The organism is Rickettsia endosymbiont of Hedychridium roseum, assembly GCF_964028255.1.
GTDB classification, from domain to species: Bacteria; Pseudomonadota; Alphaproteobacteria; order Rickettsiales; family Rickettsiaceae; genus Rickettsia; species Rickettsia asembonensis.
In genome coordinates this window covers 115,343-173,013 of record NZ_OZ034753.1, presented here as the reverse complement: position 1 = coordinate 173,013, position 57,671 = coordinate 115,343, and the positions used below count along the sequence as shown (strand labels likewise).

Genomic DNA, 57,671 nt, shown 5'->3' with positions numbered 1-57,671 from the left:
ACGGCATTAGCTTGGGCTGCAAGTAAAGGCTTAGGCGATGTATGTTTGCAACTAATCCCTAAAATGACTGACCAGGCTATTAATCATGTTAATAAGAATGGCGACACAGCTTTAAGCTTAGCTACAAAAAATGGTTTTAAAAATATATGTGATTTATTGACGAATAAAAAAGATAATTTAGCTAATAAAGCAGCCACAGAAAAAAAACAAGAAAAACAGCAGCAGAGCCTAAAGCTTGATGAGTTAAAATATAATCAACTAATTTCAGCAATAAGAGATAATAAAGCAGCAGAAGCAGAAAAGTTAGTTAAAGAGCTAAATAGCGATACGCTTAGCAAAATTGATGATAACGGCAATACGGCTTTAACTTTGGCTGCTAGTAAAGGCTTAAGTAAAGTATGCCTACAACTAATTCCCAAAATGACCGATCAAGCCATTAATACTATTACCAAAACTTACGGTACTACAGCCCTAACTTGTGCTGCATGGAAAGGTTTAAGCGAGGTATGCTTGCAACTAATTTCAAGAATGCCGGATCAAACTATTAATCATATCACTAATGGCGGTGATACAGCATTAACCTTAGCTGTATGGAACGGCTTAGAAAAGGTAAGTGAGTTACTAATACCTAGAATGACTATTCAAGCTATTCATCATGTTAGTAATAAAGGTGAAACAGTATTAAATTTAGTTATACAAAATAATTTAAAAAAAATATATGACTTATTAAATTTAAGAGTAAATGAGCTAAATAATCAAATCAATAAAACAAATACATATAAGAACGAGGAAGAAAAACTTATTATTGAAGAGGAAGAAGATATTTACCAAATAATCGGCAAGATAATTTTTGACTTACAAGATAGCAATATTGATGAAGTAGACAAACCCATAATAGAGAATAGCTTATATAGAATAGTTAATAAGATTCAGAAGCTAACAGATAAAAACGATATAATAAATATAACTAAAAGTATAAAAGAGCTTATAGGAAACGAAATTACCGAAGGAGTAGTTATAGATTTAGAAGATGAAGTTAAAGAAATGGTAGAAAAACAAGCTCAAAAGAAGTTAAATATATTTAACGACATAGTAAAAAAAATAATTACGAAGTTAGAGATTGCTGACACTAAAGATAGTGCAGTGATACAAACACAAATAAAGGAAATATCCAGTAAAGTACAAACTTTAGAAAATAATGTTAGTATAGAACAAATAACAAACTGGATGGAAAAACTTATAAACGGCAAAATCACTAGAGGAACAGTTATAGATTTAAAGAAGAAAATTGATGCAATAATGCTTCAAGAAATAAACGAATCCACTAATGTAATTACATTTGCAGTAAAAGAAATAATATATGACAACCCGCTTTTGAATCATACGAAATTACTACAAACTGCCGTAGATAGTAAACTAAGCCCTGATTTAATCCAAGAAGCAATTAATAATAATGATGAGGGGCTTATTTTAGCCGGCTTAATGAGTATGGGATATGATGTAGCAAAATATATTTAAACTAAATATTTGGAGCTGGTACTAATGTATAAAAAGGCTTAAGTGTAGCCTAAACTAAGGCTAATCTAAACTCGTTAAAGGTTCGCATAACGTACCACGCTCCCTGTCAACTCTGAAAAGCCAAGGAGTAATCAAGTTTTCCGCCTTTCAAATTTAGATTCACAAATACAAAATTTAAAAATTCACATTTTTCTTCACGAAACCTAGCTTGAAATAAAAAATATAGTTTTTATCATTATCTTAAATTAAATATTAATAAATATATAGAAAATTTCTAAGAAATAGTTAATATTATCTAACTAAATATAAGTTTTTATTATAGTAAATAGGGATATCGATGCTAAAAAATATATGTTTTATATTAAGTTTTTTATTATTATCGCATACTAGCTATGCCGTAATAGATAAACGCGAAAATCACCAATGGCAAAGTAAAAAAAATGACATATTAGCAGTAGGGCAAGCAGTATATGATATTATCTATAAATTTGATGATGAAGAAAAGCACTTGCAATATCTTAAATCAGTTAAAGTACCAAAGGGGGAGTCGGTAGTAATTTCTAAAGACATAGCTGCAAAAATCTCAAGGGATTTAAAATCAATTAGCAAGCAACTAGGAGGTAGTGTAAATAATACCGCTGCTGGTCTAGCAAATTTGGGAACTAGAGTTAGTTTTTTAGGGTCAGTCGCATATGATAATCTAGGAAAACAGTATATCGAAGCTATAGAATATATAGTTTAATAAGAAAAGTTAATAGTTCTAAAGAAACAGGCGTTGTTAATATTATTATTTCTCCTGATGGAGAGCGTACTATGCTTGCCTACCCCGGAATATCACGAGATTTACCTCCTTTAGATTATAAAATTATCAAAGATTATAAAATAATACTTTTAGAAGGGTATTTATGGCATGAAGACGGTGACGACGATGCACTTAAGGAATTTCTACATATTGCAAAAAATAATGAGGTAATTACAGCCTTTACTTTTGGAAGTTACGAGCAAGTAAAAAAATATCAAAAAAAATGGTCAGACTTAATAAAAGAAATAGATATTATTTTCTCTGATAGAGAACAAATTTATGCACTTTTTAAAAATACAAACTGGGATGAAGTAGTTAATAATTTACAAAAATATGATACTATTTTTGTCGTTACAGATAACAAAAATGGTGCTCACATCATATATCGTGATCAGAAAATTTATATTCCTGCATATAATATTAAATATATTACTGACACTACTGGGGCTGGAGATCAATTTGCAGCTGGATTCTTATATGGTTTTTTAAATAATTATGATTTAGAAAAATGCGGACAATTTGGAACAAAAACAGCAGCAAAAATAATACAGCAAATTGGTGCTAAACCCCCTAAAATAACCAAGCTGAATTCAGAAAAGTTCTTATTCAAGCAGTATACTTTGAAGTAAAATGAAAGAGTAATTCGGTGCTGTCTCACTAAGTGTGTAAATTTCTAGGATAGGTTATATTAACAATAATATAATTTATCAGGAATAACATGAGTAACAGTAACCAAGAGAAGATAAAACAAGCAGTAGATTTGCTAATAGATAAAGATACTGATTTAACGAGTTTTTTTGCCAAAGACGGGATATTAAAGCAGTTAACTAAAAATATATTTGAAAGAGCCTTAAAAGCTGAGATGGATGAGCATCTTGTCTATAACAAATATGGCAGGATAGAGACTGACAATAGTAGAAATGGTGTATGCAAAAAAAGCCTAATTACTGAAGGTGGAGTATTGGAACTTGAAGTACCACGTGATAGAAATGCTGAATTTTCTCCTGTACTAGTGCCAAAGCGTCAGACTAGGATTGATGGATTAGATCAGAAGATATTATCCTTATATGCTAAAGGGATGAGCCTCTCTGACATTAAGATTCAGATTCATGAGCTATATGGTGCAGAGAACAGTGAAAGCCTTATTAGTCGGGTTACCGATAATGTTATGGATGAGGTCAGGAGTTGGCAGAATAGGCCTCTGGAAGCCATATATGCTATAGTATATTTTGATGCACTTATAGTTAAAGTACGTCAAGATAAGAGAATTATCAATAAGGCAGTATATGTAGCTTTAGGTGTAGATTTAACCGGAAGGAAAGATATTTTAGGCTTGTGTATTAGCGAGAATGAGGGAGCTAAATTTGGTTAAATAATTTTACTGAAATGAAAGACAGGGGATTAAAAGATATCTTAATTGCTTGTAGCGATAATCTAACGGGCATGAGTGAGGCGATATCTGCAGTATATCCACAAACTGAGCATCAGCTGTGCATTGTACATCAAATCAGAAATAGTTTGTCATATGTAAGCTATAAAGACCGTAAAGAACTTGCAGCAGATTTGAAGCTAGTATACAGCTCTATCACTGAGGATGAAGCACTTACTGCCTTATCTGATTTTGATATGAAATGGGGCAAACAGTACCCACATATTGCAAAATCATGGCAAAATAATTGGCAGAATTTGATAATTTTTTTACAATACCCAGAAGTGATTAGGCGTATCATTTATACAACCAATGCAATCGAAGGTTTAAATAGTCAATTACGCAAGGTTACTAATAACAAAAGGGGTTTTCCTAACGACGACTCTGTATTTAAGACTTTGTACTTGACAATTGACTATATTGCACGAAAATGGAATATGCCTATCCAAAATTGGGGAGAGGCCATGGCTCACTTTTTGATAAAATTTGATGGGCGAATTTAATGCCTATTTTAGAATTTACACACTTATATATCCAGAGCCAGTAATTCTTAAAAGCAGAAGAGTATAGCAGACCATCTATTGGGTGGTCTACTCTTTATCACCAAGCATATTATAGATTTCTTTCATATATTTATGTTTCAGCCAAATCTCAGAATTTCCAACAATATAAAGGTTATTTTTAGCTCTGCTAATACCGACGTTTAACACATTCGGTTTTTTTGTCATTATATTTCTTGCCCCTTTATCAAGAGGATGCTGAGCTCCTAGTAGTACTATTACCGTATCATTTTCTTTACCTTGAAATGCATGAATAGTACCGATATTTTTATATCCAAATTCTTTAATTATTTTCTCAAATCTTGAATCGTCATATATTTCGTTCAATTTTCTGCGAATAGATTCGCTGTAATCTTTATACATTGTAATAATGTAAATTTGTTTTAGTAAATTAGCACCGTCTTTTTCTTTTAAAATTTGCTTCAGTAACTCTAGTAATTTTTGGGATTCGGCTTCTGATTCATATTTATAACGTTGAACCTTATTATCTTTTACATTTATCCATTTTGAAATACCTAAAATATTTCTAATATCCGATTTACAGTCAGAGGTAGCAAAAATCAGGATATGAAACCTTAAAATGCTCGCATAGTTTTTTGATTAAATCTTGCTTTAATATAGAAATAGGTTCTGTTTGCAATGGATCGCCGACTACTACAACTTTGTTTGATTTATAAATAGCACTAGCTGCATATTGCGGTGGTATTTGCCCTGCTTCATCAATAAATAACCAAGGAATTTCATTATGACCGACTGCTGCAAACATTCTATCAAAAGAATGAAAAGTTGTAGACACAACAGGTATTATCATAAAGAAATTTTGCCAAGCAATCTCATTCATTTTAGGATCGCCTGACGAATGCATTGCCATATCAACAAAATACTTCAGACTATGCCAAAAATTATCAGCATTGGCATTTATAAATATCTCATGTAATCTTACAGCACTTATGAATAATTTTGATCTTAATTTTTCAAATTCTTTATCAAAGTAAGGAGTGACTTTGTTTAAATCTTCAAAATTTTCTTGCCAATTTTTCCAAAATACATCTTCTTCAAAATCCTTAATATTGAAATATTTATCTTTTAAACTTAAAACAGCCAAACTTATATCGTGGTTAAGCTGTTTTATTTCTTTTACAGAAGCTTCAATTTTCTTAATTTCAGCTTTAATATTCTTAATATCAGTTTTTATCTGATCAATTTCTTCTGAAAATTTATTTTTTAGCTTAATTAAATCCCGTTTTTGCTCATAGAAAGAATTGTATTTTGCGGTTTTAAAAAATGCATGAATTTTTTCAAAAAAACCAAAATTTAATAATTTTATTTCGCAATCAATTTCAAGCATTTTAGAGCTTTTATAATCAAGCTCTAATTCTAACTCATTTTGCTCTTCTTTTTTTTCTGCATATTCCGCTCCTAAATCCTCTTCCTTAATTAACTCTCTTTTCTTTTTATTAAGTTCAATAACTGATGCAATATTCTCATAGACTTCATGAATTTCAATGTATAAATTGTGAAAATCAGCACATGCTTCTTGCCATTCATTATTAGTTTCATCTATAGAATTACAATATTCAGGTTTAAAATATGCAGGGGCTTTGTCTTTGCATTTATTATTAACTAGCAGATTAAGATATTGCAGCATCGTATAATTTTCATTATCCTTATCTTCCTTATCATCCCTCTCTTCTTCATCTTTATATTTCCAAAACTTATTTATAAATTTCTTTTTATTCTTTCGGTTACTTAAAGCGGCAGCAAATATACCCCAATTATTATTTTTATCTTCATCATCTAAAAGTTGTTTAAAATAACTTAAATCTTTATGATATAGCTTATCTATTTTGCTATATAACGATATTTCTTTGGATATATTTTCAACAGTATTGTTATTGGATGATGCTACAACCATCCCGTAAGTTTGTAATTCCGGTTTTAAAGAATTAATATGATAATCAAAATTCGGTGTATGGAAGGAAGATCTTTTATTTTGAAAACCACTTTTAGGATCTTCTAAAAGTGCTAAAGATGAAGCACGATCTACATAGATATTTGCTATAAGATCAAAAAGTATAGTGGTTTTACCTGTACCCGGTGGACCGTTAACGGCAAAAAGCTTTCCTGAAAAAGAGGGTAATATCAAATTAATTGCAGCAGCTTGCAGAGCAGCAAGAGAGTGATTCGGTGAGGAACACCAACGTGCCGGTTGCATCATAAATGGAGATAACAGTTTTTGTAGGCTTTCTTGATGCCCTAAAACATCTATGGAATCCGGTTTATTTTCTTTACCGAGATATTTTGCAACTGTTGATTCCGGTTCAATATTTTTGCTATTACTTCGTATAAAATCTAACGGTCTTAGAAAAAAACTATTAAACATTTCTAAAGAAGGAGCAGCAAAATTATAAATTACCGTTTTATCTTTTTTCTTTTTATGCGAGGTAACTCTTCTTACGCATATTTCAGTACGATTAAATAAATATTTTTCATCAATTTCTAACTTCTGTACTAAAAGATCAATCATAAGATTAATCATTTTAAAATCAAGAATATCCTTAGAATATATTTTTTTGCTTTCTGAAAATACTTCCTCTATTAGATTGTTGTTATTATCTACAAAATTTGCTAAATCTTTTAATTCTTTTTCTTGGAAATCATCTTTCATGATTTTGCCAAGAGCATAAGCAGCAGTAGAAATAACCATCGATCCTTCAACATATTGCCCCTTCTCATCGATAGTAAGTCCTGCAATCGGTGTAATTGTCGGCTGCTCTTGACGATCTTGATTATTATTGTAATCATTTAAGAATTCTTGATCTAACTCGGTTATATTTTGGATTTTCTTTAAAAGATCGATTTCAGCTTCCGACCATTTTAAATAACCAAGATAAATATGCCAATGAACCGCTACTTCGTTTTCCTCAAGATTAATACCGAGTTTTGTTTTATCAAGTTTTTCAAACGGAGCATCTTTTAAGAAAAAAAGCGTTTCTTTCTTATCTAGTTTGCAACTAAAGCTGCCTTTTTTATCGGTATGTTCTCTAATAATTTCAAAATATCTATTTAAATTTTCGTTTTTATTGGGAGTCAGTACTTCAATAATCTTCCATACATCTAAAATAGATTTGATTTGTTCATCGGATTGATTGTACATAAAAAGAAGTTTACACTTAAAATAGAAATATCCTAAGTATGAAACTAGAAGAAGTAAACAACTTTTTAATGTTACTACTTACAGCATATAAAGATGTGTATAATTAACACAATTATCGCTAAATTATTAATGATTTTTAATAAAACTTTATTATCTTTTACAAATTCATTTAATATATTTCCTTAACCCAAACAGGATATAATAAATGCAAAATAATAAGGAAATTATTAAATATATAGTGTCTAGCATTTGGTCTTCTTGGAATCCTATAAACTGGTCACCAAGCATGCAACTAGCTACCTTAAGTTATATATTGTCTTGTTTAATTGATGGGAATGATGGAAGATGCACAAATAATAAATAATGACCAGGAATGGCTTAAAATCAATCAAACTTATACCTTTTATAATACACAATTTCCATCTTCTCGTTATGTGGAACTTGCAAAAGAGATACCTATATGCCTAAAAAGATTAAAAATATTTCATAAATTTGATGATGAGAATTACGTACCCAATGAAGCGTTAGCCTCTCATAAACTCATAAATAACTTTTCTAATTTATTGAAGCATTTTAAACTAACTCCTCTTATAGATCCTACTGATTTTAATCCTAACTATTTTATGGTATGGAGTTGGGCAAAAAATTTAGGGAATATTCCTAAATATTTTGGTCAAAAGCTAAAGCGTGTTTGTAATAATATAGAAGAAGCAGAAAATTATTTGGAGAGTTATGAACCGGAGGTATTCTCTAATTTTTCTACATTTCATGAGTTTATAAGTACAATAACACACTGTAACGATGCATTATTAGGCTGTAGAGATATTAGATCGGATATATATTACAATGAATTATAGTCAATTCAGATGAATATAGCCTTCCTCTTTAACGTGCATAGTAAAATATACGAATAGCGAATTATTAAATAATTCACTGGCGATTAAATGCACATTTAAACCGATTCAACACACATAGCCATACCCATACCGCCACCGATACATAAAGTGACTAAGCCTTTTTTAGCTTTAGCTCTTCGCAAGCTGTGTATTAAAGTAATAATAACACGTCCGCCGCTTGCCCCGATCGGATGCCCGATTGCTATTGCACCGCCATTTATGTTAACCTTATCCATATCCCATTTCATTTCACGGTTTACATAAATACTTTGAGCAGCAAACGCCTCATTAACCTCTATAACTTCCAAATCATTAACGCTCCAACCTGCTTTACTTAAAGCCTTTTGGGAGGCAGGAACGGGGGCAGTACCCATAATACTTGGATCAACACCGGCTGAAGCATAAGAAACAATTCGAGCTAGCGGCATCAAATTATGCTTTTTCAAAGCTTCTTCGGAAACTACCATAAGACATGCCGCACCGTCATTAATTGAAGAAGCATTACCGGCAGTAACTACACCGTTTTTATCAAAAGCAGGACGTAATTTACTTAAGATTTCAAGGCTGGTATCAGGTCTTACCGTTTCATCATGTTCAAACAAACTAGTAGTTTTTTTAATCGTTACTTCAATAGGTAAGATTTCATCTTTAAAAATTCCTGCTAGCTGTGCTTTAGCTGCTTTTTTATGAGAGCTTAAGGCGAATTCGTCCTGCTCTTGTCTGCTAATATTAAACTGTTTCGAGATATTTTCGGCAGTAATTCCCATAAATACTCCTGAAAATACATCAGTTAGTCCGTCATACTGCATTAGATCAACCATTTTAATATCGCCGAATTTAGCTCCTGCTCTGATATAGCTACCGTGCATACCGAGCGACATATTCTCCTGCCCACCTGCTATAACTATTTCATTATCACCGGTCATAATAGAATTTGCTGCAAGTGCTACGCTTTTAAGACCTGAGCCACATACTTTATTAATCGTATAACCCGGCACTTCTTTCGGTATCCCCGCATGAATCAGAGTTTGCCTCGCCGGATTCTGTCCGCTACCGCCTATTATTACTTGCCCAAGTATTACCTCATTTACCAAAGCAGGATCGATTTTGCTATTTTGCAATATATCCTTTATTAAATGAGCAGCAAGCATAGGTGCAGCTGTTGTACTAAGGCTACCCATAAACGAGCCGAAAGCCGTCCTTTTCGCATGAGTTATATAAACCGGTTTTGTCATAATGTGTACTCCTTAAATAATTTATTTACTTATATTGAAAGTAGTAATATAATAAATTTATCAATATAATTTAAAAATGTAAACTTTTGAATGATAGATTACATATAGAGTAATAATAAATCTATGCTTGAACTTAGCAGCTCACTCGCTGATTACAACAAAAATACTACTCTTTCTTTTCAAGAAATCCGAGAGCAAGCTTGGCAAGAAAGTATAAAAAAGTTTAGCAAACGTAAAAAGCTTTTTTGTTCGATTGACACAGCGGTTTCATGTCATTCCCGCGAAAGCGGGAATCCAGTAATAAATAAGGTACATACCCGGTAAGTTTTTAAAATTAAAAGCTCGATTTATCTCGCTTTTTTTTTTGGATTCCCGCTTTCGCGGGAATGACATAGGGCTTAAATTTTTGAGCTATAGCATTAACACTCATACTCCTTAAATAATTTATCTAATTTATCATTTATCAAATAGCTAATATGTCCGCCTTTTACTTCTATAAGTTTAGAGTTTTTTAATAATTTTTGCAAAGATAAAATGGAAGATTTAGGCACTATTTGATCATCTTCCGCTCCTACTATATATACAGGGCAATCAATTAAACTCGGATCAATAATAAAATTATCGATTTTCCATTTAAGATTTATAAACATATTTTCATCTGATATATTTTGCATAATTTGATTATAAACCCCTTTAGATATATTATTACCCGACATAAGCCAATGTTCTATTCTAAACGCTAATTCTTGCTCCTTATAGGAAGTTATAGAGAAAAATTTTTTTAATTTAGCATTAAAATAATCAGGAAATAACAGGAAAAATAAAATTTGAATATGAATCTTAGGAATTATCGGTAAATTTTCTATGCCACTATCTAGTTTTAAATATCGATGCAACATTCTTATATAGAAAAAATGAGAAAAATCCCACGGACAGGTAAGTAAAGTCAGAGTTTTTATAAATTTAGGTATAAGTATTTTTGCAGCTATCGCAAGGTTACCACCGATACAATGACCTATTAAATTAATGTCCTTAATTTTCAAATTATCTATTACTTCAATTATTTTATGCACATAGTCATCTAGTAAATATTTAGGTTCCTCAATCTCTAGCCAATCTATTAAATAAACTTCACCATAGCTTCTCAAATTTTCAATAAAATTTTTGTCACGAGCTAAAAAAAATATTTCCGGTGAGTTGAAGATAGAAGGAATGATTAGGAAGGTATTATTATGCAAATTGGTAAATTGATTTGTCATCCCGCGAGCTTGTAGCGGGATGCAGTCTTTTTTAATGTTTTTTTGGATACCGTGGCGGGGCCACGGTATGACATTGGTTGAAGAGTAATACAACACCCTATAATGCTCAGTTTGCATTACTATTTTACCGGATTCTAAATATTTATTACCTAAATTATGCGTCCTTATATAATTATTATAGAGATCAAAATATTCTTGATATTTATCGTTACTTTGCATTGTAAATATATTATTTTATGTTAATAATCCTTGACAAAAGACTAAATACATTATATAAGTTTCAGCACCTTCAGAGTGTAATAAACAGTATACCATCTCCAAGATGTTATCTGTAAATATATTTTCGTAAAATCTTGAAGTGCTTAAGTTTTTTTTTTGTCCTTAGGGCTTTATAATGCTAAGTACCTCACCGTCACGATCGTTTAAAAGCAAATTCAGAGCGGCATTTTGGCCTGTGCATAATTACGAACTCGGAAAGTTTATTCCGATGAGTGCCTTAATGTTTTGCATTCTATTCAATCAAAATATTTTACGGATCTTAAAAGACAGTATTTTAATCTCCGAGATTAGTGCAGAAATAGCAGGTTTTGCTAAAGTTTACTGCGTTACGCCCGCAGCTGCCTTATTCGTGATTATTTATGCTAAAATGATTAATCATCTTACTTTTGAGAAGATCTTTTATTATTTAAGTGCATTTTTCATCAGCTTTTTTGTTTTATTTGCTTTTGTAATCTATCCTAATATCCATGTTTTTCACGTACATCCCGATAATTTAGCTGACTGGATGGAACGCTATCCTCATTTTAAGTGGTATATCTCATTAGTAGGTAATTGGGGTTATATAGTATATTATAGCCTTGCCGAGCTTTGGCCTAATATTTTTTACGTATTATTATTTTGGCAGTTCACTAATGAACTTACTACTACCGAAGAAGCAAAAAGATTTTATACTCTCTTTTCGCTATTTGGCAACTCTTCTTTAATATTAGTCGGCTTTTTAATGATGAATCTATCATCGGAAGATACTATTATTAAGAAGTTTATGAGTATTTCGGATAGTAAAATCACTTTAGTTCAAGTATCCACGACAATTGTAGCAATTGTTGCTATTGTTTGTTGTGTGTTAGTTAGGTTTATTAGCAAGAACGTTTTTACTAACCCGTTATTTTATGCTAAAGCAAAAAGCGGTAGATCAACTTCAGAACGGATGGGACTGATTAAAAGCTTTAAATATATTGCGAAATCAAAATATTTATGGCTACTTTTAATTTGTTCGGCAGCTTTCGGATTTGCTATTAACTTAGTCGAAGCCGTATGGAAAGCAAAAATTAAGGAATTATATCCGACTGTAAATACCTATGCTGAATTTAACAGTCTGTATATACTGTGGACGGGCGTTGCAATAATGGTTATGACCATCATCGGTAATAACGTTATGCGTATGCACAACTGGTTTGTAGCAGCAGTTATTTCACCGGTTATAATAATGGTGACCGGCATTTTGTTCTTTGTACTTATCGTATTTGATCAACAAATTTTATCATTATTTGATGGAGCAATTTTAATGTCACCGCTTGCTCTTGCCGTTTCGATCGGCGGTATTCAAAATATTTTAGCTAAAGGTACTAAATATTCTATATGGGATACTTCTAGAGAAATGTTATATATACCGCTTGATGATGAACTTAAAACCAAAGGCAAAGCAGCGGTTGACGTAATAAGTGCGAAAGTCGGCAAATCCTCTAGCGGTCTTGTACAATCTATTATCTTTACCTTAGTTCCGACTGCTACTTTTACCTCAATCTCACCGATTCTAATGGTGGTATTTACTTTTGTATGCTTAGCGTGGATTTATGCAGTAAGGAAAATATATTTTGAATATCAAAAAATAGCATAATGATTGTCATTCCTGCTTCCGCAGGAATGACATTGAGAGTCATGCATAAAACTATCGATTTTACTATGAATCAATCTCTCCTAAAGCTTTAATATCCATTTTAATGTTATCTAGCAAAACGTCAAGTTCATTCAAGATATTTTGAATATCACTTTCAGGAGAAGCGGACTTAAATGAAGTTAGAACAACTTTTTCACTCTTTATAAAATTATGAGACTGATCATTAAGTTTAATAGTAACAACTTCGCCGGCTAGAGAGTTTGCATGTCCACTCTCATTAATTGGCTTTGGATGAGGTAATTTTGAGGTTTTTTTGGAGTGTTAGTTTCCTTATTCTTACTACGGAATGAAAAAATTCTAGATAATGGCATTATAGAGAAATAATTTATATTTAACAAGCAGGATGGTTAATTTTCATAAACTTTTCTATCATCCTAATAACAGAGCGTTCTAGCTCAATATCTAATTTTGAATAATCAGAAAAGTTAAACCATTTAAGTTCATTCGATTCGTTGTTTTTTATAAAATTATCATTATCTACTGTTTTTAGTAAAAATCGTACATCATAGTGATAATGAGCAGGCTCCTTATGAGTTTGCGGAATATAATGGGTGTCTATATCAAAAATTTCCTTATTTATCGTTTTAATCTCATTAATTCCGGATTCTTCTATAGCTTCTTTAACCGCTACATTTAATATATTACTATCTCCATCACAATGACCGCCTGGTTGAAGCCATTTATCAAGCTTTCTATGGTGCATCAATAAAAATTTCGTTTTATCATTATTAAGTAAAAAAGCTGAAGCAGTGAAATGTCCTATTTGTAAATCTCGGCTAAAAGGATTGTCATATTCATTTAAAAATTCAAGCATTTTTGTTTTTGTAACAATTTCTTCAGGATATGTGCTACTGTAATTTTGTAGTTTAATATGTAATTCATTCATAACGATAATTTTTTATGTATAGAGCTTCGATATTTAACTCAAATTTCTCTGCTAAGTCAAATAAAAATAATGTTATAAAATTACATTTTACCATGTTTCGTGGTAATTATCATTGACAATCAATTAATACTTAGTTATATATTATACTTCTAAAATTTAATATTAATTAATAGATTTATATCTATGCTTAAAGAAATAATCAATGATATAGTAAACGATAATACAACCCCTTGGTATGGTAAGCTTGCAGTAGTAGGAGCGTGTGCTGTTGGAATTTATGTGATAGCAGGTGATTTACTTAAATCTCCAGCTTTTATTCTCAAATGTGGTGCCGGTGTAGTAGCAACAATGGGAGCTATTCTAGCATATGAGCATTATACAGAAGCAACGTCGCAAGAAAGTCCGATGGAACTGATAGGAAATGAAGCACAAGCTGAAATATACTAAATAAATTAAATTCTTTTTTGCTGCAAATTATAAGTTTTTTTAAAATAGGAACAGCTATTTCTGTAAAAAATTTATAATTTTCGCTATAAAATCTCTTTAATTATTAATTAAAATAACTTTACAGATAGCCTATAAATTCATATTTATTTAAGATTAAATTTTATTACTATTCAAGCCGTTTTTTAGTCTAATTTTGACTTGTTTTAAAGAACGAGGAGTTGCGTCCGTAACTTCAATTTCAATATTTTCTGAAATATCTATTCTAGTACCGATAGCCGGAACACTACCGACTCTAGTCAATACGAGTCCTCCTATCGTATCAAACTCATCATCATCATTTTTTAGCTTTTCTCCTATTATTTCTTCAAGCACTTCTACTTCAACACGTGCATTTGAAATAATTGTTGAGTTATTAATAACCTTGAAATTATCGCTATCTAATTGCTGATCATGCTCATCATCAATTCGCCCTACTATTTCTTCTATAAGATCTTCAATAGTAACTAAACCGTCAGTACCGCCATACTCATCAACAACTATTGCAATATGTGTTCTCTCACGACGCATTTTTGCTAGCAAATCTAATAATTTCATAGAAGGAGCTGCAATTATATGCTTACGTATAAGCTTTTTTAAACGACCGTTTTGCTTTGTAGACAATGCTTTAAATAAATCCTTGATATGAATGAACCCTACTACATTGTCTAAAGTACCGTCATATATAAGAGTTCGTGTATGTGGAACTTCTAACTTAATAGACTCACTTAATTCTTCTAGATTCGTAGTTAATTTTATTGCCGCAATATCGGAACGCGGTACCATTATATCTTCAATAGTTTTATCTTCTAGCTCCAATAAATTAGCTAAAATATTACGCTCGTCTAAAGTCATTTTTTGGCTATTAATTTTAAGGCGTTTTATGACACCAAAAAAATTATCAGGCGTTTTTGTTTTTCTAAAAAAATTTTTTATCGGAGAGAATAATTTTCGTACAGTAAAAATTAACTTATTATTTTGATTTTTTTTACTAGAATCTTCTTTTTTTGAAGATTTTAACATAAATTTTTTTATTTAGTTAATAAGGGGAAGAAATACCGAAATATGATAATATTTCAATTTCTAGATTTTCCATAATATTTGCTTCTGTGTCATTTTGATGATCAAACCCAATTAAGTGTAAAATACTATGTATTAAAAGATGAATAAAATGATTCTCAAAATTTTTTTGCTGCTCGCACGATTCATTATATATTACCTCATAACAAAATGCTATATCACCTAAATGCATACAATCAGAGTCGCCTAAAAATTCAAGTTTAGAATATAAATCCTGCCAATTTAATTCGTTGCAATTTAATTCGTTGCTTGGAAAAGAAAGAACGTTAGTAACTTTTTCTATATTACGAAATTGTTTGTTTAAGGTCAATATTTCTGCAGTATTTGTTAGTAAAATTGATAATTCAAATTGTTTTATTTTACTAAAATTATCAAACCGCAATAAAATATTTTGAGTTATTTTTTTGATTAAACTCTTATTTATCTGCTTATGCTCACGCCATTTGTTGTAATTTTTTATGATTTCTACGTTTATCATTTCTTAATCCTATCACATCAATGTTATTCCAGCAACGGCGGGAATCCAGTACTTTTCACTGTCACCCCGTGGCTTGACCCATAGTACCGGACAATTTTCACTTTATGTCATTCCTGCGGAAGCAGGAATCCAAAATAAAGCGAGATAAATCGAGCTTTAAAAAAGCTTTATTTGAAAAAAAATTATCTAATAAAAAAATCTTTGAAATCAAGGTTTTTTTATCATGGATCCCTGCTTTCGCAGGGATGACATCGAGAGCTTTTTAAAAATTGTCCGGTACTATAGGTCAAGCCACGGGATGACAGAGGTGAAATTGATTCACGCAGGCAATGCCTCCTCACAATGACGCTGTTGATAATTCTCTTTTAATTTTTGAAAATCCTTATCGGCATGGTATGAAGAACGGGTTAGCGGGGTTGCCGAAACCATCAAGAATCCTTTTGTTTTTGCTACTCGCTCTAGATATTTAAACTCTTCGGGAGTAACATATTTTGCGACCTCAGCATGATTTTTGGTAGGTTGCAGATACTGCCCAATAGTTAGAAAATCAACCTTTGCTTCTCTTAAATCATCCATAACTTGGACTACTTCACTTATTTCTTCCCCAAGCCCTACCATCATACCGGATTTTGTAAAAATTTCAGGAGATAATTTTTTGATATTGTGAAGTAAGTTTAAAGAATTATAATATCTAGCTCCAGGTCTAATCGTTTTGTATAAAGACGGTACTGTTTCGACATTATGGTTAAAGACGTCAGGCTTTGAATTAGCTATTATTTCGGCTGCTCCTTCTTTTCTTAAAAAATCAGGAGTTAGAATCTCAATAGTAGTATTTGGCGATGATTTTCTAATTTCGCTAATACACTGTGCAAAATGCGTAGCTCCACCATCATCAAGATCATCACGATCGACGGAAGTAATTACTACATGCGTAAGATTTAACTTTTGTACCGCTTCCGCTAACCTTTGCGGCTCATGCGGATCAAGTAAATCCGGTCTACCGGTTTTGACATTACAAAACCTACAAGCTCTAGTACAAACCGAACCTAAAATCATCACGGTTGCATGTTTTTTTGACCAGCACTCACCAATATTAGGACAAGCAGCTTCTTCGCACACAGTATTTAATCTCAGATTCTTTATTAAATCTTTTGTATTATAATACTCTGCGGAATTCGGAGCTTTTACTTTTATCCACTCCGGTCTTTTGTTTAAATTAGTCATAAAACGGAAATAATTTAATTAGTTTTGTTACTTCGCTTAATACTTTCTGTTCAGCTTTACTATTATCTTCATTATTTTTTAAGCCGTCTAAAATATCTGCTACCATATGACCGACTAATACAAAATCCTTTTCTTTAAATCCTCTAGTAGTGCATGCCGGAGTGCCAAGACGAATACCTGAAGTGATAAAAGGCGAAGTTTCATCAAACGGGATAGCATTCTTATTACATGTAATCCCTGCTCTATCCAAAGAATTAGCAGCAAGCTTTCCGGTAATCCCGTCTTTACGCAAATCTACTAAAACAATATGATTATCTGTACCGCCTGTTAATATATCATATCCTCTTTCTTGCAAGCTACTTGCTAAAGCTTTAGCATTACTTATTACCTGCTTAATATAGCTTTTATATTCAGGCTGCAAATTTTCTAAAAAAGCTACGGCTTTTGCGGCGATTATATGCATTAACGGACCACCTTGTAGTCCTGGAAATAATGCAGAATTTATTTTTTTACCTATCTCTTCGTCGTTAGATAAAACTAAACCGCCTCGCGGTCCTCGGAGCGTTTTGTGAGTGGTAGAGGTAACAATATGAGCATAAGGAATAGGACTTTGATGCTCGCCTGTGGCAACAAGTCCTGCAATATGAGCAATATCTGCCATAAAGTAAGCTCCTACTTTATCCGCTATTTCTCTAAATCTTGCAAAATCAATATTACGAGGATAAGCAGAAAAACCGGCTATAAGTAATTTTGGTTTATGCAAATCCGCTAAGCGTTCAATCTCATCATAATCGATTAAATAAGTCTCTTTATTTACGCTATAAGAAACGGCGTTAAACCATTTACCGGACATATTCGGGGCTGCACCGTGCGTTAGATGCCCGCCGCTATCTAAGGACATGCCAAGAATTGTATCACCCGGCTGTAATAAAGCGAGATACACGGCTTGGTTTGCTTGTGAGCCTGAATGAGGTTGCACGTTTGCATATTTGCAGTTAAATAATTTTTTTACTCGTTCTATAGCTAAATTCTCAGCTTTATCGACTTCTTCGCAACCATTATAAAAACGTTTACCGGAATATCCTTCAGCATATTTATTAGTCAGAATCGATCCTTGAGCTTCAAGCACTGCGGGGCTTACGAAATTCTCTGATGCAATAAGCTCAATTACGCTATTTTGACGTGCCTTTTCATGCTTTATTATTTCATTAATTTCTTTATCCGTTTCGTGTAAATTATTATTAAAAATATTCATTCATCCTCATATGTTTTGATTTTGTTGCATGCTTCAACGCTCTCATTGTCATACCGTGGCTTGACCACGGTATCCAAAAAAATAAAAAAGACTGGATACCGCGATCAAGTCGCGGTATGACATGTGTTTATAAAATTAATCGCAATCTCAAGTCCTCGTCCGTCTATTGAATGAGTAAGCGATGTTAATTTATGCCCGCTATGCTCTATATGAAGCTTAGATAAATAATTTGAAGCATTATACATCTCGCTAACACCGACCACCTCATCTAATTCCCCATGAATTAAACATATAGGGGTAAGCTTATTATTAACTTCCATAGGTGGAATTAATGCACCCGAAAAACCTATAGTACAAAAAAACGGTTCTCGCTGAATCAGAGTTAAATATAAACCAATCATCGTACCTTGAGAAAAACCGATAATAATAGTATCTTTATTGGTTAGATTTAGCTCTTCTTGTTTTTGCTTTATTATATCTTCAAGTTTAGAAATATTATTCGCAATTAGTTTTGCAATAATATGCGGACTACGGTCTTGCAAGCTAAACCATTGTCTACCATAAGGCATCATATCATAAGCCTCGATACCATGCGGGGAAATAAAATGACAATTGGGTAAATCATTTTTGATATAAGGCACAAGTCCTATTAAATCATGTCCGTCTGAGCCGACACCGTGCAGTAATACTACTAGCTTCTTCGGCGGCTGCTCTTTACTTTCTACTTCTGGGTATTCTAAATATTTGTTCATAGTTTTTATATAAATTTGCTGTTTTTCCGTCATTGCGAACGAGCAAGCGAGTGCGGCAATCTCAGGAATTTAGTACTGCTTCATGAGATTGCCACGTCAAGGCATCGCCTTTCCTCGTAAGGCATTGTTGCGTAGACCGGTAAAACCCACTGTGTCACCCCGTGGCTTGACCACGGGGTCCATAAAAACAACAAAAAATACTAATAATTTTAGTATTTTTAACTGGATCCCGTGGTCAAGCCACGGGATAACAGAGGTGAAGTTGGTCCACGCAACAACGCCTCCTCGCAATGACGTTAAGAATGACATCTCAACTCTTCAACATCTTCTCAAGCTCGCCATTATTGTATAGCTCCGTTGCAATATCACAACCGCCGACTAATTCCCCGTTAATATATAATTGTGGAAATGTTGGCCAATCGCTAAATTTTTTTAAATCTTCACGAAATTCCGGATTAACAAATACATTAATATCACGAAACTCTACACCTAATTTATTCAAAATAGCTACTACTTTAGCAGAAAAGCCGCACATTGGAGCTTCCTTAGTACCTTTCATGAACAGCACTACTTTATTATTTTTTATTTCATTTGCTATAAATTCAAAATTTTTATTTTCCGTCATTCAAAACCTGATATAAATATTATTCTCTAAAATATACTCTTCATAATACATCATGCAAGCACAAATAGTTAATAAAATTTTTGAGATTCTAAGCAAGGACAATCCAAGCCCAAAAACTGAATTAATATATAAGAATGACTTTACCTTATTAGTAGCCGTAATATTATCTGCTCAAGCCACCGATATATCAGTAAATTTAGCAACTAAATCTTTATTTGAAACTTATGATACACCGGAAAAAATTTTAGAACTCGGCGAAGACGGGCTTAAAAAATATATAAAATCTATCGGACTATTTAACAGCAAAGCAAAAAATATTATCGCATTATGTAAAATATTGATAAGCAATTATCAAGCTTCAGTACCAAATGATTTTAAGGAATTAGTTAAACTGCCAGGCGTCGGCAGAAAAACTGCCAATGTTGTACTAAACTGCTTATTTGGTATGCCGACAATGGCAGTTGATACACATGTCTTTAGAGTAGCCAAAAGGATAGGGCTTACTAAAGGTAATAGTCCTGAAATAGTAGAAAAAGAGCTACTGCAAATTATTAATGAGAAATGGTTAACTCATGCCCATCACTGGCTAATTCTGCACGGTAGATATATTTGCAAAGCTAGAAAACCCGATTGCGACATCTGCCCTATTAAAGAGTATTGTGAGTATTATAATTCAGATAATAATACTTTAAAAAAATAGTTTTTCAGTTATTAATTGCAAAAATAATTTGCATATTTAATTAAATAATGTTAAATACACTTTTCTTACATAACAGAGCTTAATTTTAATTATCTTTTAGAAATAAGTGATGTTATGTTTTCAGCAAACTAAAATGTAATCAATAAAAAAGAATTATATTAGTGTTTATTTACTAAAGCTCTAAATACAAATAATTCTTTATATTCAAAGGTATTTATATGGGAATTTTTATTAAACTTGAAATTGTTCCAGATAAAATTAGTTTAGATTCTTGGAACTCAACTTATAAAGAAGCTGTTAAATTAATACAGGCATATCCTTTTTTGGATATCGTGTCGCAAGATTTAGATAATTGTTCATGGAATTACGCCGACACACCAACAGAAACACCTATTCAATATTGTCAAAACAATATAGGATTTCGATTATTCGGTGACTTGATTACCATGCATACTACAGAAAGCTTTGAATTAATTAAAAACTTAAATTACTATCGTGAACCACAATCAGAACACAAGTGCAAAGATATATTACAACTATATACCGATAATCTACAAGGGATAAAAACTGTTTTTAATGATAAAACACAAGGGTATGATTATCATCAATATATTTTAGCTATAGCCTGCTTATTGGAAAACAGATTACAACCATATGCATTAGTTTTAGGGGATATTTCCAAAGGACAGATGGAAGCTGCGGTAGAATGGGCAAATAGTATATTAGAACAACCCATACAAATATCACAACGAGCTAATCAGGAAATATTATTAACTAGAATAAAAAAACTTGTTCCAAATGAGTTAGAAGCTTTAAAAATATTTATGGAAGCAACCTTAAATGAAAAAGACAAACAACTAGGTTGCTTTATAAAAATGAACTTTGCTAAAAACACTATAATTAATTATTATATTGAGGAAATAACACAATATAAAGTAGGCACTTTTGGATTTTCCGATAGAATAACCGAATATTTTAATTTGGGTAACGACTTAACCGATCTATGTGATATATGTATAACAAAAGATAGTTCCCCAGAAATTATAAGTAGCTTTATTAATAAAATATTTGATTTAGGAATTCATCTAGATACCGATAATAACCAACGCCTAGCACAAGCACAATTAAAAGAAGTACGAACTCTTCATACCGATAACCCAAGTTCAAGAATTCCAGATACTATCCAGTCATTATTCGGTAAGTTTTTATTTACTATGGCAACAAGTAATAGAGGACAAACCGATATATACATACCGTTAGATAAGGTAATAGAAATTTTTAAAGAGAAATTCGGTAATTTTTGTGATGTTGACACTATAATAAATAAATATTTTGATCAAACTCATAAGGAACAAGAATTACATTCTACTACATTAAGCACCCCTCCCTTACCAAACGAAAAAGAATATACTATCGAAAACTATGATATTGAAACATTAGATGATTTAATACTATGGAAACCGGGCTTTACAATACGTCCTGCATTAGAAGCATTTATTTTAAGAGTAAAAGAATTTATAGAAAAAGACATTTCTGAACTTACGGCATCCTCATTAAAAGAAGTTAAACAGGATGATACAAAAAATATGATGCGATACCTAATTAAACGTAATAAGTTTTTCCTTATACTAAAAACGAACTGGGATTATATAGAGGAAAAAATAGAGGATTTTAAAGTTTTTATTAGAATAGCAAGTATTCTCTCTATAGACGCTAGTGAAGTTAATATTAATCGTTTATGTAAAAGTCTAATAACACTAGTCTTCTTGAAAATTTTATATTAGATGATTTAAGAAAAATATAGTAAGTATGAATTTAATCCTATTGTCTGTATTTTTATGGCATTTCTATCTATCTTTCAGTTAAGAATGCATATGTAAAAAATAATTTTCAAGTTGACAATTTTTTGCTTACTTCATAATATCTAAGCTCAATTTGATAAAGGTAAATTTATGCGTTCAGCACTTATAACTTCTATATTAGTAGCTGTAGCTTTTTCTTAACAAGTGCTTGTAATACAATGCAAGGTGCAGGTCAAGATATGCAGGCAGCTGGTAAAAAACTTGAGGACTCGGCAGAAAGAAATAAGCTTAAAAAAGGTTGCGGCTGTCACTAAAATATACTTGCCGTATAATGTCATTCCTGCGAAAGCAGGAATCGGTGCTGTCTCACTAAGTGTGTAAATTTCTAGGATAGGTTATATTAACAATAATATAATTTATCAGGAATAACATGAGTAACAGTAACCAAGAGAAGATAAAACAAGCAGTAGATTTGCTAATAGATAAAGATACTGATTTAACGAGTTTTTTTGCCAAAGACGGGATATTAAAGCAGTTAACTAAAAATATATTTGAAAGAGCCTTAAAAGCTGAGATGGATGAACATCTTGTCTATAACAAATATGGCAGGATAGAGACTAACAATAGTAGAAATGGTGTATGCAAAAAAAGCCTAATTACTGAAGGTAGAGTATTGGAACTTGAAGTACCACGTGATAGAAATGCTGAATTTTCTCCTGTACTAGTGCCAAAGCGTCAGACTAGGATTGATGGATTAGATCAGAAGATATTATCCTTATATGCTAAAGGGATGAGCCTCTCTGACATTAAGATTCAGATTCATGAGCTATATGGTGCAGAGAACAGTGAAAGCCTTATTAGTCGGGTTACCGATAATGTTATGGATGAGGTCAGGAGTTGGCAGAATAGGCCTCTGGAAGCCATATATGCTATAGTATATTTTGATGCACTTATAGTTAAAGTACGTCAAGATAAGAGAATTATCAATAAGGCAGTATATGTAGCTTTAGGTGTAGATTTAACCGGAAGGAAAGATATTTTAGGCTTGTGTATTAGCGAGAATGAGGGAGCTAAATTTTGGTTAAATAATTTTACTGAAATGAAAGACAGGGGATTAAAAGATATCTTAATTGCTTGTAGCGATAATCTAACGGGCATGAGTGAGGCGATATCTGCAGTATATCCACAAACTGAGCATCAGCTGTGCATTGTACATCAAATCAGAAATAGTTTGTCATATGTAAGCTATAAAGATCGTAAAGAACTTGCAGCAGATTTGAAGCTAGTATACAGCTCTATCACTGAGGATGAAGCACTACTGCCTTATCTGATTTTGATATGAAATGGGGCAAACAGTACCCACATATTGCAAAATCATGGCAAAATAATTGGCAGAATTTGATAATTTTTTTACAATACCCAGAAGTGATTAGGCGTATCATTTATACAACCAATGCAATCGAAGGTTTAAATAGTCAATTACGCAAGGTTACTAATAACAAAAGGGGTTTTCCTAACGACGACTCTGTATTTAAGACTTTGTACTTGACAATTGACTATATTACGCGAAAATGGAATATGCCTATCCAAAATTGGGGAGAGGCCATGGCTCACTTTTTGATAAAATTTGAGGGGCGAATTTAATGCCTATTTTAGAATTTACACACTTATTATCCAGAGCCCAGGAAATCCAGCATAAAGCGAGATATATCGAGCTTTTAATTTTAAAAATTTGCTGTATTTATACTTTTTTTTTGGATTCCTGCTTTCGCAGGAATGACATAAGAATCATACCACAACGCCTACATCTACTTACTCTCATTCACTAATCTATATATTTCTTTCTTACTATAAACATCTTTGAATTTGTCATAAGCAAGTTCGGTAGTGGTTTTGCTACTTAAGTTTTTACTTAAGCAAAGTTCTATAAATTTTTCTAAATTTTTTTGTTGGTTTTGTTCTTGTATATTTCCTGAAATCAACAATACTATCTCACCTTTTAAAATATTATTTTGATAGAACTCTATTATTTCATCTATATCCCCTGTTTTTATTTCCTGATACAGTTTAGTTAACTCACGAGCTACACATATTTCTCGGTTTCCTAGTATTTCCTTAGCTACCGATAAGGTGTTTATCAAACGAGGAGCGGTTTCAAAAAAAATCAATGTAGCCTTAAGATTTACTAATTCAGAAAAAATCTTTTTCTTACTTTCTATAGTTTTAGGTAAAAACCCGTGAAATAAAAATCGATCAGTAGGAAGAGCTGATAAAGTTAGAGCAGTAACCGGTGCAGATACCCCTGGTACTACGTCTATATGACAATTAAGAACACACAAATCTCTAACTAACTTATAGCCGGGATCGGAAATTAAAGGAGTCCCTGCATCAGAAATTAAGCTTATTATATTGCCCGATTTTATTAAACTTATGATATTTTCTCTATCTTTCTCGTCACTATGATCATTATAAATTTGTAATTTTGTATGAATGTCATGTTTTGCTAGCAATTTTTGTGATATTCTAGTATCCTCGCATAAGATAATATCCGAATTTTTTAAAGTCGATATAGCACGAAGCGTTATATCTTCAAAATTACCGATCGGTGTTGAAACAATATATAATCCCGGCTTTAAAGACATCTTTCCAAACTTCGCTTCTAGAGGTAATTTAGACGTCGATCCGGTACTCGCATCCTCACGTATGTCTATATACGCTGCGGTGCTGTGTTCCGTGTCTCCTTTAAATCCCTCTCTATAAGCTGGTTTGGAAAGATGTCTAATCATAATTTTTAAATTTTAAGTAATATTATGGCTAGTATAAAACATAAACTACGAATCGTTCTATCATTTTTTTGCTTGATATATTTAACGTCCTGTCAAACTCCTAAAGAAGAACCTATAAGTTTTCCTAAAAAAGAAATTGAGATTGCAATTTTAATGCCAAATCAGGGTCCTGATAGTATTGTCGGGAAACAATATAAAGATTTAATTAAAATAGGACTTAACGACGGGATTAAATCTTACATACATGTTACTTCTTACGACGGTTCAGATGAAAAAAATGTTTTAGCCGCTATGGATAAAATAGTAGCACGTAAAACTAAGATTATTTTAGGTCCTCTATATTCTAACTTTACCTCTCTAATAGCCGAAAAAGCAAAAGCTAATGATATTATTATAATAACCATGTCAAATAACCCGGCTCTTGCAGAAGATAAATTATTTGTATTCGGTCATGCACCTTTAAAACAACTGATACGCATCATCAATTATTACGCAAGTAACGACCATAAAGATTTTATGGCTTTATTACCTAAAGGGAAACATTCACAGACTATTAGTCAAGTAATGCAAAATATATTGATTCAGAAAAATGCATCATTATCACGCACCGAATTCTATGAGGATAATCCTGAATCTATAGCAAAAGCCGCAAGAAATATTTCAGACAATACCGATATTATAAATGAGCGTAGCGATACAACAAAACCGGTTATTTATCTATCAGATGATCCAAAAAATTTAAACATACTTGCCGATAGCATTCGTAAATATAATTTAGATAAAAAAGCTATTTTAATCGGTGATAATCGTATTGATATCGATTACCCTGAAAATATCGATATTAGCTTTACCGGTTCTTTAAATTTACTCAATAGCAACGTTCCGGATAGGGCAAAAGACTTAGGTATTAACCATATGGGCTTCATGCATCTTCTTTCTTATGATTTAGGACGTATGACTGCAAACTATATAGGCAATGAATTTGCATCTGAAAGGTTTCTAAATAGAATGAACAGTAGACAACCTTATATAGGTTTATCCGGTAATATTCATTTCATCGACGGAGTAGCACAGAGACGGTATGACATTATCAGGAAAGAGAATGGTGTATATTCTACTGTTTCAGGGAATTAGGGCGTTGTTGTGTGATTTAGCTTTTTCAGTGTCATACCGCGACTTGATCGCGGTATCCAAAAAAATACACAATTTATGATACTAGTAATTTTAGTATTTTTTACTGGATCCCGTGGTCAAGCCACGGGATGACAAAGAGACATCAAGTTAATTATTTATTTTTATCGTTATCACTACCGTCATCTTTCATGCCATCTTTAAAAGCTTTAAGACCTTTGGCTAAATCGGACATAACTTGAGGTAATTTACCGGCACCGAATAATACAAAAATAATTAATAAAACTATTAATAAATGGCTAAAGCTCATTCCCATGATATTTTTGCTGTATAAGTTAAAATTTTATTATATAAGATATTATAGCTCTAATCTAGGATAAAATAATTAAAGAAATGTTTACTAAAAAACAATTTTCAGAATTTTTTGCTACTTTTTTTTATATAGGGAAAATAAAATACTGTACAGGCACTTTTGGATCAATTGCCGCTTTCCCTCTAACTTACTTCTTAATATATTTTATTGTTAATAACAAAATAATCATTCCTTTCTCAAATCTTACTCTCGGTGAAGCTCAACTTGTCAGTATATTTATTATAAGCTTTAGCCTATGTTTGATACTCTTAATACTCGGCACTTATTTTACTAAAATATATTTAAATTATACAAATTCAGAAGACCCCAAAGAAGTGGTAATTGATGAAGTAGTAGGGCAAATGCTAACTATCGTTTTAGTATTTTTTTCTGCTTTATTTGCTAACGAATCGCATTTAATTAAATATTTTAGTCCGCTAACAATAAATATTATATTACTTTTCATATTACCTTTTTGTCTATTCCGATTTTTTGATATAGTAAAACCCTGGCCTATTAATTGGTTTGACAAAAATATTAAGGGCAGTATCGGCGTTATGCTTGATGATTTGTTAGCCGCAATATTTGCTGCGGTAACTCAATACGCAATTATATTTGTGTTAATAGACATAACATAATATTATCATTGACTAATTTCTAATATAATAATATAATACGACAAATATTTATAAATTTTTAAAGAGATAGTTTTCATGTTCGCAGTTATAAAAGCAGGTGGAAAACAATATAAAGTAGACAGAAATAGTATTATTAAAGTCGAAAAAATTGATGGAGAACTTGGCTCTAAAATTCAGTTTGATCAAATTTTAATGATTGGCGAATACTCAAAGCCTTCTTTTATTGGTACTCCAATAGTTAAAGGGGCTGTCGTTACGGCTGAAATTACTAACCAACTTAAAGATAATAAAATTATAGTCTTTAAGAAAAAGCGTAGAAAAAATTATCGTCGTAAAGCCGGTCATCGTCAAGAACTGACGGAATTAAAAATATTAGATATTACCAAACAATAATAATAACTTAAAAGGAATTATAAAATGGCAACCAAAAAAGCCGGTGGTAGTTCTAGGAACGGAAGAGACTCGGCCGGTCGAAGGCTGGGAGTTAAAAAAGCCGATGGACAATATGTAATACCCGGTAATATTATAGTAAGACAACGCGGCACAAAAATTTATCCTGGAACGAATGTAGGTCTTGGCAAAGATCATACAATATTCGCTTTGATAGAAGGTAGAGTAGAATTTTTAACTAAGCGAAATCATAAAATCGTTAATGTTAAAGAAATTGCAAGTTCTTAAGTATTTTTTTGTAGGCATTGCTCAATAAGTATAGATTTTGTCATTGCGAGCAGTCGTAGACTGTGCGGCAATCCAGAAAATAATTAAAAAAATTCTATAAATCAGAGTTTTTGACTGGATTGCTTCGTCAAAACTTGCAGTTTTTCCTCGCAATGACAGAAGCTTTGAAAAATATCAATAGTTATTGAGCAATGCCTTTTTGCAGTTTGATCTACTATTGTTAAATGGAACAAAAAATGCTTTTTATGGCATTGTTGCGTAGGTATCACTTCGTCATTGCGAGCGAACATAAGCGTTGTTGTATGGCTTGAGAAAAGTATTCGATGTCATTCCTGCGAAAGCAGGAATCTAGAATAAAGTGAGATAAATCAAGCTTTTAATTTCAAACATTTGCTGTATTTATATTTTTTTGGATTCCTGCTTTCGCAGGAATGACATAAAACAAACCACGCTGGCAATGTCAGTAACCTAGATAACAACAAGCAGAAAATTAATTATATAATATTATATTAGGCTTCCTTTAGTTATGGCCTTAATAATTCAAAAGTTTGGTGGTACTTCCGTTGCAAATATTGATAGAATAAAAAAAATCGTTCCTATCATAAAAGCCGAAATAGCTAAAAATAACCAAGTAATTGTAGTAGTTTCGGCTATGGCAGGTGTTACTAATCAACTTGTCACATTGTGTAATGAAGTATCAAGCCTTAACAACATTTCTCAATTTGCAGAATATGATGTAGCACTTTCTAGCGGCGAAATGGTCACTGCTTCATTACTAGCACTCGCTCTTCAAGAAGAAGACATAAAGGCACAATCATTTCTAGCTTGGCAATTACCGATTCTCACCGATAATAATCATAGCAAAGCTTTAGTAGAATCAATTACTACAGATTTACTAGAAAAATATTTACAGTTAAATACCGTACCTATAATAGCCGGTTTTCAAGGAACTAACAAATCCAATAGGTTAACTACTTTGGGCAGAGGAGGATCCGATACTACTGCCGCCTTAATCGCTGCAGCTATGAAAGCCGATAGATGTGATATTTATACCGATGTAGAGGGAATATTTACTGCTGATCCAAGAATTATTCCAAATGCTAAGAAGATAAAAGAAATAGATTTTTTAGAAATGTTAGAACTAGCATCAAGCGGAGCAAAAGTACTACATCCTAGAGCCGTAGAGCTAGTAATGCGGTATAAAATAGATATGCGCGTTCTTTCAACATTTTCACCGAATACAGAAGGTACGTTAATTACTTCAAAGGATAAAAATATGGAGAATGGAATTATTAACAGCATTACTTCTAATAAAAATTTATTAAAAATATCTGTAAAGAGCATTTCTTTAAGTTTTTTGCAAGTTGCAAATATGATTACACAAAATAATAATCATATTGAATTTATGCAAGAGATAAAAAATAATGAAGAATATAGTTTTATTACAAATTTAACCGATAAAAATAATTTACAAGCTTTACTTACTAATTTAAAAAATGATAAGCAGATACAAGATTTTACTTTTGATGCCGAAATTGCTACAATCTCTCTTATTGGTTATGGGATTAAAAATGATTGTAAAGTACTTGAAACGATATTATCAAATTTAACGAAAAATAATATAAATGTTAACATGATACAATTATCAGAAGTTAAAATTACCTTATTAATAAATGATCAAGATGCAGAAAAAACAATTTTTAATTTATATAATCTTTTTAAAATATCTTAGATTCTGCATCTGAAATTTAATTTATATCTTAAGTTATTTTATATTAAAATTATAAGATTTTGAAAAGGCATGGTTTCTATTTCAGAAAATTTTATAATTTGTGACAAAAAAAGTTAAAATAGATTAATTTAAATTTCATATATAAGACCTAAATACTTAATTAAATAGCTTAAATTTATTATTTTCATTATAATTATCTTCTATTTACTATTTATTAGTTATATATTAATAAATAAGTCTAATAGGCTATCTATGAAGTTATTTTAAAGCTAATTAAATTCTTTTTTGCTATGAAATCTCTTTAATTATCAATTAAAATAATTTTATAGATAGCCTCTTAAAAATCATAAGTTCTTATCATTTAAAAAAATTATTTTAACTCTCAATTTTTAGGAGTAAATTTTACAGGAAAAAATAATGAGCGAAGATATAAGGTCAAAAGAAAGATTTAATCGGATTAACGATATATCAGAAACAAATAAAGATGGTCCAGAAGAAATTAGAAATAATTTAAAAAAATTTGTACTGAATATATTAGAAACAGACAATATAACCCCGTATAAGTTAAGTGAAAAAACAGGTACCCATGAAACAGCGTGGAAAAATTTCCTAGATGGTCGTACAAAAATGCCTGATATGGGAGCAATTGTTGCTCTTGCCGATTATAAAAATGTTCCGCTAGATGAAGTAATAGGCAGAGATATAAATAAAGAAAAAAAGATAACGGTAGAAATAAAACAAACTCCGGAAATATCCGCATCTATAGCTAAACTACCAAAAGACATACTTCAAGAAGCCATGCTGATAGGAGAAAAAACTAGAGGATTTATACATAAACCGACAACTAAAGAAACAAAATCTTTTACTGAACAAGTTAAAAATTCTAATAAACCGAAAGGAAGGTCTATCTAAATAAAAATATGTTTTTCAATATTGATCCTAATATAAAACCTAAAACCTTACTTGATATTCTAAAATGGAAAATAACTTCAAAACGACCAAAATGGCCAACAACACTGCCGCTTACTTCCACTGATATTCCACCACAAAAAATAACTGATAATGAGACTATAAGGATATCCTATATAGGACATGTAACCTTTTTAATTCAAATAGGCGGTTTAAATATCTTAACTGATCCGGTATGGTCGGAGGGGTTAGTCCTTTTACTTTTGCAGGACCAAAGAGAATAGTAAAACCCGGCATTAATTTTACCGATTTACCTAAAATAGATATTATAGTAGTAAGTCATAATCATTATGACCACTTAGATATCAGAACAATTAAAGATTTATGGATAAGGGATAAGCCTAAGATTATTACACCGCTAATGAATGACGTAATAATCAAAAAACATATTAGCGATGCAGAAATTATTACCTTGGGATGGGGAGAATCATATAAAGAACAAAATATTTATCTAGAACCAGCCCAACATTGGTCAGCTAGAGGAATATTTGATAAAAATAAAGCATTATGTGGAACTTTTATCATTAAAACTAAGATAGGAGATATTTGTTTTATAGGTGATTCGGGTTATAACAATACTCTTTTTAAAGAGATCGGAAAAAAACATAATATTTTAATAAGCCTTATTCCGATAGGTGCTTATGAACCAAGATGGTTTATGAAACCGGTGCATATGAATCCTGAAGAAGCCGTATTTACTCATTTGGACTTAAATTCTAAATACTCTATAGCCTAGTCACTTTGATGTCTTTCAATTAGCTGATGAAGCCTTTAATGCGGCTCCTTTGGAACTCCGACAAGCTATGAAAAAACATAATATTAATGAAAATAAGTTTATTATCCCTGAAATAGGTAAATTTTTCCTATTTGATTAAAGCATATATAGTCAATTCAGTTGGATTTGCATACAAGGAGCGAGGAGCGAAGCCTATAACTAATAGGAGAGCGACGAGTGACGATGTAGGCGAGTCCAAATCAATTGACTATAAAATAATTATCGTGCCATAATAAACTTAATACCTAAATCTAATTTTTGCCAAATTTTATCGCAAGTAAGAATAGGATAATTTTTAAAGATAGCCAGAGCTATACATGCTCTATCTCCAAGTGATAAACCATAAATTTTAGTTTTATTAATTATATTTGCACTAATTAGTGCTTGCTCAGGACAAAAGTCTATAATTTTGATATCTAATAATTTAATAAGAATTTTTGCAGTTTCTTCCGTTAAGTCTTGTTTTTCTATACAATATTTATAAACTTCAGCAATATTTACGCTTGAAATAACTCCATCTCTCATGTATTTCTTAATCAATTAGTAACCATCTTCTTTAGCAAATAAGGCAATTAGTGCAGAGGCATCAAATATTATTTTGGACATCTTTTACTTCTTTTTTCTTCAATTAAATATCCCTGACGCCTTTCAGCAATAAAATCATCTACTATAGAAATATTTTTATCAATTTGATTTTTGGTAAAAATCTTATGCATCTCATCAATTATACTATCAACGCTAACGATTTTAATTTCACTATTTTCAATTTCTATGGTGATTTTTTCACCCGGATGTATATTAAATCTTTCTCTAATTGATACCGGTATAAGCACTCTACCATGTTGGTCACTATTCTTTCCATATTATAACTCTAAATTAACATTTATTATAATATGTCATTTTTAAGATAATTACAATTTATTACTTATGTTTATTTGCCGTTTTTTAGATCTTTATTTAATATAGTATCCTTACTAAACAACATAGTCATAGAATAAGCAAGTATGGCAAACATACAAAGATATAAAATCGGGAATAGATTGAAATCAAATGATTTTATTACCTTTGCACAAATATAATTAGCAGTACCGGACATTAACATTGAACCGATATTATGTCCTAAACTTATAACACGATAGCGTTCTTTAACTACAAAAGACTTAATAACTATACTATGAGCAAGAGCATTAAAAGGTGCAACTGATGCAGCTAACATTAAACTAGCTGCAAGCCCTAAATTAGTCATTTGATATTTTACTGCTATCACAAAAAATACACTTGCTGTAATAGTACATATAAATGCGATTTTTAATACTGAATTAACTCCTAAGCGGTCGGCAATAAAGCCGGCAATCGGCATGCAAACAGCAAAACATATTACTATTAAGACTGAAAAAGAACTCATAATAATACCGACTGAAGGTAATACAATCGGTAAATATTGCTTCATAAAGATGATCGCAATTTGATATGTTGCTCCAAAACCTCCGGCTAAAAATATTAACCTTGCAATATTTTTCCATTGCTTTTTAATTATAGAGCTAAGTTTTTCAATAGAATCTTGGCTATGATGTGCTTTTTTAAACTCCGGTGTTTCATCAAATTTCCGGCGATAATAAAGAGTTATTAATGCAAGCGGTAAACTTAGTAAAAACGGAATACGCCAACCCCACTCCGGAAAAATATGAGAATTAAAGAAATTAGTTGCACCAATCCCGCATAATAAACCCATTACTCCTGTACATCTAGTTATTGCCGAGGCAGTAAATCGGTATTTTGCTCCTAAATGTTCAATAACATAAATCGCTGCACCATCATATTCCCCTCCAATAAAAATACCTTGCATGAAGCGACATAAAACTAAAATTATCGTACTCCAAACTCCTATCGAAGAATAATCAGGCAATAAACCTATTATTAAGGTAGGTATTACAATACCGATAATCGTAAAACTTAAGGCTTTTTTTCGACCGTATATATCCCCTATACGTCCAAAAATATAAGCACCCATAGGTTTTGATAAATATGCCGCCGCATAAACGGCAAAAACATTTACAAGCTTTGTTAACGGATCAGTACCGGCTGAAAAGAATTTATCGGCGATAATTGCTGCTGAAAAACCATATAAACTATAGTCGTAATATTCAATAATAGTGCCTAAAAAAGCACCAAGAACTTTATTGCTTGATTTTGCTTGTTTCATTTTTTAAAGGTAATACGTCGTTTTTGGTGTCATACGGCTTTGTTGCATGGGTCGAAAAACCTACTCTATGTCATTCTTAGCAACGGCGGGAATCCAGAAAAATAAAATAAATCCAGCAAGTTTTTAAAAATTAAAAGCTCGATTTATCTCGCTTTATGCTGGATTCCCGCGAAAGCGGGAATGACATAGGTATACATGACCGCTTTGACCGTTACTTAAAATCCTTCAAAGACCTTTATGTAAAGGTGGACTTCATATATCTAAACTGAATTAGTATTAGACAGGGACGATGTCCTAAAAGTTAGTGGTAGTCCTAGGTTAATATTAAGCTCACAAACCAAGCAGCCAAGAGCTAATATATCACTTTCCCATTTTACGTGCAAGGTTTTCTAGGTAACTTGCTATAGTAGTTAAGGTTTCTGCGAATTTTTCTTCGTCGGGATGATTTTTTTGAAAGCCGTTTTTATTAAGTTTTTCTGTTAGACTAGCTATTTCAGCTTGAGCATTAAGAGATGCCATAACTAATAATAGCTCAAAAGAGGCTGTGGGACTACCAAGTTTAATTTCCGCTATTTTATCATTCAATTTATTCGCTAAAGATAGTAATTCTTCCTCATCTCCATTATTACAATATAATTGAAAGCTCTTGTTATTTAATGTTACCGTAACAATTGACATAATTATTTTTGCTGTTTTTTTATTTCTTCAAGTTCATTAATATAAATGTTAATTTGATCTAGCATTTTTATATAATTATCTTTTAATTCTTTATTTTCGTTTTGTAATTTTTTAACTTCATTTTGATTATTCGCTTGTGCATGCAATAACTCGTCAAGTTTATGCTCAACTTCTTCCATTAATCTCTTTAATATTTCATTATCCATTTTCTTCTAAGCATTAATTATGGAATGGATGACTTACAATAATAATCGATAACATTATAATAGATATAAGTACTAATTGTTTTTTACGTTTATAATTTATCAATGCCGTAGCTCTTTTATTACTTAATAATTTTTCGGTTTCGTTCTGTTTAGTAGCTTCTATCTGCTCTGCATTTCGATCTTTTACATTAAGATAATCCAAGTATAATTTTAAGTAACCTTTTACGTATACTTCTCCCGGTAAAATATCAAAATCACCCTCTTCTAAAGCTACTAAATATTTTTTTCTAATTTTTAAATCACTAGATACCTGATTTAAAGCTTTACCCGAATCTAACCTAATTTGCTTAAGCATTGACGACATAATTTACTCAAGTTTTTGTAAGAATATTTCAAATTTCTTATTTGCTAAAATAATTATATTTAAGTCTATAGTTTCTTGAGATTTAATTTCTTTAATAAAATCAAGAAAATTTCTAACTAAGTTATTATTATTATTATCAATCCATAAATCTAAATCAATAGTTGTTTTAGATTTATTAATTATTTTTATTAATAATCTACGTTGTTTGTCATATAAATCATCTTTTAGCGATTGAATACCGAGGCGTCGCCAAAATGAATCGTTCAATTGCTTATCACAAGCTTTACGTAACCAATCAAGACTAAACATATCGCTTATAGCAAAATAAGCTTTTGCTACCTCTTTATTATTTCCTGAAGTCTGTTTTGTTACATATATAATATCAAATACTGAAATTAAATTGTCAAATGTAGCGATAGTAGCAGCAAATGATTCCTCTACCCCGCTAGTTGTATAATAATTTAATTTTTCTTCAAATCTTATTTTAGTTTCTCCGACTAATAAAGTACCTACTGTTTTTCTTAAGTTTTGTGCAGGAACTCTAAACTCTTCTATAGTTTCACTAATATTAATAGGATGCTTTAAATTTTTAATAAACCACGAAATACCCCGACGCATTAATTTCGTTATTTCGGTAAACATATCGATTTTTACATTGTAATCAATATTAGTAGGTAGCTTACTTATCGTTTCCCATATATAATCAAGATCAAAAATTTCACAAATAATGGTATATGACCTTATTATATCACAAAGAGGAGCCCCAATCTCACGCTTTACAATACTAATAAGCGGTCCTCCAAGTTGATTAATTATTTTATTTATGGTAACAGTTTTAATAATCTCATGTTTAAGAGGATGAGATAAAATTTCATTACGAAACTTTTTTTGCATCATTTCAGGAAAATAATCTATAAGATATGCATCAAAATATTTATCATGAGAAAAAGTAGAATTAAGTAACTCGTGATAAGCCGACCTTTTACTATATGATAGCAACACGCAAAGCTCAGGACGAGTTAGTACTTCACCGCTGATAGCTCTTCTATTCAATTCTTCCGCACTAGGCAAGAATTCATTTTCCCGTTCTAATACTTTTTCTTCTTCTAAAATATCTATAAATTGACTAAGTATATTAACGGTTAAAGTAGGAGATAGTTGCATAATTGTTATTGCTTCGGTTTGCTTATAATTATCAAGCAATACTAACTCTTCAACTTGCTTTGTCATATCATTTAGGAGTTTATTACGTTCTTCTAAAGTAATTTTTCCTGAGGTTACCGCACTACTTAAAGCAATCTTGATATTTACCTCATGATCGGAACAATCAACACCTGCTGAATTATCAATAAAGTCGGCATTTATGCGTCCGCCTTTTTTAGCATATTCAACTCTACCTCTCTGTGATACCCCGACATTACCGCCTTCTGCTATAACTTTTGCTCTAATTTCTTCACCGTTACATCTAAGGTTATCATTTGTTTTATCACCGATTTCTAAATTATTTTCCGTTTTAGCTTTGATATAAGTGCCTATTCCGCCATTCCACAATAAATCAACATCTGCTTTTAAAATAGCTTTAATTAATTCTTCCGGTGATAATTCATTATCATTTATATCAAGTAATTTTTTAATTTCCGGTGATAATTTTATTAATTTACTACTACGTTCAAATACTTTGCCTCCTTTAGAAATAAGCTTAGAATCATAATCGGACCAATTAGAACCCTTTAAATTAAATAAACGCAAACGCTCATTAAAACTTGATACAGGATCAGGGGTAGGATCAATAAATATATGTTTATGATTAAAGGCAGCAACTAACTTAATAGCCTCTGATCTTAGCATACCGTTACCGAACACGTCTCCCGACATATCTCCTATACCTACGACGGTAATAGGATCTATTTGGACATCTAACCCTAAAGTTTTAAAGTGATTAGTTACGGAAATCCAAGCTCCTTTAGAGGTAATAGCCATTTTTTTATGATCGTAACCTGCAGAGCCACCGGAAGCAAAAGCATCATCAAGCCAGTAATTATATTCTCTTGCCACACTATTAGCGTAATCCGAAAATGAAGCTGTACCTTTATCGGCAGCAACCACTAAATAAGGATCTTCTTTATCATAAATAATAACGTCTTTCGGATGTACTACTTTACCGTCAACGATATTATCGGTTATGTCCAGTAAACCTCTCAGGAAATTCTTATAGCATTCTACCACTTTTTCCATATATTCATCACGAGTAAGTCCTTCCTCAGTAAAATGAACATAAAAACCGCCTTTAGAGCCGACAGGGACAATAACGGAATTCTTCGTCATCTGTGCTTTCATAAGTCCAAGGACCTCAAGCCTATAATCTTCTGCTCTATCCGACCATCTAAGTCCTCCGCGTGATACAGGACCGCCTCTTAAATGAACAGCTTCAAAATCCTTAGAGTAAACAAATGCTTCAGCAAACGGAACAGGTTTAGGTAAACCAGGTACTTTTGAAGAATCAAACTTAAATGAAAAAACATGTTTATGCGGTTGATAGTAATTTGTTCTAGTAATAGCATTAATTATACCAAGCATACTACGTAGTACTTTATCTTCACTACTCATCTCAACGGTTACTAAGTAATTATTCAGTTTATCTTGAATTACATCACAATTATTATCAGGATGTTTAGGATTAAATTTTATATCAAACAGATTTACCAACATTTTTGTATATTCGGGATGTTTAAGTAGTGTTAGTTGCACATAACCTTTACCGTAACTAAATCCCGTTTGATGTAAATATCTTGTTAAAGCTTTGACGAGTTTAACTTGCTTCCAATTAAAACCGGCAAGCACTATCAGTTTACTTAAAGAATCATTAGCAAGCATCCCAAGTGCCATTTGATCTAAAGCTTCTTCAACATTTATTTTTAATTCGGTAATATTACCCTTTACCGGTATGATAGAAGTTAAGATAAAATTATATATCCAGCTTTCTTTAATTTCCAGAGCCTCCTTAATTGCAAAAGTTTGTTCATCAATTGCTTTAAAACCTAAATTTTCGATTGGCGGCAATATATTAGAAAGGGCAAGTTTTACTTTTGGACTATATATTTTTAAGTAAAATTCCGTTTCATTTACAGAAACTAGATTAAACATACATTCTTGTGACTTGCTTGCTTCCGTTAAATATTCAATATCTATTAAAGCTATTTCCGGAGAAAATTTTTGTCTATAATCTGCTGGAAAAACATTATCAAAAAGCTTTAAATTAATACCTGCTTGATATTCACCGAATTTTTTAGAAAGCTTAAAATAAAAATCTTCACTCCAACGTGTAGAGATACGATCTAAATCTTGCTGTATTATTTCTGCTTCAAAATTTATTTTATGTTCCCCTTGTGCTTCAAGCGTTACAAAAAGATAAGAAAAATTACCGACTACTTCGGTTATATAGTTGGATAAAATTTTACTACCGAATTTTTCCGCTAAATAACAATCTATCATATTATGTATTTCAGCCGTTAAACGTTCTCGTGGCAGAAAAATTATGATATTAAGAAAAGAACTCGACCAATCATATTGAATAAATAATTTAAGCTTCTTACTCATCATACTTGAGAGCATATGTAAACACATACAATATAAATCGCCTTGATCAATTTGTATTAAAGCTTCTCTCGGTAACGACTCCATTAAAATTCTTAACTTATCGGCATTATAACCGGATAATGCAAAACCGGCTTTCTCAATTACAAAATTAAATTTTTGTCGTAGGATTGGAATATCACTTATTGAATGGTAATACATATTTGAATTATATATGCCGAAAATTATACTTCCTGAAATATATTCGCCCGAAGAGTTAAATTTTTTCACTAAGATATAGTCGATTAAATTATCTGAATGGATAAGCGACGCACTATTTATTTTACCGAGTATTATTAATTGATTTTGATATAAAGGATTAGCAGAACATTTTATAATATCATCAATCTCGTCTTTTACTTCTTGCCATATTTTTGCTGCTCCTATTTCATTGCTTAATTTTAAAGATTTTACCTCAAAATCAAGAGTCCCTAATAAAACCAAATTATCGTTTTGTAGCCAATTTAAGAATTCTTTAGCCTCTTCAAAATTTAATTTATCATTATCAATTATATTTTTAGATAAACCTTGTAATTTTATGAGTAATTGCGGTAAATGGCTATAGCTTTGCTCTAACTCTTCTAATCTTTCATTTATAGCTTCAGTTAAAAATGTAGTAGTTTTATCGTCAAAATTTCCTAAAATGGTTAAATGCAGTATCGATTCTGATTTTTCATCCGACACAGAATTTTCTAATATCTTTTCTAATTCTCCTTTACTATTTCGGACGCAGTTTATTACCGGATGGAGTAAAAACTTAGTTTGCAAATTCATATTTTTAAGCAGACATATAATAAAATCAACAATATGCGGTTTATTATCAAGTAATATCAAGACATTTATTGCCGGATCATTTTCTATAACCGTCTTTGTTATTGCTATTTTTCTTGCTCTTTCTACCCTTTGCTTAAAAAACTTAAAGGCTTCATCTGCAAAATTTTGAAATAGTTTTTCTCTATTCTCAAAATCATAATTTATCGGAATATAATTTAAAAACTTTTGAACAAAATCTATATATATGGAACTTGACTCACGTTCCTTGCTAAGTTCTAGAATTTTAGTTTTATAATTCGGGATTTGACAATTTAAACGACTAAAATTTAAAGAGGTTGTTTTTGGGGTCATGATTTTCTCAAGAATAATATTATATGCTATCATGTACTATCATATGCTATGCTATTATATTATATATTATTTAATAAACAAGAGTGTATAAAATAAATGGAAACGATATTTGCACAAAGCTCTGCATTCGGTAAAGCAGGCGTAGCGGTTTTTAGGATTTCTGGTCCTAAAAGCTTAGAAGTTTTACAGCTACTTACCGGCAGAGCGGACTTTAAACCACGTATCATGTATTATCAACAAATTACAGTTCCCGAAACTAAGGAGCTAATTGATAATGCTATGGTTGTTTATTTTAAATCACCTAACAGCTTTACCGGTGAAGACTTAGTTGAGATTCATACGCACGGCAGTAAAGCTATCTCCATAATGCTTATTAACACATTGTTAAATATAGCTGATATTCGTTTAGCAGAAGCAGGAGAATTTACGAAAAGAGCTTTTTTAAACAATAAGTTTGATTTAACGGCAGCAGAAGGGATAGCCGATTTAATTAATGCTGAAACTATTATGCAGCATAGGCAAGCAATTAGACAGGCAAGCGGTGGACTTGAAGAATTATATAATAACTGGCGTAGCAAGCTTTTAAAAATTATCTCTCTGCTTGAAGCTTATATAGATTTCCCTGATGAAGATATACCTGATAGCGTTCTTAATGACGTTAACAACACTCATAAAAACCTTGTAAACGAAATATCTAATTATCTTAATGATAATAGACGAGGAGAATTACTAAATAGCGGTCTTAAGCTTTCAATTATCGGTCCGCCGAATGTCGGTAAGTCTAGCTTACTAAACTTCTTAATGCAGAGAGATATAGCAATTGTCTCGAATATTGCAGGAACTACTAGAGATATAATTGAAGGTCATTTAGACATTGGCGGCTATCCTATTATTTTACAGGATACGGCAGGTATAAGAGAAGAAAGTAGTGACATTATCGAGCAAGAAGGTATAAAAAGAGCTATTAATTCGGCTAAAACAGCGGATATTAAAATTATTATGTTTGATGCCGAAAAATTAGATTCCTCTATAAATGAAGATATTACAGGTTTAATTGATGAAAATACTATCGTAATAATTAATAAAATCGATTTAATTGAACCTAGTAAAATCTTTTCTATTGAAGATAAATATAAATGCTTAAGAGTTTCAGTAAAAAATAATATTGCTCTTTCAAGTATATTAAAAAATATCGAAAATATTGCCGAAAATATGGCGGGTTTTACCGAAACGCCTTACATAACAAATCAACGTCATCGTCATTATTTAAAACAAGCTCTCTCACATTTAACGGCTTTTAGTTTAGATAATGATTTAGTCCTAGCAACTGAAGATATTAGAATGACGGCACGCTGCATCGGTGCTATTACGGGAGTTATTAACGTAGAAGAAATACTAGGCGAGATCTTTAAAAATTTCTGCATAGGTAAGTAATGTTGTATAGCTCATTCCTGCGGAAGGGCATGGATGTCAACTTAAGGATCGATGTCATTCCTAGCTAAAAGCGGGAATCCAGTAAAAAAAGCATAAACACAGCAAATTTTTGAAATTAAAAGCTCGATTTATCTAGCTTTATGCTGGATTCCCGCTTTCGCGGGAATGACATAAATCTCCAACCACAATCACCCTAACCCATCTCACCCTTTCTCTATATATTAATTTATTTTAACTTTATCTTGACAAAAACATTAACATACTCTAGAAACCACGTTTTATGGTTTTATTAATTAAATTAAAGGAGTAATAATTATGGCACCTGTATTAAATATAAACTTAAACTGTTTCATGCCTATATTTGCAAATGAAATGGTGAGTAGCTTACCTGGAAATACAAAACATACTATTTATAAGTTAGGCAATACTATACTTTCATCAGTATATAATACTGTTAAAGGAAGTTTCACTAACGGTTATTTAGTTGAGAATATAAAATGTAATTGGGCAGGGATCTCTAATCATTTAACAGATGTACCTAACGATTTATCAGCAGTAATTAGGGAGTGTACAGGCATTAAAATCCCTATAAAATCTATTGCTACTTATGGAAACAGTACTAGCGTTATTTTAGAAGAAGGTAAGCACTTACTTCAAAACACTACCTTAGTAGAATTAAAGGAATGCACTACCACTGAAGGCGAAGCTATTTTACAAGAGCATAATGCCAAAATGCTTGTTAATAATTTGAGAGATATTTTAAATCATTCGGAAATAACTTTGAAAAATGCTCAAGAAGCAGGGGTAGAAATTTTTAACTTATTGAATATACCAGTCAAATTCACTACTGATAATCTTAAGGTTATTCTAGATGCTTTCAACGTAACTCTGGACGATATATCCCCTACAGAAGTAGGTAAAAATATTTTAGATTTACTAAGTAAACCTTTCACTGAGGCAACCACTTCCACTACAGAAAAACCTAACGACGATACAAATGGCGGTGGAACGTGGGGCTATGTTATTGGAACAGTAGGATTTATAGCAGCCTCATTGATGGTAGCTAAATATGGATGGGATAGGTATAAGGGAAAAAATATAAAAGATAAAAATTTAGAGTTAGAGGGTGAAAACATAAAGTTAGAGGGTAAAAACATACAGTTACAAAAGGATAATATAAATCTTAGCACACTAATTGAATTTCAAGCTATATTAGATGAAATTATAGAAATTGGAAATTTAACAGATATACTTGCAATACTAAGCAAAACTAATCAAGATACGATAAATTTACATGGTCAAGATTATGATATTTCTCTATTAAAATCAAAAATACAAGGTCTAGATAAAGCAATTATAAAGTTAAATTCTGTCTCTAACATATGTAGTAATATAAATTCTTTAGGTAATACATTACATAAAATATGTGACCTTCTTAATGGAAAGGATACTTTTATTGCTATTAAATCTTTTGCAAATTTAATAAAAGAATCGAGGGAAACGGATATTAAATCCGAAGAACGCAAAAACTGTCTTGAGAAAATATTCGAGACGCTACTTGGAATTGATGAAACCTCAAGCGGAGAATATACTTATATTCCAGAAGAGTTACAAAATCATGAAATGCCATTATTAGCCGATGTATCATCTAGCTCTTCAGTCATAGTAGTATAGAACGTTGTTAGTATAATAACAAACCATCATTGACTTTTTAAAAATTATATATAAAATGATACTTGGAGTAGCAAAGTGCTATTTCGGGGTGTCGAAACCTCTGCCAAAAGTGAGAACATTTCTCACAAAACCGATGTAATCCTCGACTTCACGGTCGGGGAGATATTAGGTATGTCCAGAGCTTAAGGGTTACTATAAGCTTAAAACCTAGTGTGGCTGACTTTTGGCAGTTTTCGACCTCCCCGACCACCAAAAATTATGCTCATTGGTGGTTAAAAAACTTAAAATATTTCAAATTAAGCCTAGGCTGTGTAAAGGAAAATCAATTTAATCTATTTTTGCTTTTTTTGGCTATAAATTATAAGTTTTTTTTGAAATATGGACAACTATTACTGAAAAAATCTTATTAATTTTCGCTTAAAAATTAATTTTCCTTCACATATCCTAGTTACTTTGTAAGTTTAGGCGGTAAATAATTCTCTGTTGAACTTACTTTTTTACCGGTTTTATTTTCTAGGACCGTTTTAGTGTTTTTAGCTATACTTCCTCCTATCTTACTTGTAACCTTATTTTCTTCCATTCCTGTTGCATTATTAGTTTCTGCTACTTGACTAGTAGATAATTCAGCAAGATTCGTATGTATAAATTTCACAACTGATATTAGAAATAAAAAACCTCTAGATAAATAAATTATTAGTTAAGAAATTAATTTACCGATTGACTTTTTGAAAGTTATCTATAAAATGATACTTGAAATAGCAAAATGCTATTTCGGGGCGTAAGAACCTCTTAATCAATGTGGTATTTGTGTCGACCATAAAAATGATGCAATCCTCGGCTTTATTCCGGTCGGGGTTATAATAGTTATGTCCAAGGTTTAAAGCTTAAGCTTAGAACCTAAAGGCTATTATGGCTATCGTTGATGGTTTTCTTACTTCCCCGACCACCAAAGTTAAACTTCGGTGGTTGAAACTTGAGCAATTTAAGTTTAATCAATCGGGAGTAAATATGTCTGACCAAGATACTAAAACCATCTCAAAACTCATCATAGAATTTACTTTAAATGAAAATAAAAAAAATCTAAGAGCCGAGAGATAGCAGATTTACTAGAAAGACCTATAACAAAAAGCGATATCGAAAGAATAGAACAACGCTTAGCAGAATTAGAAAAAATATTTAGTAATGATTTATAGCCTTGAAAATATCATCATCCCATTTTATTAACTACTTACTACAAAAATAAGCACTAAGATAATTTATAGTAACCATTATGATAAATAGTGCAAAACTGTAAAGTTCTATACCCGTTTCATCGTGTAATAAAGTCATTAATGCAAAGAGGTTGATGCTTTAAAAGGAGGAAGAACATACATAATCACGCCCGCCAATATTAGCATGATTATTCCTAAAATAATACCTACTATATTAAATGCATTTATAAAAGCAATATTAACCTCCTTAATTAATTCGTGAGCAAATGAAGGCGGTAATTGTTGAGCAATAATTATTCCTTCACCGATTGAGTCACGAGCTATTTCTGCCATTGATACAGAAACACCGTTAGGGATGACTAGATTGTTACTATATATAAAAGACGTAATACTCACAATAACAGCTATACCTAATACATTACCTAATTCATATGCTGTTTCTTGTAGTGCTGCTGCACCTCCGGATCTCTCTGCCGGCACTACATTCATCATAACTGTTACGGTGGTAGAGAGGCATAGACTACTTCCTATACCAAGCAATCCAAGATATATAGTATTTGATAGTAAATCTCTATAGTCTAATATACTAGGTAAAATCAATGATATAGTAGTAAAGATAAGCCCGCTAAATATTATTATACGTGCAGTAAATCGTGTGAGTAAATATGGCATAACTACAGATGCAATTAAAGCAAAAATTGCTGCAGGCAACATATAAAAACCTGCATACAAAGGACTTAACCCTTTGATAAACTGTAACCATAAAGACATAAGATACATTATGGATCCTAAGACACAAGTAATTAGCAAATAAACTATCACTCCTATACTAAAATTGCTAATTAAGAATAAACGCATATCCACTAACGGATCATCGCTTTTAAGTTGGCGTAAGGTAAATATTATTAGTAACACAATACCAATTAAGAGCATTCCGCCAGATGCTAGATTCATAATACCGTATTTAGCCAACATCTTAATGCCTTGAACTAAAGCTGCCATCCCAAAAAATGATTGAAATACTCCTATCCAATCCCATGGTTCATTACTAGGATTAGATGATTCAGGAATCCAAACTATACCAAAAGCAATAATTACTAATGCAATAGGTGCGTTTATAAAAAATGCAAATTGCCAACTTAAAAGCTCAACCAATACTCCCCCTAGTACGGGTCCTATAGCTGCTCCTACGGTTGCCATTATTCCCCATACGGATATTGCGATCATACGTTCATGTGTATTAGTAAAAATGTTACGCAATATTGATAAAGTGGAAGGCATAATCATTGATCCTCCTAACCCAAGTAAAGCACGACATAATACTAATCCCAATGAGCTATCAAATACATAAACTAACATTGAAGCGATAGAAAAAACTAAAAGCCCCCAAAGTAATAATCTTTTACGACCAAATCTATCTCCTAATGCACCTGCGGTAATTAAAAGACCTGATAATACTAATGCATATGCATTGATTATCCATAATTGTTGTAAATTAGATGGTTTCAAATCAAGAATTATAGTAGGCATAACAGCATGCAAAATTGTAGCATCCATCGATACTAAAAGTAAGCAAATGCTTAAAATAATTAAAATATGCCATCTAAATTTATAAGATTGAGATGATGAATTATCTTTAGTGATATATTCAGTTTGTGAGAATTGTGATATCATATATGATAAGCTATTTAACCAAGGGTTTTACTAAATCTATCTTTTTCGGAAACTATGCGACTGTTAACAAGTAATTTAATTAGCTTTAAAATTTATAGCACAAGTAAATTTAACATCTAAGCATCACCTAGTATGGAAGTCAAGATTTAATCTTACAAGCACAATAACATAAATAAAATTTGATTTTTCTTTCTCAAGCTTATACTTTAATTGGTAAGAGCCTGTTCACAATCTTATTTTAATTAATAATTAAATAGGTTTTTAAACGAAAATTAATAAGATTTTTGTAGGAATAGTTATTCATATTTCAAAAAAAACTTATAATTTGCAGCCAAAAAGACCTGAAATATAGGTAAATTAATTTACTTTCATACATCCTAAGCTACGTACGAAAATTTTTATTTTCATATATTTTTTTTGTCTGTAATACTATTTCACCGATTTTTCTCTGAAAAATCTCTATAGGCGGTAATTCTGTCCAATAACGTGCAACGTGAATACCACTTGCTGACATTTCTAAAAGTTCTACTTGAGCATCTGATTTTTCGGAACAGAGAATAATACCTATCGGGGAATTTTCAGCTTCAAAACATTCATTCTTCTTTAGCCAATTTAAATATAACTCCATTTGACCTTTATATTCCGCTTTAAACTTGCCTGTTTTTAATTCAACTGCTACTAATCTTTTTAATTTTCTATTAAAAAACAGTAAATCTAAATAAAAATGTTCATTATCTATAGTCATACGCTTTTGCCTTGCTACAAAGGAAAAACCGATACCAAGTTCTAAAATAAATTGTTCAATTTGCTGCAATATTGCATTTTCCAAATCACTTTCATAATGTTCATCCGGAAGTTCTAAGAAATCAAGTATGTACGGGTCTTTAAGGATTAAATCAGGCTCTAACTGAGAATTCATTTTTAATAATGATAATACTTGTTCGTTGTTAGGTTTCTGCGATAACTTAGTTCTTTCATATAGCATTTTATCGATATTGCTACGCAACTTCCTAACACTCCAATTTTCTTGTATAGACATATAAGCATAAAAAACTCTTTGATTCTGTTCTTTTAAAGGCAATAACTCAACGATATGACTCCAACTTAATTGTTGCGACACTGTCGCAACAATTTGTTGACCTTGAAAAGATTGATAAAACTGGTTCATCCGCACTAGTGCTGTATAAGTAAATCCTTTACCATATAAAGATGAAAGACCATTAGCTAAGGTTCTAACAATTTCCTGCCCATACTCAGCTCTAGTACTTTTAAGTATTTCTTCCTGAATTCTTTTGCCGATATTCCAATATAACATCGTCATTTCAGAATTAACTTTAATGGCAACTCGTACTTTAGCATTATCAATAAGAACACTAATATCTTTTATTAAATCAGTAGTATTTGCTGTTATTTCATTCATAATGGATTTTCTATTAATAGACTTCCTGCTTAAGTCATCTTATAAAGAGGAATTTGAAGGAGACACGGAACGCAGAACCGCAGCGTACACAAGCGTACGTGAGGATTCGAGTACAGGATCGACGTACAAATTACCTTTAGAAGTGACTTATGCAGGAAGTCTAATATATTTTTTGATACTTTTAGTGTATTTTAAATACTAAAAGTAGTATTTTTGGCTTTTTTATAATAGAATTACTAATCGTATGAATATACATTTCGATACAAAATAAATAAAATTTGCTTTTTTTTTCTCAAGCTTATATTTTAATTGATAAGTTTATAATATGGAAATTTATGTCAAATACAGATAAAGAAAGAGCCATTGCCGCAGCACTCGCACAAATCGAAAAAAGCTACGGTAAAGGTTCGGTAATGAAACTAGGGCAGCGTCCGAATGTTGATATAGAAGCCGTATCTACCGGATCACTTGGGCTAGATATAGCTCTTGGAATCGGCGGTGTTCCTAAAGGTAGAATCATTGAAATTTTCGGTCCTGAAAGCTCAGGTAAAACCACTTTAACGCTACATTTAATTGCCGAAGCACAGAAAAAGGGCGGCACATGTGCCTTTATTGATGCCGAGCATGCCCTTGACCCTGCTTATGCTAAAAAATTAGGCGTAAATATTGATGAGCTTATTATTTCACAACCAGATACAGGTGAACAAGCTCTAGAAATTGCCGATACGTTAATTCGTTCCGGCGGTATTGATATGATAATAATAGATAGTGTTGCGGCTTTAGTACCAAAATCAGAGATTGAGGGCGAGATGGGTGATGCCCAAATGGCTTCTCAAGCAAGATTAATGAGCCAGGCTTTACGTAAACTTACCGCATCAATTAATCGTACCAATTGTATTACTGTTTTCATCAACCAAATCAGAATGAAAATAGGCGTGATGTTCGGCAGTCCTGAAACTACGACAGGCGGTAATGCTTTGAAATTCTATGCTTCTGTTAGGATCGATATAAGAAGAATAGGCTCCATTAAAGATAAAGAAGAAGTAATAGGCAGCCAAACTAAAGTAAAAGTAGTCAAGAACAAAGTATCTCCTCCATTTAAAACTGCAGATTTTGATATAATGTACGGTTCAGGTATTTCAAAAGAAGGCGAGATAATCGACCTTGGAGTTAAGCTTGATATTGTTGAGAAATCCGGCTCTTGGTTTTCCTATAATAACGTACGCATTGGACAAGGACGTGAAAACGTCAAACAATATTTAAAAGAACATCCACAAATTTCCAACGAAATTGAGAAAATCATACGCGAAAAATCGTCAAAAATTACTAATATAAATCTTGATCAAACGGAGGAAGAAAATGATTGATTTAACAGGTAAAACTTCCTTAATTACGGGAGCTTCAGGAGGCATAGGCGGAGCTATAGCGAGATTACTGCACAAACTCGGAAGCTATGTAATTATTAGCGGTAGTAATGAGGAAAAATTAAAATCCCTTGGAAAGGTTTTAAAAGATAATTATACGATAGAAATATGCAACCTTGCAAATAAGGAAGAATGTAGCAATTTAATATCTAAAGCACCAAAGCTAGATATTTTAGTATGTAATGCCGGTATTACTAGTGATACGCTAGCAATTAGAATGAAAGATGAAGATTTTGACAAAGTTATTGATATTAATTTGAAAGCAAATTTTATTTTAAATCGTGAAGCAATAAAAAAAATGATGCAAAACAGGTATGGACGCATTATTAATATATCTTCAATAGTAGGAATTTCAGGCACCCCTGGGCAGGCTAATTATTGTGCTTCTAAAGCAGGTTTAATAGGCATGACCAAATCGCTCTCTTACGAAGTTGCAACCAGAGGAATTACGGTTAATGCAGTAGCTCCAGGATTTATTAAGTCTGATATGACCGATAAACTAAACGAAAAACAAAGAGAAGCCATAGTACAAAAAATTCCGCTAGGTACTTACGGTATGCCGGAAGACGTGGCAAACGCAGTCGCATTTTTAGCAAGCGATCAGGCATCATATATTACCGGCCAAACCATCCACGTAAACGGGGGAATGTTAATGGTGTAAAATTTTGTGCTAGCATAAAATAATTTTTTGTGCTAGAAGTTCTTTTAAAGATAAAATGCTATGAATATTTTAAATAAATATTCATACAGTTAAAATAAAGTCTAATAGCTGAATAACCGCTATTATACGGCATATAAAATTAAATGATTTATGGAGTTCAAAATTATGAGTACAACGGACAAGATCGAACAGAAAGTTATTGAAATGGTTGCTGAAAAGCTAAATAAAGATAAATCGATAATAACTACGGATTCAAGATTTATAGAAGATTTGAAAGCCGATAGTCTTGATACCGTAGAGTTAATGATGGCAATAGAAGTTGAATACGGTATTGATATACCTGATGATGAAGCCACTAAAATTAAAACCGTATCCGATGTTATAAAATATATCAAAGAACGCCAATCTTAATCTGCATAAATTAAATCCCTAATAGATAATTAAAAATGTCGAACCAAAGAGTAAATAAAAGAGTAGTTATTACTGGACTTGGACTTGTTACTCCTGTTGGGCTTAATGTTAGCTCATCTTGGAAAAATATTGTAAATGGGATAAGCGGTATAAAAACTATTACGGAATTTGACACTTCTAAACTTGCGTGTAAAATTGCCGGACTTATAGATAACTCTGAGAAAGATGGATTTAAACTTGAAAACTTCACACAAGCAAATGACGTTAATAGACTAAGTAAAATGGATAAATTTATCCATTACGGAGTAGCAGCCGCAACCGAAGCAGTTGAAGATAGCGGCTGGTTACCCGAAGATGAAAAATCTCGTGATAGAACCGGTTTGATATTAGGCTCAGGAATTGGTGGACTTAAAATGATCGAAGACACCTCTATAAAACTTTTTCAAGAAAATAACGGTAAAGTTAGTCCTTTCTTTATTCCTGCTTCATTAATTAATCTTTTATCCGGTCTTGTTTCTATAAAATACGGTTTTAGCGGTCCAAATCAAGCAGCAGTAACGGCTTGCTCTACAGGAGCACATGCTATAGGCGATGCTATGCGTATGATAAAGCATGGCTATGCCAACGTTATGATCGCAGGCGGTGCAGAAGCTCCGGTTACACCTGTTGGAGTTGCAGGTTTCGTTGCTGCTAGAGCATTATGTACTAAATATAACGATAATCCTGAAAAAGCCTCAAGACCTTGGGATAAAGACCGCAGCGGTTTTGTTATGGGTGAAGGAGCAGGCGTTGTAGTCTTGGAAGAATATGAGCATGCCTTAAATCGAGGGGCTAAAATTTACGGTGAAGTTATAGGATACGGCTCTACAGGTGATGCGTACCATATGACAGCACCGCATCCTGAAGGTAGAGGAGCTTATAGAGCGATGAGAGATGCAATGCTAAATGCAGCTATCACTCCCGATATGATTGATTACATTAATGCACATGGCACTTCTACTAATCTCGGTGATGGAATAGAATTAGCAGCCGTACAAAAATTATTTTTAGAAGCGAATCCCCAAATTTTAATGTCTTCTACTAAATCATCAATAGGACATTTGCTTGGTGCGGCAGGAAGCGTTGAGTTTATCTTTTCAGCTCTTGCAATTCGAGATCAGATTGCACCACCAACTTTAAATTTAGATAACCCTATGGATGAGGTTAAGATAGATTTAGTAAAATTAAAAGCTAGAGAAACTAAAATAGACTACGTGCTTTCCAACTCGTTTGGGTTTGGCGGTACTAATGCTAGCTTAGTCATTAGGAAGATTTGAGCCTACACTGTCATTGCGAGCGACTAAAGGCCTTGCCCGCTTAGATCAGTTTATGTCATTCCCGCATACGCGGGAAGGTGTTGTTGCGTGGTTCAATTTCACCTCTGTTCATCCCGCGACTTGATCGCGGGATCCAGTTAAAAATACTAAAATTATTAGTATTTTTATTGTTTTTTTGGATACCGTGGTCAAGCCACGGTATGACACCGAACGGATTTTTTGGTCCACGCAACAATGCCACGCGGGAATGACATAGAGCAGGTTTCTTGAGCCATGCAACAAAGTATTCAGTCGCTCGCAATGACGAAGTTTGCATACGCATACGCAACAACATCAACAATATATTCCCTTTCATGCCCCCAATTTATTACATAAAAGACGGTAATCTAAGCTTTGCGGATAAAGTAATCTTATCTGATTTAGAACTTTATTTATACAAAGGTGATAAGATTTGTCTTATAGGACGTAACGGCTGCGGAAAATCAAGCTTAATGAAAGTAATATCAGGGGATTATGAACTAGATAACGGCGAACTATTTCAAGATCCTGCAATTACAACCGGCTATTTAAGACAAGATATTTCTATAAAAACTAATCTAACTGTTTACGATTTTATCTTACAACAAACAGATAGTACAAAAGAAATAGATAAATACCAAATCGATATAATTCTAGAAAAATTACAAATCAACGGAACAGATAACTTATCAACCTATTCAGGCGGTCAGCTTAGAAGAGCAAGCCTTGCTAAAGCTTTAATATTAGAGCCAGAAATATTACTACTTGATGAACCAACCAATCATCTAGATATTGAAACGATTGAGTGGCTAGAAGAATTTGTTAAATCTTATAACGGTGCTATTATTTGCGTTAGTCATGATAGAACATTTCTCTCAAATGTTACTAATAAAATTTGGTGGCTTGATAGAGGGATTTTACGTAAATCCGATAAAGGATTTAAATTTTTTGATGAATGGCAAAATGTTATAATAGAGCAAGAAGAAGCAGTGCTTCGGAAATTAAATAAAAAACTATCTCAAGAGAATGAATGGTTAAATGCCGGTGTTACGGCTAGACGTAAGCGGAATCAAAAGAGACTTGCGGAGTTGAAAGCTTTAAGAGTAATAACAAGAGAACAGACTGAAAAACTAGCTAGTTCAAAACAAAGAGTTAGGGCAGAGCTTGCCGAAAATATAGCTAAAAGTAAATTCATTATTGAAGCAGATAATATTAGTTTCAGCTATAAAAATACTAAAATCATTGATAATTTCAGTTTTCGTGTAAAAAAAGGCGAAAAAATCGGCATAATTGGTGCAAATGGCTCAGGCAAATCTACTTTTATCAAATTACTGACAAAACAACTTACACCTGACTTAGGTAAAATTATATATGGCGGTAATTTAGATATTTCATATTTTGATCAACATAGAGAAAAACTAGAGCCTAATCATACATTACAACAAACTTTATGTCCTACAGGCGGTGATCAAGTATTTTTGCCAAACGGTAAAACCATGCATGTTGCTGGTTATTTAAAACAATTCATGTTTAATCCTAAACTACTTAATGCAAAAACCTCTATTCTATCGGGCGGCGAAGCTAATAGATTATTACTTGCAAAAATTCTAATTAACCCTGGAAATCTGTTAATTTTAGATGAACCAACCAATGACCTAGATATGGATAGTCTAGAAATTTTACTAGATATACTTGCAGATTATTCAGACACTTTAATAGTCGTGAGCCATGACCGTGACTTCTTAGATAGGTTAGTTACTAGAACTTTAGTCTTTGCTCAAGGTAAAATTCATGATTTAACAGGAGGTTACGAAGATTATAAACAGTATTTTACTACCTCTCCTATAACTAAAAAAGCTTCAAAACCCCTCTCCTTAATTCCTCAAAAAGAACCTCTAAATAAAAAGCTATCTTATAAATACCAGCGTTTGCTTGAAACATTGCCCAACGATATTGAAAAGCTAGAAATATCCATCAAACACTTAGAAAAAGAACTTGAAGACGTTAATCTATATCTAGATAATCCTCAAAAATATAACCATATTACTAGTCAATTAATTAATGATAAAAAGAAACTAGACGAGTTATTAAATCAATGGCTAGAAATACAAAATTAATTTTTGTTAAAATTTTCTTGACTTAATTATTAATTTTTGTTAACGTTTTGTGGATGATGGAAACACACATAAGAAGGTTATTGTGAGTAAAATTACGAATAAAGAATATCCACAAAAAGAAAAAACAACTGATCCTCAAGCACTTAATGATATCAAAGTTATTCTTGCTCAAATTACCGCTACTAATAATCCTGCAGAGTTAAGTAGATTAGTAAGTGCAGCTCGAAATATTAAATCTGATAGTTCTTTTATTAATGATATAGCAGAAAAAGTAGAGGCTATGGCATTAAAAAAGCAAGAACTAGCAGAAAGCCAGCTTAATTCTGACATTACTCAAAAAGAGCTAGAACGGTTAGAAAAACAAAGGGAACGGGAAGAAGCAATAATACAATATAAAATGGAAGCTGCAAGACAAATTCAGGAACTTAATGCTATTCATGATAGATTTACGAGCAAATTAGAAGAATATAAAAAATTATCTCCTCCTATAGAAACAATGGTTAAAACAAATGAAAAGGGAGAAGAGATAATCGATGAACAGGCGATTAATAAAAATATTTTAACTAAAGAAGAAATAGAAGAGCGTAGACAAAAACTTGCAGGACTTAAAGAGGAACAAGAAGAAGTAAATATAATACTTAAAAAAACTAATGAAGAAAAAGAGATTATAGAAAAAGAGATTAATGATTTAACTGAGAAATTAAAAGATAAAAATTTATTACCTGAACAAATTAAAGAATTAGAAGAGAATTTAAAAGTAAAGAAAGAAAATCTAGCAGTTAAAAACACTGTAGTAAAAGAAGCTAGAAAAGTTCAAAAGCACGTTCAAGAAGAAATAGAAAGTGTTAAGGTATTTCATCAAGAAAACCAAGAAAAAATAAATAAGCTTAGAGATGCTATAGAGAAATCAAAAAATACTCTAGATCCTAACAAACATCAAGAATTTAAACAGAAGCATTCTTTACTCAATAACCAACAGGAAGCAATAGTCAATAATAAAAATTTAAGCAGTGAAGATCAAGATATACGTAAAAATATATGTAGTAAAATTAATACTCAACGTGAAGCAAATAGAATAAAAGATTCTTTAAATAACCCAATAGCTACCACAAAGAATCACCAAGTTGAGCAAAGTAATCAAGTTCAACAAAAAAAACAAAATAACGTGTGGATAAGATAAAATTTAACAAATAAAATATAGGAGAAAATATGAGTAAACAAAGTAATGATATGGAGACATTAGCAGCATTACAAAGAATTAAAGCTAAAACAACAACTTTATCAAAGGAAATAAAATCTAAACCTGTGACAAGTATGGTAACTACCGAAACACCAAATTTAATAAACGATCAGACTTTTAATAATGATTATGAAGCTCAGCAAACAAAACTTGCCGGCAAAGGTGCTAAAAAAGGCGTATGTGAAATAATATAACATTCTAAGAGTGTAACTATATAGTTGCAGCTCTTGTATCATTTTGAATTAAGCAGGAGAGGCCTATTGCCTGTATTTTTTCTGACAATTTAAAGCTAATATCACCTGGGAATATTACATTAATTTGATCAAGTTTTAAATCTTCTAAGGATATTTGCATTGATTTTAGAAATATTATAAGCTTCTGCGAATTGTTTAGAAAGGGTAGTTTTTCCACACTGTCTTGGTCCTAACAAAGCACAAACTTTATGAGTTTTAAAATGTTTTATTATTGATGAAAGGAATTGTTTTCTAAGCATTTAAACTAGTATAATTCGAAGTAAAATGAAGAATCAGTAGACGAAGGTCAATTTCAAAAAGAGTAATCGGTTCACAAGGCGAGAGGAGCGGAGCGTATACTTAATACGTGAGAACCGTAGCTCTTGTAGAACGACAACGCCAATTTTTGAAATTCACCGAGTATACCATGAAAATTAGAAATTAAGCTTCTAATTTTCAGTATAAAAAGAAAAAGTGATAAAGTCAAAAAGCTTTTTCTCGTTCTGCAACTATAATAGCATGTATTTTTTTAAGCGTCTGGTCGAAATCATCGTTAGTAATTACATAATCGTACTCATTAGCATGTGACATTTCGTTTTGTGCCGACTGCATACGTAATTTTATTGCTTCTTCATTATCGGTCGCTCTATTTCTTAAGCGTTGCTCCAGTATTTCAATACTAGGAGGCAATATAAATATAGCAACAACATTAGTAGCATTTTTCTTAATGCTCTTTGCTCCTTGCCAATCAATATCAAACAAAACGTCCAAGCCTTGATTTAATAACATTTCGACATATTCTTTAGGCGTACCGTAATAATTATCGTATATTTTAGCATATTCAAGAAATTTATTCTGCTTAACTAATTCTTCAAATTCTAGCTTGGTCTTAAAGTAATAGTTTATGCCCTCTACTTCTCCTGGACGAGGTTTTCTTGTAGTTGCCGAAATAGATAAACGCAAATTATTATCTATTTTCAATAATGCTTTAGCTAAACTTGACTTACCCGTACCTGAAGGGGAAGATAAAATTATAATCAGTCCTTTATTTTTTATTGTCATATTTTATGTTTTATTTCGTAGGTACAGCATATTTCAGAAATATTCAGACAAGATGAATTTAAATGCAAGCCTGCGAAAGCAGTAGATAAACTACGTGAGTACAGCCAAATCATACAAAATTCGCTTGCATCAAGCTTTATGAATTATGTCGTACTTTTCTTTTTATTACCTCATCCATAGTACAATTAAAGTATTTTGCTATTTTTAAGATTGTATCTATTTCAGGATTGAATTCACGATTAGCTTCCGCTCTCATAATTCTACTAACAGTTGTATAAGGAATATTAGTGACTTCGGCAAGATATTTACGATCTATCTTTTCTTGTTTTAATTTTTCTTCTAAAAATTCTTTCACTTTAGTAGCAAGTGCCATATTAATAACCTCTGAATAAATAAAGGATAGATATATACAAAGTTTGGCGAGTATTACCAGCATTGTTACATGGATCGAAAAGCCTACTCAATGTCATCCCCGCATAGGCAGAGCTTTGTTGCATGGCTCGTTTTATGTCATTCCGCGGAGGCGGGAATCCAAGGCTTTGGGATGTCATCCCGTGGCTTGACCACGGGATCTAAAAATAATAAATTAGATACCTCGATCAAGTCGCGGTATGACAAAGAACTGGATCCCCGCCTACGCGGGGATGACAATTGAGTAGATTTTCCGATCCACGCGGGAATGACATCGCACGGGTTTTTCGAGCCATACAACAACGAGTATTACCAAACATTTTTTATAATTATAGGTAATTTATAAGATCTTATAATTACCAAATCAAACCTGATATTATAATTTCTATATTTAGAATTGCTACTTAAAAACATTTCAGCAACCCTAGTAATTCTTCTTTGCTGATTGAAAGATACAAATCTATCATCAATTTTAGAGCTTCTTGCTTTGACTTCAATAAAAACAATCTCTTTATTACGTAACGCAATAATATCTATTTCACCGACATAATAACGTTTTCTATGATGCAGTATTTGATAAAATTTTAATTTATAGATTATTATACAAATATATTCGGCAATAATACCGAAATAATCCTTTCTCATTATTCCTTAGGTAACAATACTTGCACAAATTCCGTTTTAGATAGATCAGCTGCTACATTTACCATAACATCGTGTTCCGTAACTTTAGACACATAACCCACTAAAATACCTGCAGGATAAATATTACCGTGTCCGGAGGTTACTATCTCCTCATCTTTTTGTACTAAATGATTATTAGGCAAGTATAAAATTTTACTATTATTATTATTACCTGCTAAAATACCTTGTTCTCTTGAAGAATTAGCTTTAATAGGTATTCTAGAATTAACATCGCTAATTAACATTACTTTAGCATAATTATTACTCACTTCTATTACTTTTCCTATTAATTTTCCTGAATTAACAACGATTTGATCAGGTTCAATGCCTTGCTTTTTACCTGCAGAAATCAAAGCAGTTCTAGAAAAGGGATTAAAGTAAACACTAAGTAATTTAGTAGTAATGTATTCAAATTCTTCTTCCTCAGCAATCGTTAACAAATCTTTTAATGCAATATTTTCAGCTCTTACCGATTCTACTTCACTTTGCAAATGTTGTAATCTTGCTATTTCAAGTTTAAGTTCTATATTTTTTCGTTCTAAATCTTGAAAATAAACAAATTTTTGTGTTATTGAATTTATATATTCAAATATATCTTCATAAACTGCTAAACCGGTTGATACTATACTACCGGTTATCTCAAGTGATATACTAGATATTTTTTTAGGCGTAGTAAAAAATAAATATACAGACAATCCAAGCCCAAATATAACAAAAAAACGCTTAAGAGTATTCGATATTATTCTTATTAATTCTAATGAATTTGAAGAATTTTTTACTCTATTTGCAAGTATTGCCATTTTTAATCCTGTTTAAATAGTACATGTTTTAGCTTTGTAAAATCTTCAAGTACTTTTCCTGTTCCAAGTGCCACGCAAGAGAGGGCATCATCTGCAACTATTACCGGCAATTTAGTGGCTTCACTAAGGACAAAGTCAAGATTTCGTAATAATGAGCCGCCGCCTGTTAAAACAATTCCCTTATCAACTATATCCGAAGATAACTCAGGAGGCGTTGCTTCTAGTGCTACTTTTACCGCTTCAACAATTTGACTTACCGGTTCAATTAGACTATCAGCAATTTGTCTTTCGTTCAATATCATTTCTTTAGGAATACCGTAAATTAAATCACGTCCTTTAATTTCCATTTTTCTCGGTTCAGCGTTTTCATCTACATAAGCCGTACCTATTTCTTGCTTTATCTTTTCAGCAGTAGCCTCACCTATCAATAGGTTATAGTGCCTCCTTATATATGAGATAATAGCTTCATCCATCTTATCACCGCCGACTCTTACCGACCTTGCATATACTATG

General features: G+C 31.9%; 59 protein-coding genes, 1 other RNA gene and 8 pseudogenes (2 of these 68 running past the window's edge). 34 read left to right on the top strand and 34 right to left on the bottom strand.

What is annotated here, in order from left to right:
* The 4 genes and pseudogenes from AC5587_RS00980 to AC5587_RS00965 form a co-directional block, all read left to right on the top strand.
* On the top strand, positions 1-1,518 hold the 3' portion of the coding sequence (locus AC5587_RS00980; protein ID WP_499162562.1) for an ankyrin repeat domain-containing protein. The gene continues 135 nt to the left of window position 1, outside the view; 1,518 of the gene's 1,653 nt are visible here — the last part of the coding sequence; its start codon lies beyond the left edge, outside the window; its stop codon occupies positions 1,516-1,518.
* 337 nt (positions 1,519-1,855) lie between these two features.
* Positions 1,856-2,260 (top strand): PfkB family carbohydrate kinase, encoded by a 405-nt coding sequence (locus AC5587_RS00975; protein WP_499162561.1) that lies wholly within the window; start codon positions 1,856-1,858, stop codon positions 2,258-2,260.
* Positions 2,248-2,949: an adenosine kinase gene (locus tag AC5587_RS00970; RefSeq protein ID WP_499162967.1), complete on the top strand. Its 702-nt coding sequence runs from the start codon at positions 2,248-2,250 to the stop codon at positions 2,947-2,949. Before AC5587_RS00975 ends, AC5587_RS00970 begins: the two co-directional genes overlap by 13 nt.
* Before the next feature lie 89 nt (positions 2,950-3,038).
* A pseudogene (locus tag AC5587_RS00965) lies at positions 3,039-4,252 on the top strand (IS256 family transposase).
* A gap of 87 nt (positions 4,253-4,339) precedes the next feature.
* On the opposite strand, the gene AC5587_RS00960 reads toward AC5587_RS00965, so the two are convergent.
* Together AC5587_RS00960 and AC5587_RS00955 are read right to left on the bottom strand one after the other, a co-directional pair.
* The gene (locus AC5587_RS00960) at positions 4,340-4,810 is read right to left on the bottom strand and encodes an AAA domain-containing protein (protein ID WP_499162966.1); all 471 of its coding nucleotides are present in this window, start codon (positions 4,808-4,810) and stop codon (positions 4,340-4,342) included.
* 517 nt (positions 4,811-5,327) lie between these two features.
* Positions 5,328-5,657, bottom strand: a pseudogene (locus tag AC5587_RS00955) (hypothetical protein); the annotation flags it as partial.
* A 2,144-nt stretch (positions 5,658-7,801) separates the two neighbouring features.
* On the opposite strand from AC5587_RS00955, the gene AC5587_RS00950 reads away from it, so the two are divergent.
* Positions 7,802-8,323 carry a hypothetical protein gene (locus AC5587_RS00950; protein WP_499162560.1) on the top strand — a complete coding sequence of 174 codons (522 nt, stop codon included), beginning with the start codon at positions 7,802-7,804 and terminating at the stop codon, positions 8,321-8,323.
* A gap of 95 nt (positions 8,324-8,418) precedes the next feature.
* Here AC5587_RS00950 and AC5587_RS00945 read toward each other — a convergent pair whose 3' ends face one another.
* From AC5587_RS00945 to AC5587_RS00935, 3 genes are all read right to left on the bottom strand, one after another.
* Positions 8,419-9,597 (bottom strand): acetyl-CoA C-acetyltransferase, encoded by a 1,179-nt coding sequence (locus AC5587_RS00945; protein ID WP_499162559.1) that lies wholly within the window; start codon positions 9,595-9,597, stop codon positions 8,419-8,421.
* A gap of 267 nt (positions 9,598-9,864) precedes the next feature.
* Complete coding sequence (locus AC5587_RS00940) at positions 9,865-9,990, bottom strand: hypothetical protein (RefSeq protein WP_499162558.1); 126 nt, start codon at positions 9,988-9,990, stop codon at positions 9,865-9,867.
* A 26-nt stretch (positions 9,991-10,016) separates the two neighbouring features.
* Positions 10,017-11,075: an alpha/beta fold hydrolase gene (locus AC5587_RS00935; protein WP_499162557.1), complete on the bottom strand. Its 1,059-nt coding sequence runs from the start codon at positions 11,073-11,075 to the stop codon at positions 10,017-10,019.
* Between the two features lie 175 nt (positions 11,076-11,250).
* Between AC5587_RS00935 and tlc5 the strand changes: the two genes are divergently transcribed.
* Positions 11,251-12,753 (top strand): GTP/GDP exchange transporter Tlc5, encoded by a 1,503-nt coding sequence (tlc5, locus tag AC5587_RS00930; protein ID WP_499162556.1) that lies wholly within the window; start codon positions 11,251-11,253, stop codon positions 12,751-12,753.
* A gap of 391 nt (positions 12,754-13,144) precedes the next feature.
* On the opposite strand, the gene AC5587_RS00925 is transcribed toward tlc5, so the two are convergent.
* The gene (locus tag AC5587_RS00925) at positions 13,145-13,516 is read right to left on the bottom strand and encodes an NUDIX hydrolase (RefSeq protein WP_499162965.1); all 372 of its coding nucleotides are present in this window, start codon (positions 13,514-13,516) and stop codon (positions 13,145-13,147) included.
* A 366-nt stretch (positions 13,517-13,882) separates the two neighbouring features.
* Between AC5587_RS00925 and AC5587_RS00920 the strand changes: the two genes are divergently transcribed.
* The gene (locus AC5587_RS00920) at positions 13,883-14,146 is read left to right on the top strand and encodes a hypothetical protein (RefSeq protein WP_499162555.1); all 264 of its coding nucleotides are present in this window, start codon (positions 13,883-13,885) and stop codon (positions 14,144-14,146) included.
* 153 nt (positions 14,147-14,299) lie between these two features.
* Here the strand turns inward: AC5587_RS00920 and tlyC are convergent, their stop codons facing one another.
* Both tlyC and ybeY read right to left on the bottom strand, forming a co-directional pair.
* Positions 14,300-15,205: a hemolysin C gene (gene tlyC / locus AC5587_RS00915; RefSeq protein WP_499162554.1), complete on the bottom strand. Its 906-nt coding sequence runs from the start codon at positions 15,203-15,205 to the stop codon at positions 14,300-14,302.
* Positions 15,206-15,221: 16 nt separating this feature from the next.
* A complete protein-coding gene (gene ybeY / locus AC5587_RS00910; RefSeq protein WP_499162553.1) occupies positions 15,222-15,740 on the bottom strand; it encodes an rRNA maturation RNase YbeY in 519 nt (172 codons plus the stop codon).
* A gap of 104 nt (positions 15,741-15,844) precedes the next feature.
* On the opposite strand from ybeY, the gene AC5587_RS00905 reads away from it, so the two are divergent.
* Positions 15,845-16,006, top strand: a complete 162-nt coding sequence (locus tag AC5587_RS00905) for a hypothetical protein (protein ID WP_499162552.1) — start codon at positions 15,845-15,847, stop codon at positions 16,004-16,006.
* Between the two features lie 52 nt (positions 16,007-16,058).
* Here the strand turns inward: AC5587_RS00905 and lipA are convergent, their stop codons facing one another.
* The 3 genes from lipA to AC5587_RS00890 all read right to left on the bottom strand — a co-directional run bounded on the left by lipA (position 16,059) and on the right by AC5587_RS00890 (position 18,971).
* Positions 16,059-16,964 (bottom strand): lipoyl synthase, encoded by a 906-nt coding sequence (lipA, locus tag AC5587_RS00900; protein WP_410526726.1) that lies wholly within the window; start codon positions 16,962-16,964, stop codon positions 16,059-16,061.
* Positions 16,957-18,219 (bottom strand): serine hydroxymethyltransferase, encoded by a 1,263-nt coding sequence (gene glyA / locus AC5587_RS00895; RefSeq protein WP_410526727.1) that lies wholly within the window; start codon positions 18,217-18,219, stop codon positions 16,957-16,959. The genes lipA and glyA overlap by 8 nt, the downstream gene beginning before the upstream one ends.
* A 104-nt stretch (positions 18,220-18,323) precedes the next feature.
* Positions 18,324-18,971: an alpha/beta hydrolase family protein gene (locus tag AC5587_RS00890; protein ID WP_499162964.1), complete on the bottom strand. Its 648-nt coding sequence runs from the start codon at positions 18,969-18,971 to the stop codon at positions 18,324-18,326.
* Positions 18,972-19,053: 82 nt separating this feature from the next.
* Here AC5587_RS00890 and AC5587_RS00885 point away from each other — a divergent pair, with 82 nt between their 5' ends.
* The gene (locus AC5587_RS00885; protein ID WP_499162551.1) at positions 19,054-19,323 is read left to right on the top strand and encodes a hypothetical protein; all 270 of its coding nucleotides are present in this window, start codon (positions 19,054-19,056) and stop codon (positions 19,321-19,323) included.
* Here AC5587_RS00885 and grxD read toward each other — a convergent pair.
* On the bottom strand, positions 19,282-19,596 hold the full coding sequence (gene grxD / locus AC5587_RS00880; protein ID WP_499162550.1) for a Grx4 family monothiol glutaredoxin: 315 nt from the start codon (positions 19,594-19,596) through the stop codon (positions 19,282-19,284). The genes AC5587_RS00885 and grxD overlap by 42 nt on opposite strands.
* A 52-nt stretch (positions 19,597-19,648) precedes the next feature.
* Between grxD and nth the strand changes: the two genes are divergently transcribed.
* The 4 genes and pseudogenes from nth to AC5587_RS00860 all read left to right on the top strand — a co-directional run bounded on the left by nth (position 19,649) and on the right by AC5587_RS00860 (position 23,742).
* Positions 19,649-20,296 carry an endonuclease III gene (gene nth / locus AC5587_RS00875; RefSeq protein WP_499162549.1) on the top strand — a complete coding sequence of 216 codons (648 nt, stop codon included), beginning with the start codon at positions 19,649-19,651 and terminating at the stop codon, positions 20,294-20,296.
* Between the two features lie 218 nt (positions 20,297-20,514).
* Positions 20,515-22,080, top strand: coding sequence for a hypothetical protein (locus AC5587_RS00870; RefSeq protein ID WP_499162548.1), 1,566 nt, complete (start codon positions 20,515-20,517; stop codon positions 22,078-22,080).
* Positions 22,081-22,248: 168 nt separating this feature from the next.
* Positions 22,249-22,412, top strand: a pseudogene (locus tag AC5587_RS00865) (entericidin A/B family lipoprotein).
* A gap of 116 nt (positions 22,413-22,528) precedes the next feature.
* A pseudogene (locus AC5587_RS00860) lies at positions 22,529-23,742 on the top strand (IS256 family transposase).
* A gap of 164 nt (positions 23,743-23,906) precedes the next feature.
* Here the strand turns inward: AC5587_RS00860 and rsmI are convergent.
* Entirely contained in the window at positions 23,907-24,740 is an 834-nt protein-coding gene (gene rsmI, locus AC5587_RS00855; protein WP_499162963.1) for a 16S rRNA (cytidine(1402)-2'-O)-methyltransferase, read from the bottom strand.
* Positions 24,732-24,890, bottom strand: a pseudogene (locus tag AC5587_RS00850) (palindromic element RPE1 domain-containing protein); the annotation flags it as partial. The gene rsmI and the pseudogene AC5587_RS00850, both read right to left, overlap by 9 nt.
* A gap of 18 nt (positions 24,891-24,908) precedes the next feature.
* On the opposite strand from AC5587_RS00850, the gene AC5587_RS00845 reads away from it, so the two are divergent.
* On the top strand, positions 24,909-26,018 hold the full coding sequence (locus AC5587_RS00845) for a penicillin-binding protein activator (protein ID WP_499162547.1): 1,110 nt from the start codon (positions 24,909-24,911) through the stop codon (positions 26,016-26,018).
* 151 nt (positions 26,019-26,169) lie between these two features.
* Here the strand turns inward: AC5587_RS00845 and tatA are convergent, their stop codons facing one another.
* A complete protein-coding gene (gene tatA, locus AC5587_RS00840; protein WP_004997483.1) occupies positions 26,170-26,331 on the bottom strand; it encodes a twin-arginine translocase TatA in 162 nt (53 codons plus the stop codon).
* A 77-nt stretch (positions 26,332-26,408) separates the two neighbouring features.
* Between tatA and AC5587_RS00835 the strand changes: the two genes are divergently transcribed.
* From AC5587_RS00835 to rpmA, 3 genes are all read left to right on the top strand, one after another.
* Positions 26,409-27,005, top strand: coding sequence for a phosphatidylglycerophosphatase A family protein (locus AC5587_RS00835; protein WP_499162546.1), 597 nt, complete (start codon positions 26,409-26,411; stop codon positions 27,003-27,005).
* Positions 27,006-27,080: 75 nt separating this feature from the next.
* Positions 27,081-27,398, top strand: a complete 318-nt coding sequence (rplU, locus tag AC5587_RS00830; RefSeq protein WP_004997480.1) for a 50S ribosomal protein L21 — start codon at positions 27,081-27,083, stop codon at positions 27,396-27,398.
* Between the two features lie 24 nt (positions 27,399-27,422).
* Positions 27,423-27,683, top strand: a complete 261-nt coding sequence (gene rpmA / locus AC5587_RS00825) for a 50S ribosomal protein L27 (RefSeq protein ID WP_499162545.1) — start codon at positions 27,423-27,425, stop codon at positions 27,681-27,683.
* Positions 27,684-27,784: 101 nt separating this feature from the next.
* On the opposite strand, the gene AC5587_RS00820 is transcribed toward rpmA, so the two are convergent.
* The gene (locus tag AC5587_RS00820) at positions 27,785-27,916 is read right to left on the bottom strand and encodes a hypothetical protein (RefSeq protein ID WP_499162544.1); all 132 of its coding nucleotides are present in this window, start codon (positions 27,914-27,916) and stop codon (positions 27,785-27,787) included.
* Between the two features lie 293 nt (positions 27,917-28,209).
* Between AC5587_RS00820 and AC5587_RS00815 the strand changes: the two genes are divergently transcribed.
* The 5 genes and pseudogenes from AC5587_RS00815 to AC5587_RS00795 form a co-directional block, all read left to right on the top strand.
* Positions 28,210-29,415 carry an aspartate kinase gene (locus AC5587_RS00815; protein WP_499162543.1) on the top strand — a complete coding sequence of 402 codons (1,206 nt, stop codon included), beginning with the start codon at positions 28,210-28,212 and terminating at the stop codon, positions 29,413-29,415.
* A gap of 417 nt (positions 29,416-29,832) precedes the next feature.
* Positions 29,833-30,327 carry an XRE family transcriptional regulator gene (locus AC5587_RS00810; RefSeq protein WP_410526689.1) on the top strand — a complete coding sequence of 165 codons (495 nt, stop codon included), beginning with the start codon at positions 29,833-29,835 and terminating at the stop codon, positions 30,325-30,327.
* Positions 30,328-30,335: 8 nt separating this feature from the next.
* Positions 30,336-30,608 (top strand): hypothetical protein, encoded by a 273-nt coding sequence (locus AC5587_RS00805; protein ID WP_499162542.1) that lies wholly within the window; start codon positions 30,336-30,338, stop codon positions 30,606-30,608.
* Positions 30,605-31,120 (top strand): MBL fold metallo-hydrolase, encoded by a 516-nt coding sequence (locus AC5587_RS00800; RefSeq protein ID WP_499162962.1) that lies wholly within the window; start codon positions 30,605-30,607, stop codon positions 31,118-31,120. The genes AC5587_RS00805 and AC5587_RS00800 overlap by 4 nt, the downstream gene beginning before the upstream one ends.
* A 146-nt stretch (positions 31,121-31,266) precedes the next feature.
* A pseudogene (locus AC5587_RS00795) lies at positions 31,267-31,371 on the top strand (palindromic element RPE2 domain-containing protein); the annotation flags it as partial.
* Positions 31,372-31,378: 7 nt separating this feature from the next.
* On the opposite strand, the gene AC5587_RS00790 reads toward AC5587_RS00795, so the two are convergent.
* From AC5587_RS00790 to AC5587_RS00755, 8 genes are all read right to left on the bottom strand, one after another.
* Positions 31,379-31,684 carry a type II toxin-antitoxin system VapC family toxin gene (locus AC5587_RS00790; protein ID WP_499162541.1) on the bottom strand — a complete coding sequence of 102 codons (306 nt, stop codon included), beginning with the start codon at positions 31,682-31,684 and terminating at the stop codon, positions 31,379-31,381.
* Between the two features lie 68 nt (positions 31,685-31,752).
* A complete protein-coding gene (locus tag AC5587_RS00785; protein WP_499162540.1) occupies positions 31,753-31,992 on the bottom strand; it encodes an AbrB/MazE/SpoVT family DNA-binding domain-containing protein in 240 nt (79 codons plus the stop codon).
* A gap of 98 nt (positions 31,993-32,090) precedes the next feature.
* Positions 32,091-33,362 carry an MFS transporter gene (locus AC5587_RS00780; RefSeq protein ID WP_499162539.1) on the bottom strand — a complete coding sequence of 424 codons (1,272 nt, stop codon included), beginning with the start codon at positions 33,360-33,362 and terminating at the stop codon, positions 32,091-32,093.
* Positions 33,363-33,554: 192 nt separating this feature from the next.
* Positions 33,555-33,713: non-coding RNA, 6S RNA (ssrS, locus tag AC5587_RS00775), on the bottom strand.
* A 9-nt stretch (positions 33,714-33,722) separates the two neighbouring features.
* Positions 33,723-34,040: a cell division protein ZapA gene (locus AC5587_RS00770; protein WP_410527358.1), complete on the bottom strand. Its 318-nt coding sequence runs from the start codon at positions 34,038-34,040 to the stop codon at positions 33,723-33,725.
* A 2-nt stretch (positions 34,041-34,042) separates the two neighbouring features.
* Positions 34,043-34,246 carry an RP576a family tick cell line-upregulated protein gene (locus AC5587_RS00765; protein WP_011271513.1) on the bottom strand — a complete coding sequence of 68 codons (204 nt, stop codon included), beginning with the start codon at positions 34,244-34,246 and terminating at the stop codon, positions 34,043-34,045.
* A 13-nt stretch (positions 34,247-34,259) separates the two neighbouring features.
* A complete protein-coding gene (locus AC5587_RS00760) occupies positions 34,260-34,610 on the bottom strand; it encodes a helix-turn-helix domain-containing protein (protein ID WP_499162538.1) in 351 nt (116 codons plus the stop codon).
* A 3-nt stretch (positions 34,611-34,613) separates the two neighbouring features.
* On the bottom strand, positions 34,614-39,368 hold the full coding sequence (locus tag AC5587_RS00755; RefSeq protein WP_499162537.1) for an NAD-glutamate dehydrogenase: 4,755 nt from the start codon (positions 39,366-39,368) through the stop codon (positions 34,614-34,616).
* A 96-nt stretch (positions 39,369-39,464) separates the two neighbouring features.
* On the opposite strand from AC5587_RS00755, the gene mnmE reads away from it, so the two are divergent.
* Together mnmE and srfE are read left to right on the top strand one after the other, a co-directional pair.
* Positions 39,465-40,802, top strand: a complete 1,338-nt coding sequence (gene mnmE / locus AC5587_RS00750) for a tRNA uridine-5-carboxymethylaminomethyl(34) synthesis GTPase MnmE (protein ID WP_499162536.1) — start codon at positions 39,465-39,467, stop codon at positions 40,800-40,802.
* 315 nt (positions 40,803-41,117) lie between these two features.
* Positions 41,118-42,476, top strand: coding sequence for an SrfE family effector protein (gene srfE, locus AC5587_RS00745; RefSeq protein WP_499162535.1), 1,359 nt, complete (start codon positions 41,118-41,120; stop codon positions 42,474-42,476).
* 448 nt (positions 42,477-42,924) lie between these two features.
* Here the strand turns inward: srfE and AC5587_RS00740 are convergent, their stop codons facing one another.
* Entirely contained in the window at positions 42,925-43,128 is a 204-nt protein-coding gene (locus AC5587_RS00740; RefSeq protein ID WP_499162534.1) for a hypothetical protein, read from the bottom strand.
* 257 nt (positions 43,129-43,385) lie between these two features.
* Between AC5587_RS00740 and AC5587_RS00735 the strand changes: the two genes are divergently transcribed.
* A complete protein-coding gene (locus tag AC5587_RS00735) occupies positions 43,386-43,574 on the top strand; it encodes a hypothetical protein (protein ID WP_499162533.1) in 189 nt (62 codons plus the stop codon).
* 230 nt (positions 43,575-43,804) lie between these two features.
* Here the strand turns inward: AC5587_RS00735 and AC5587_RS00730 are convergent, their stop codons facing one another.
* A complete protein-coding gene (locus AC5587_RS00730) occupies positions 43,805-45,361 on the bottom strand; it encodes an MFS transporter (protein ID WP_499162532.1) in 1,557 nt (518 codons plus the stop codon).
* A gap of 382 nt (positions 45,362-45,743) precedes the next feature.
* Entirely contained in the window at positions 45,744-46,781 is a 1,038-nt protein-coding gene (locus AC5587_RS00725; protein ID WP_499162531.1) for a PDDEXK nuclease domain-containing protein, read from the bottom strand.
* A gap of 1 nt (position 46,782) precedes the next feature.
* Between AC5587_RS00725 and AC5587_RS00720 the strand changes: the two are divergent.
* From AC5587_RS00720 to fabF, 5 genes and pseudogenes are all read left to right on the top strand, one after another.
* A pseudogene (locus AC5587_RS00720) lies at positions 46,783-46,932 on the top strand (palindromic element RPE1 domain-containing protein); the annotation flags it as partial.
* A gap of 184 nt (positions 46,933-47,116) precedes the next feature.
* Positions 47,117-48,148, top strand: coding sequence for a recombinase RecA (recA, locus tag AC5587_RS00715; RefSeq protein ID WP_023507152.1), 1,032 nt, complete (start codon positions 47,117-47,119; stop codon positions 48,146-48,148).
* Complete coding sequence (fabG, locus tag AC5587_RS00710) at positions 48,141-48,866, top strand: 3-oxoacyl-ACP reductase FabG (protein ID WP_499162530.1); 726 nt, start codon at positions 48,141-48,143, stop codon at positions 48,864-48,866. Before recA ends, fabG begins: the two co-directional genes overlap by 8 nt.
* A gap of 150 nt (positions 48,867-49,016) precedes the next feature.
* Positions 49,017-49,277, top strand: coding sequence for an acyl carrier protein (gene acpP, locus AC5587_RS00705; RefSeq protein WP_008579292.1), 261 nt, complete (start codon positions 49,017-49,019; stop codon positions 49,275-49,277).
* Between the two features lie 35 nt (positions 49,278-49,312).
* Positions 49,313-50,593 (top strand): beta-ketoacyl-ACP synthase II, encoded by a 1,281-nt coding sequence (fabF, locus tag AC5587_RS00700; protein WP_499162529.1) that lies wholly within the window; start codon positions 49,313-49,315, stop codon positions 50,591-50,593.
* Positions 50,594-50,668: 75 nt separating this feature from the next.
* Here fabF and AC5587_RS00695 read toward each other — a convergent pair.
* A pseudogene (locus AC5587_RS00695) lies at positions 50,669-50,825 on the bottom strand (MFS transporter); the annotation flags it as partial.
* Between the two features lie 121 nt (positions 50,826-50,946).
* Here AC5587_RS00695 and AC5587_RS00690 point away from each other — a divergent pair.
* From AC5587_RS00690 to AC5587_RS00680, 3 genes are all read left to right on the top strand, one after another.
* Complete coding sequence (locus AC5587_RS00690) at positions 50,947-52,728, top strand: ABC-F family ATP-binding cassette domain-containing protein (protein WP_499162528.1); 1,782 nt, start codon at positions 50,947-50,949, stop codon at positions 52,726-52,728.
* Positions 52,729-52,810: 82 nt separating this feature from the next.
* Entirely contained in the window at positions 52,811-53,908 is a 1,098-nt protein-coding gene (locus AC5587_RS00685) for a hypothetical protein (protein ID WP_499162527.1), read from the top strand.
* Between the two features lie 29 nt (positions 53,909-53,937).
* Positions 53,938-54,162: a hypothetical protein gene (locus AC5587_RS00680; RefSeq protein ID WP_499162526.1), complete on the top strand. Its 225-nt coding sequence runs from the start codon at positions 53,938-53,940 to the stop codon at positions 54,160-54,162.
* 128 nt (positions 54,163-54,290) lie between these two features.
* Here AC5587_RS00680 and AC5587_RS00675 read toward each other — a convergent pair whose 3' ends face one another.
* The 3 genes from AC5587_RS00675 to AC5587_RS00665 all read right to left on the bottom strand — a co-directional run bounded on the left by AC5587_RS00675 (position 54,291) and on the right by AC5587_RS00665 (position 55,636).
* Positions 54,291-54,461, bottom strand: a complete 171-nt coding sequence (locus AC5587_RS00675; protein ID WP_499162525.1) for an AAA family ATPase — start codon at positions 54,459-54,461, stop codon at positions 54,291-54,293.
* A gap of 223 nt (positions 54,462-54,684) precedes the next feature.
* Entirely contained in the window at positions 54,685-55,263 is a 579-nt protein-coding gene (gene gmk, locus AC5587_RS00670) for a guanylate kinase (RefSeq protein ID WP_499162524.1), read from the bottom strand.
* A gap of 136 nt (positions 55,264-55,399) precedes the next feature.
* Positions 55,400-55,636, bottom strand: a complete 237-nt coding sequence (locus AC5587_RS00665) for a helix-turn-helix transcriptional regulator (protein ID WP_039595196.1) — start codon at positions 55,634-55,636, stop codon at positions 55,400-55,402.
* Positions 55,637-55,726: 90 nt separating this feature from the next.
* Here AC5587_RS00665 and AC5587_RS00660 point away from each other — a divergent pair, with 90 nt between their 5' ends.
* Positions 55,727-55,918, top strand: a complete 192-nt coding sequence (locus tag AC5587_RS00660; protein WP_499162523.1) for a palindromic element RPE4 domain-containing protein — start codon at positions 55,727-55,729, stop codon at positions 55,916-55,918.
* Between the two features lie 65 nt (positions 55,919-55,983).
* Here the strand turns inward: AC5587_RS00660 and AC5587_RS00655 are convergent, their stop codons facing one another.
* The 3 genes in view from AC5587_RS00655 to AC5587_RS00645 are tightly spaced (at most 2 nt apart) and all read right to left on the bottom strand, a layout consistent with a single transcriptional unit that may run on beyond the window.
* Complete coding sequence (locus AC5587_RS00655) at positions 55,984-56,319, bottom strand: YraN family protein (protein ID WP_499162522.1); 336 nt, start codon at positions 56,317-56,319, stop codon at positions 55,984-55,986.
* Positions 56,319-57,158 carry a rod shape-determining protein MreC gene (mreC, locus tag AC5587_RS00650; RefSeq protein ID WP_410526890.1) on the bottom strand — a complete coding sequence of 280 codons (840 nt, stop codon included), beginning with the start codon at positions 57,156-57,158 and terminating at the stop codon, positions 56,319-56,321. The genes AC5587_RS00655 and mreC overlap by 1 nt, the downstream gene beginning before the upstream one ends.
* Positions 57,159-57,160: 2 nt before the next feature.
* Positions 57,161-57,671: the final stretch of a rod shape-determining protein gene (locus AC5587_RS00645; protein WP_410526891.1), read on the bottom strand. It continues 530 nt past the right edge of the window; 511 of the gene's 1,041 nt are visible here — the last part of the coding sequence; its start codon lies beyond the right edge, outside the window — the gene reads right to left on this strand; the stop codon is at positions 57,161-57,163.

Excerpts from the sequence above, each read along its gene's own strand:
- AC5587_RS00780 (WP_499162539.1), bottom strand. The coding sequence starts at position 33,362 with ATGAAACAAGCAAAATCAAGCAATAAAGTTCTTGGTGCTTTTTTAGGC.
- nth (WP_499162549.1), top strand. The coding sequence starts at position 19,649 with ATGCAAGCACAAATAGTTAATAAAATTTTTGAGATTCTAAGCAAGGAC.
- AC5587_RS00690 (WP_499162528.1), top strand. The coding sequence starts at position 50,947 with ATGCCCCCAATTTATTACATAAAAGACGGTAATCTAAGCTTTGCGGAT.
- AC5587_RS00925 (WP_499162965.1), bottom strand. The coding sequence starts at position 13,516 with ATGCACCATAGAAAGCTTGATAAATGGCTTCAACCAGGCGGTCATTGT.
- AC5587_RS00870 (WP_499162548.1), top strand. The coding sequence starts at position 20,515 with ATGGGAATTTTTATTAAACTTGAAATTGTTCCAGATAAAATTAGTTTA.
- AC5587_RS00675 (WP_499162525.1), bottom strand. The coding sequence starts at position 54,461 with ATGCTTAGAAAACAATTCCTTTCATCAATAATAAAACATTTTAAAACT.
- AC5587_RS00735 (WP_499162533.1), top strand. The coding sequence starts at position 43,386 with ATGGCTATCGTTGATGGTTTTCTTACTTCCCCGACCACCAAAGTTAAA.
- acpP (WP_008579292.1), top strand. The coding sequence starts at position 49,017 with ATGGAGTTCAAAATTATGAGTACAACGGACAAGATCGAACAGAAAGTT.
- AC5587_RS00760 (WP_499162538.1), bottom strand. The coding sequence starts at position 34,610 with ATGTCGTCAATGCTTAAGCAAATTAGGTTAGATTCGGGTAAAGCTTTA.
- tatA (WP_004997483.1), bottom strand. The coding sequence starts at position 26,331 with ATGGGAATGAGCTTTAGCCATTTATTAATAGTTTTATTAATTATTTTT.
- AC5587_RS00975 (WP_499162561.1), top strand. The coding sequence starts at position 1,856 with ATGCTAAAAAATATATGTTTTATATTAAGTTTTTTATTATTATCGCAT.
- AC5587_RS00730 (WP_499162532.1), bottom strand. The coding sequence starts at position 45,361 with ATGATATCACAATTCTCACAAACTGAATATATCACTAAAGATAATTCA.
- AC5587_RS00885 (WP_499162551.1), top strand. The coding sequence starts at position 19,054 with ATGAGATTGCCACGTCAAGGCATCGCCTTTCCTCGTAAGGCATTGTTG.
- AC5587_RS00755 (WP_499162537.1), bottom strand. The coding sequence starts at position 39,368 with ATGACCCCAAAAACAACCTCTTTAAATTTTAGTCGTTTAAATTGTCAA.
- AC5587_RS00770 (WP_410527358.1), bottom strand. The coding sequence starts at position 34,040 with ATGTCAATTGTTACGGTAACATTAAATAACAAGAGCTTTCAATTATAT.
- AC5587_RS00810 (WP_410526689.1), top strand. The coding sequence starts at position 29,833 with ATGAGCGAAGATATAAGGTCAAAAGAAAGATTTAATCGGATTAACGAT.
- AC5587_RS00950 (WP_499162560.1), top strand. The coding sequence starts at position 7,802 with ATGATGGAAGATGCACAAATAATAAATAATGACCAGGAATGGCTTAAA.
- AC5587_RS00790 (WP_499162541.1), bottom strand. The coding sequence starts at position 31,684 with ATGAGAGATGGAGTTATTTCAAGCGTAAATATTGCTGAAGTTTATAAA.
- recA (WP_023507152.1), top strand. The coding sequence starts at position 47,117 with ATGTCAAATACAGATAAAGAAAGAGCCATTGCCGCAGCACTCGCACAA.
- rpmA (WP_499162545.1), top strand. The coding sequence starts at position 27,423 with ATGGCAACCAAAAAAGCCGGTGGTAGTTCTAGGAACGGAAGAGACTCG.
- AC5587_RS00890 (WP_499162964.1), bottom strand. The coding sequence starts at position 18,971 with ATGAACAAATATTTAGAATACCCAGAAGTAGAAAGTAAAGAGCAGCCG.
- AC5587_RS00665 (WP_039595196.1), bottom strand. The coding sequence starts at position 55,636 with ATGGCACTTGCTACTAAAGTGAAAGAATTTTTAGAAGAAAAATTAAAA.
- AC5587_RS00845 (WP_499162547.1), top strand. The coding sequence starts at position 24,909 with ATGGCTAGTATAAAACATAAACTACGAATCGTTCTATCATTTTTTTGC.
- mreC (WP_410526890.1), bottom strand. The coding sequence starts at position 57,158 with ATGGCAATACTTGCAAATAGAGTAAAAAATTCTTCAAATTCATTAGAA.
- AC5587_RS00680 (WP_499162526.1), top strand. The coding sequence starts at position 53,938 with ATGAGTAAACAAAGTAATGATATGGAGACATTAGCAGCATTACAAAGA.
- AC5587_RS00945 (WP_499162559.1), bottom strand. The coding sequence starts at position 9,597 with ATGACAAAACCGGTTTATATAACTCATGCGAAAAGGACGGCTTTCGGC.
- tlc5 (WP_499162556.1), top strand. The coding sequence starts at position 11,251 with ATGCTAAGTACCTCACCGTCACGATCGTTTAAAAGCAAATTCAGAGCG.
- grxD (WP_499162550.1), bottom strand. The coding sequence starts at position 19,596 with ATGACGGAAAATAAAAATTTTGAATTTATAGCAAATGAAATAAAAAAT.
- AC5587_RS00765 (WP_011271513.1), bottom strand. The coding sequence starts at position 34,246 with ATGGATAATGAAATATTAAAGAGATTAATGGAAGAAGTTGAGCATAAA.
- AC5587_RS00835 (WP_499162546.1), top strand. The coding sequence starts at position 26,409 with ATGTTTACTAAAAAACAATTTTCAGAATTTTTTGCTACTTTTTTTTAT.
- rplU (WP_004997480.1), top strand. The coding sequence starts at position 27,081 with ATGTTCGCAGTTATAAAAGCAGGTGGAAAACAATATAAAGTAGACAGA.
- rsmI (WP_499162963.1), bottom strand. The coding sequence starts at position 24,740 with ATGTCTTTAAAGCCGGGATTATATATTGTTTCAACACCGATCGGTAAT.
- AC5587_RS00655 (WP_499162522.1), bottom strand. The coding sequence starts at position 56,319 with ATGAGAAAGGATTATTTCGGTATTATTGCCGAATATATTTGTATAATA.
- glyA (WP_410526727.1), bottom strand. The coding sequence starts at position 18,219 with ATGAATATTTTTAATAATAATTTACACGAAACGGATAAAGAAATTAAT.
- AC5587_RS00920 (WP_499162555.1), top strand. The coding sequence starts at position 13,883 with ATGCTTAAAGAAATAATCAATGATATAGTAAACGATAATACAACCCCT.
- mnmE (WP_499162536.1), top strand. The coding sequence starts at position 39,465 with ATGGAAACGATATTTGCACAAAGCTCTGCATTCGGTAAAGCAGGCGTA.
- tlyC (WP_499162554.1), bottom strand. The coding sequence starts at position 15,205 with ATGTTAAAATCTTCAAAAAAAGAAGATTCTAGTAAAAAAAATCAAAAT.
- AC5587_RS00815 (WP_499162543.1), top strand. The coding sequence starts at position 28,210 with ATGGCCTTAATAATTCAAAAGTTTGGTGGTACTTCCGTTGCAAATATT.
- AC5587_RS00935 (WP_499162557.1), bottom strand. The coding sequence starts at position 11,075 with ATGCAAAGTAACGATAAATATCAAGAATATTTTGATCTCTATAATAAT.
- srfE (WP_499162535.1), top strand. The coding sequence starts at position 41,118 with ATGGCACCTGTATTAAATATAAACTTAAACTGTTTCATGCCTATATTT.
- AC5587_RS00940 (WP_499162558.1), bottom strand. The coding sequence starts at position 9,990 with ATGTCATTCCCGCGAAAGCGGGAATCCAAAAAAAAAAGCGAGATAAAT.
- AC5587_RS00805 (WP_499162542.1), top strand. The coding sequence starts at position 30,336 with ATGTTTTTCAATATTGATCCTAATATAAAACCTAAAACCTTACTTGAT.
- lipA (WP_410526726.1), bottom strand. The coding sequence starts at position 16,964 with ATGACTAATTTAAACAAAAGACCGGAGTGGATAAAAGTAAAAGCTCCG.
- AC5587_RS00660 (WP_499162523.1), top strand. The coding sequence starts at position 55,727 with ATGTCATCCCCGCATAGGCAGAGCTTTGTTGCATGGCTCGTTTTATGT.
- fabF (WP_499162529.1), top strand. The coding sequence starts at position 49,313 with ATGTCGAACCAAAGAGTAAATAAAAGAGTAGTTATTACTGGACTTGGA.
- fabG (WP_499162530.1), top strand. The coding sequence starts at position 48,141 with ATGATTGATTTAACAGGTAAAACTTCCTTAATTACGGGAGCTTCAGGA.
- AC5587_RS00905 (WP_499162552.1), top strand. The coding sequence starts at position 15,845 with ATGTCATTCCTGCGGAAGCAGGAATCCAAAATAAAGCGAGATAAATCG.
- ybeY (WP_499162553.1), bottom strand. The coding sequence starts at position 15,740 with ATGATAAACGTAGAAATCATAAAAAATTACAACAAATGGCGTGAGCAT.
- AC5587_RS00725 (WP_499162531.1), bottom strand. The coding sequence starts at position 46,781 with ATGAATGAAATAACAGCAAATACTACTGATTTAATAAAAGATATTAGT.
- gmk (WP_499162524.1), bottom strand. The coding sequence starts at position 55,263 with ATGACAATAAAAAATAAAGGACTGATTATAATTTTATCTTCCCCTTCA.